The 55,402-nt window shown below is 66.4% G+C and carries 52 protein-coding genes and 1 other RNA gene (2 of these 53 running past the window's edge); 31 read left to right on the forward strand and 22 right to left on the reverse strand.

The window, feature by feature from the left end; translation table 11 throughout:
- Positions 1 to 275: the beginning of an exopolyphosphatase gene (gene ppx, locus ABKS89_RS01620; protein ID WP_348588603.1), read on the reverse strand. The gene continues 1,228 nt to the left of window position 1, outside the view; only the first 275 of its 1,503 coding nucleotides appear in the window; it begins with the start codon at positions 273 to 275; the stop codon falls past the left edge of the window.
- 190 nt (positions 276 to 465) lie between these two features.
- Here ppx and trxA point away from each other — a divergent pair, with 190 nt between their 5' ends.
- The 4 genes from trxA (at position 466) to ABKS89_RS01640 (ending at position 5,012) form a co-directional block, all read left to right on the forward strand.
- On the forward strand, positions 466 to 792 hold the full coding sequence (trxA, locus tag ABKS89_RS01625) for a thioredoxin TrxA (protein WP_081519510.1): 327 nt from the start codon (positions 466 to 468) through the stop codon (positions 790 to 792).
- Between the two features lie 238 nt (positions 793 to 1,030).
- Positions 1,031 to 2,293, forward strand: a complete 1,263-nt coding sequence (gene rho, locus ABKS89_RS01630) for a transcription termination factor Rho (protein WP_015475046.1) — start codon at positions 1,031 to 1,033, stop codon at positions 2,291 to 2,293.
- Between the two features lie 105 nt (positions 2,294 to 2,398).
- Positions 2,399 to 3,865: a 4-hydroxy-3-polyprenylbenzoate decarboxylase gene (gene ubiD / locus ABKS89_RS01635; protein WP_138213191.1), complete on the forward strand. Its 1,467-nt coding sequence runs from the start codon at positions 2,399 to 2,401 to the stop codon at positions 3,863 to 3,865.
- Between the two features lie 178 nt (positions 3,866 to 4,043).
- Positions 4,044 to 5,012: a CDP-6-deoxy-delta-3,4-glucoseen reductase gene (locus ABKS89_RS01640; protein WP_348588602.1), complete on the forward strand. Its 969-nt coding sequence runs from the start codon at positions 4,044 to 4,046 to the stop codon at positions 5,010 to 5,012.
- A 112-nt stretch (positions 5,013 to 5,124) separates the two neighbouring features.
- Here the strand turns inward: ABKS89_RS01640 and ABKS89_RS01645 are convergent, their stop codons facing one another.
- Positions 5,125 to 6,054 (reverse strand): LysR substrate-binding domain-containing protein, encoded by a 930-nt coding sequence (locus tag ABKS89_RS01645; RefSeq protein WP_138213189.1) that lies wholly within the window; start codon positions 6,052 to 6,054, stop codon positions 5,125 to 5,127.
- A gap of 234 nt (positions 6,055 to 6,288) precedes the next feature.
- On the opposite strand from ABKS89_RS01645, the gene ABKS89_RS01650 reads away from it, so the two are divergent.
- The 7 genes from ABKS89_RS01650 (at position 6,289) to ABKS89_RS01680 (ending at position 14,724) form a co-directional block, all read left to right on the forward strand.
- Complete coding sequence (locus ABKS89_RS01650) at positions 6,289 to 7,407, forward strand: ABC transporter ATP-binding protein (protein ID WP_138213188.1); 1,119 nt, start codon at positions 6,289 to 6,291, stop codon at positions 7,405 to 7,407.
- A 12-nt stretch (positions 7,408 to 7,419) separates the two neighbouring features.
- Entirely contained in the window at positions 7,420 to 8,346 is a 927-nt protein-coding gene (locus ABKS89_RS01655) for an ABC transporter permease (protein ID WP_138213187.1), read from the forward strand.
- Positions 8,346 to 9,152, forward strand: a complete 807-nt coding sequence (locus ABKS89_RS01660) for an ABC transporter permease (protein WP_171039373.1) — start codon at positions 8,346 to 8,348, stop codon at positions 9,150 to 9,152. The genes ABKS89_RS01655 and ABKS89_RS01660 overlap by 1 nt, the downstream gene beginning before the upstream one ends.
- A gap of 60 nt (positions 9,153 to 9,212) precedes the next feature.
- On the forward strand, positions 9,213 to 10,208 hold the full coding sequence (locus tag ABKS89_RS01665) for an ABC transporter substrate-binding protein (protein WP_431312038.1): 996 nt from the start codon (positions 9,213 to 9,215) through the stop codon (positions 10,206 to 10,208).
- Between the two features lie 176 nt (positions 10,209 to 10,384).
- The gene (locus tag ABKS89_RS01670; RefSeq protein ID WP_348588600.1) at positions 10,385 to 11,842 is read left to right on the forward strand and encodes an amidase; all 1,458 of its coding nucleotides are present in this window, start codon (positions 10,385 to 10,387) and stop codon (positions 11,840 to 11,842) included.
- Between the two features lie 29 nt (positions 11,843 to 11,871).
- Positions 11,872 to 13,191: a malonyl-CoA decarboxylase gene (locus ABKS89_RS01675; protein WP_348588599.1), complete on the forward strand. Its 1,320-nt coding sequence runs from the start codon at positions 11,872 to 11,874 to the stop codon at positions 13,189 to 13,191.
- A gap of 9 nt (positions 13,192 to 13,200) precedes the next feature.
- The gene (locus tag ABKS89_RS01680; RefSeq protein WP_348588598.1) at positions 13,201 to 14,724 is read left to right on the forward strand and encodes a malonate--CoA ligase; all 1,524 of its coding nucleotides are present in this window, start codon (positions 13,201 to 13,203) and stop codon (positions 14,722 to 14,724) included.
- Positions 14,725 to 15,182: 458 nt separating this feature from the next.
- Here the strand turns inward: ABKS89_RS01680 and ABKS89_RS01685 are convergent, their stop codons facing one another.
- The gene (locus ABKS89_RS01685; RefSeq protein ID WP_348589242.1) at positions 15,183 to 16,160 is read right to left on the reverse strand and encodes an NADPH:quinone oxidoreductase family protein; all 978 of its coding nucleotides are present in this window, start codon (positions 16,158 to 16,160) and stop codon (positions 15,183 to 15,185) included.
- Positions 16,161 to 16,323: 163 nt separating this feature from the next.
- On the opposite strand from ABKS89_RS01685, the gene ABKS89_RS01690 reads away from it, so the two are divergent.
- From ABKS89_RS01690 to ABKS89_RS01705, 4 genes are all read left to right on the forward strand, one after another.
- The gene (locus tag ABKS89_RS01690) at positions 16,324 to 16,737 is read left to right on the forward strand and encodes a flagellar basal body-associated protein FliL (protein ID WP_138213180.1); all 414 of its coding nucleotides are present in this window, start codon (positions 16,324 to 16,326) and stop codon (positions 16,735 to 16,737) included.
- Between the two features lie 219 nt (positions 16,738 to 16,956).
- Positions 16,957 to 18,030 (forward strand): HlyD family secretion protein, encoded by a 1,074-nt coding sequence (locus tag ABKS89_RS01695; protein WP_348589241.1) that lies wholly within the window; start codon positions 16,957 to 16,959, stop codon positions 18,028 to 18,030.
- Positions 18,027 to 20,762 carry a ribosome-associated ATPase/putative transporter RbbA gene (rbbA, locus tag ABKS89_RS01700; RefSeq protein ID WP_348589240.1) on the forward strand — a complete coding sequence of 912 codons (2,736 nt, stop codon included), beginning with the start codon at positions 18,027 to 18,029 and terminating at the stop codon, positions 20,760 to 20,762. The genes ABKS89_RS01695 and rbbA overlap by 4 nt, the downstream gene beginning before the upstream one ends.
- Before the next feature lies 1 nt (position 20,763).
- Positions 20,764 to 21,888, forward strand: coding sequence for an ABC transporter permease (locus tag ABKS89_RS01705; protein ID WP_138213177.1), 1,125 nt, complete (start codon positions 20,764 to 20,766; stop codon positions 21,886 to 21,888).
- 164 nt (positions 21,889 to 22,052) lie between these two features.
- On the opposite strand, the gene ABKS89_RS01710 is transcribed toward ABKS89_RS01705, so the two are convergent.
- Together ABKS89_RS01710 and ABKS89_RS01715 are read right to left on the reverse strand one after the other, a co-directional pair.
- Positions 22,053 to 23,912 (reverse strand): sensor domain-containing diguanylate cyclase, encoded by a 1,860-nt coding sequence (locus ABKS89_RS01710; RefSeq protein WP_348589239.1) that lies wholly within the window; start codon positions 23,910 to 23,912, stop codon positions 22,053 to 22,055.
- Between the two features lie 44 nt (positions 23,913 to 23,956).
- On the reverse strand, positions 23,957 to 24,418 hold the full coding sequence (locus ABKS89_RS01715) for an EVE domain-containing protein (protein ID WP_348589238.1): 462 nt from the start codon (positions 24,416 to 24,418) through the stop codon (positions 23,957 to 23,959).
- A 324-nt stretch (positions 24,419 to 24,742) separates the two neighbouring features.
- Here ABKS89_RS01715 and ABKS89_RS01720 point away from each other — a divergent pair, with 324 nt between their 5' ends.
- Positions 24,743 to 24,877, forward strand: a complete 135-nt coding sequence (locus tag ABKS89_RS01720) for a hypothetical protein (protein WP_128082560.1) — start codon at positions 24,743 to 24,745, stop codon at positions 24,875 to 24,877.
- Between the two features lie 34 nt (positions 24,878 to 24,911).
- Here the strand turns inward: ABKS89_RS01720 and ABKS89_RS01725 are convergent, their stop codons facing one another.
- The 4 genes from ABKS89_RS01725 to ABKS89_RS01740 all read right to left on the reverse strand — a co-directional run bounded on the left by ABKS89_RS01725 (position 24,912) and on the right by ABKS89_RS01740 (position 26,296).
- Complete coding sequence (locus tag ABKS89_RS01725; RefSeq protein WP_348589237.1) at positions 24,912 to 25,541, reverse strand: 5-formyltetrahydrofolate cyclo-ligase; 630 nt, start codon at positions 25,539 to 25,541, stop codon at positions 24,912 to 24,914.
- A gap of 9 nt (positions 25,542 to 25,550) precedes the next feature.
- A non-coding RNA gene (gene ssrS, locus ABKS89_RS01730) (6S RNA) lies at positions 25,551 to 25,729 on the reverse strand.
- Positions 25,730 to 25,760: 31 nt separating this feature from the next.
- Entirely contained in the window at positions 25,761 to 26,090 is a 330-nt protein-coding gene (locus tag ABKS89_RS01735; protein ID WP_045213134.1) for a cell division protein ZapA, read from the reverse strand.
- A complete protein-coding gene (locus ABKS89_RS01740) occupies positions 26,087 to 26,296 on the reverse strand; it encodes a TIGR02449 family protein (protein WP_017521390.1) in 210 nt (69 codons plus the stop codon). Before ABKS89_RS01740 ends, ABKS89_RS01735 begins: the two co-directional genes overlap by 4 nt.
- Before the next feature lie 182 nt (positions 26,297 to 26,478).
- Here ABKS89_RS01740 and ABKS89_RS01745 point away from each other — a divergent pair, with 182 nt between their 5' ends.
- From ABKS89_RS01745 to ABKS89_RS01770, 6 genes are all read left to right on the forward strand, one after another.
- The gene (locus tag ABKS89_RS01745; protein WP_348589236.1) at positions 26,479 to 27,033 is read left to right on the forward strand and encodes a UPF0149 family protein; all 555 of its coding nucleotides are present in this window, start codon (positions 26,479 to 26,481) and stop codon (positions 27,031 to 27,033) included.
- Positions 27,034 to 27,041: 8 nt separating this feature from the next.
- A complete protein-coding gene (gene pepP, locus ABKS89_RS01750) occupies positions 27,042 to 28,376 on the forward strand; it encodes a Xaa-Pro aminopeptidase (RefSeq protein ID WP_348589235.1) in 1,335 nt (444 codons plus the stop codon).
- Between the two features lies 1 nt (position 28,377).
- Entirely contained in the window at positions 28,378 to 29,562 is a 1,185-nt protein-coding gene (gene ubiH / locus ABKS89_RS01755; protein ID WP_348589234.1) for a 2-octaprenyl-6-methoxyphenyl hydroxylase, read from the forward strand.
- A gap of 4 nt (positions 29,563 to 29,566) precedes the next feature.
- Positions 29,567 to 30,049, forward strand: coding sequence for a DUF4442 domain-containing protein (locus ABKS89_RS01760; protein ID WP_138213171.1), 483 nt, complete (start codon positions 29,567 to 29,569; stop codon positions 30,047 to 30,049).
- 50 nt (positions 30,050 to 30,099) lie between these two features.
- Entirely contained in the window at positions 30,100 to 31,317 is a 1,218-nt protein-coding gene (locus tag ABKS89_RS01765; RefSeq protein WP_138213170.1) for a 2-octaprenyl-3-methyl-6-methoxy-1,4-benzoquinol hydroxylase, read from the forward strand.
- 294 nt (positions 31,318 to 31,611) lie between these two features.
- The gene (locus tag ABKS89_RS01770; RefSeq protein WP_348589233.1) at positions 31,612 to 32,613 is read left to right on the forward strand and encodes a Fe(3+) ABC transporter substrate-binding protein; all 1,002 of its coding nucleotides are present in this window, start codon (positions 31,612 to 31,614) and stop codon (positions 32,611 to 32,613) included.
- Positions 32,614 to 32,628: 15 nt separating this feature from the next.
- Here the strand turns inward: ABKS89_RS01770 and ABKS89_RS01775 are convergent, their stop codons facing one another.
- Positions 32,629 to 32,967, reverse strand: coding sequence for a hypothetical protein (locus ABKS89_RS01775; RefSeq protein ID WP_348589232.1), 339 nt, complete (start codon positions 32,965 to 32,967; stop codon positions 32,629 to 32,631).
- 178 nt (positions 32,968 to 33,145) lie between these two features.
- Here ABKS89_RS01775 and ABKS89_RS01780 point away from each other — a divergent pair, with 178 nt between their 5' ends.
- From ABKS89_RS01780 to ABKS89_RS01800, 5 genes are all read left to right on the forward strand, one after another.
- Positions 33,146 to 34,765, forward strand: a complete 1,620-nt coding sequence (locus ABKS89_RS01780; RefSeq protein WP_348589231.1) for an ABC transporter permease — start codon at positions 33,146 to 33,148, stop codon at positions 34,763 to 34,765.
- 112 nt (positions 34,766 to 34,877) lie between these two features.
- Positions 34,878 to 35,960 (forward strand): glycine cleavage system aminomethyltransferase GcvT, encoded by a 1,083-nt coding sequence (gene gcvT / locus ABKS89_RS01785; protein ID WP_138213166.1) that lies wholly within the window; start codon positions 34,878 to 34,880, stop codon positions 35,958 to 35,960.
- A gap of 67 nt (positions 35,961 to 36,027) precedes the next feature.
- A complete protein-coding gene (gene gcvH, locus ABKS89_RS01790) occupies positions 36,028 to 36,417 on the forward strand; it encodes a glycine cleavage system protein GcvH (RefSeq protein ID WP_045213109.1) in 390 nt (129 codons plus the stop codon).
- A 76-nt stretch (positions 36,418 to 36,493) separates the two neighbouring features.
- Positions 36,494 to 39,370, forward strand: coding sequence for an aminomethyl-transferring glycine dehydrogenase (gene gcvP / locus ABKS89_RS01795; RefSeq protein ID WP_348589230.1), 2,877 nt, complete (start codon positions 36,494 to 36,496; stop codon positions 39,368 to 39,370).
- A 144-nt stretch (positions 39,371 to 39,514) separates the two neighbouring features.
- Complete coding sequence (locus ABKS89_RS01800; protein WP_348589229.1) at positions 39,515 to 40,027, forward strand: hypothetical protein; 513 nt, start codon at positions 39,515 to 39,517, stop codon at positions 40,025 to 40,027.
- 19 nt (positions 40,028 to 40,046) lie between these two features.
- Here the strand turns inward: ABKS89_RS01800 and ABKS89_RS01805 are convergent, their stop codons facing one another.
- The 7 genes from ABKS89_RS01805 to ABKS89_RS01835 all read right to left on the reverse strand — a co-directional run bounded on the left by ABKS89_RS01805 (position 40,047) and on the right by ABKS89_RS01835 (position 47,122).
- Entirely contained in the window at positions 40,047 to 40,268 is a 222-nt protein-coding gene (locus ABKS89_RS01805; RefSeq protein ID WP_348589228.1) for a hypothetical protein, read from the reverse strand.
- A gap of 95 nt (positions 40,269 to 40,363) precedes the next feature.
- On the reverse strand, positions 40,364 to 40,690 hold the full coding sequence (locus tag ABKS89_RS01810; RefSeq protein WP_348589227.1) for a DUF2388 domain-containing protein: 327 nt from the start codon (positions 40,688 to 40,690) through the stop codon (positions 40,364 to 40,366).
- Between the two features lie 112 nt (positions 40,691 to 40,802).
- Positions 40,803 to 41,120 (reverse strand): DUF2388 domain-containing protein, encoded by a 318-nt coding sequence (locus ABKS89_RS01815; protein ID WP_045213099.1) that lies wholly within the window; start codon positions 41,118 to 41,120, stop codon positions 40,803 to 40,805.
- Positions 41,121 to 41,226: 106 nt separating this feature from the next.
- The gene (locus ABKS89_RS01820) at positions 41,227 to 43,629 is read right to left on the reverse strand and encodes a tetratricopeptide repeat protein (protein WP_348589226.1); all 2,403 of its coding nucleotides are present in this window, start codon (positions 43,627 to 43,629) and stop codon (positions 41,227 to 41,229) included.
- Positions 43,630 to 43,746: 117 nt separating this feature from the next.
- On the reverse strand, positions 43,747 to 45,027 hold the full coding sequence (locus tag ABKS89_RS01825; protein WP_348589225.1) for a cytochrome c: 1,281 nt from the start codon (positions 45,025 to 45,027) through the stop codon (positions 43,747 to 43,749).
- Complete coding sequence (locus ABKS89_RS01830) at positions 45,024 to 46,613, reverse strand: GMC family oxidoreductase (protein WP_348589224.1); 1,590 nt, start codon at positions 46,611 to 46,613, stop codon at positions 45,024 to 45,026. The genes ABKS89_RS01825 and ABKS89_RS01830 overlap by 4 nt, the downstream gene beginning before the upstream one ends.
- 2 nt (positions 46,614 to 46,615) lie before the next feature.
- Entirely contained in the window at positions 46,616 to 47,122 is a 507-nt protein-coding gene (locus tag ABKS89_RS01835; protein WP_348589223.1) for a sugar dehydrogenase complex small subunit, read from the reverse strand.
- A gap of 210 nt (positions 47,123 to 47,332) precedes the next feature.
- Between ABKS89_RS01835 and ABKS89_RS01840 the strand changes: the two genes are divergently transcribed.
- The 3 genes from ABKS89_RS01840 to ABKS89_RS01850 all read left to right on the forward strand — a co-directional run bounded on the left by ABKS89_RS01840 (position 47,333) and on the right by ABKS89_RS01850 (position 50,056).
- Positions 47,333 to 48,127 (forward strand): thymidylate synthase, encoded by a 795-nt coding sequence (locus ABKS89_RS01840; protein WP_348589222.1) that lies wholly within the window; start codon positions 47,333 to 47,335, stop codon positions 48,125 to 48,127.
- A 329-nt stretch (positions 48,128 to 48,456) separates the two neighbouring features.
- The gene (locus ABKS89_RS01845; RefSeq protein ID WP_348589221.1) at positions 48,457 to 49,614 is read left to right on the forward strand and encodes an iron-containing alcohol dehydrogenase; all 1,158 of its coding nucleotides are present in this window, start codon (positions 48,457 to 48,459) and stop codon (positions 49,612 to 49,614) included.
- A 7-nt stretch (positions 49,615 to 49,621) separates the two neighbouring features.
- Positions 49,622 to 50,056 carry an acyl-CoA thioesterase gene (locus ABKS89_RS01850; protein ID WP_348589220.1) on the forward strand — a complete coding sequence of 145 codons (435 nt, stop codon included), beginning with the start codon at positions 49,622 to 49,624 and terminating at the stop codon, positions 50,054 to 50,056.
- Positions 50,057 to 50,078: 22 nt separating this feature from the next.
- On the opposite strand, the gene ABKS89_RS01855 is transcribed toward ABKS89_RS01850, so the two are convergent.
- Positions 50,079 to 50,444 (reverse strand): hypothetical protein, encoded by a 366-nt coding sequence (locus ABKS89_RS01855; protein ID WP_138213155.1) that lies wholly within the window; start codon positions 50,442 to 50,444, stop codon positions 50,079 to 50,081.
- A 272-nt stretch (positions 50,445 to 50,716) separates the two neighbouring features.
- Between ABKS89_RS01855 and ABKS89_RS01860 the strand changes: the two genes are divergently transcribed.
- Positions 50,717 to 51,256, forward strand: coding sequence for a DUF2087 domain-containing protein (locus tag ABKS89_RS01860; protein ID WP_171039372.1), 540 nt, complete (start codon positions 50,717 to 50,719; stop codon positions 51,254 to 51,256).
- Between the two features lie 59 nt (positions 51,257 to 51,315).
- On the opposite strand, the gene ABKS89_RS01865 is transcribed toward ABKS89_RS01860, so the two are convergent.
- The 4 genes from ABKS89_RS01865 to fdhD form a co-directional block, all read right to left on the reverse strand.
- A complete protein-coding gene (locus ABKS89_RS01865) occupies positions 51,316 to 51,753 on the reverse strand; it encodes a YMGG-like glycine zipper-containing protein (RefSeq protein ID WP_081519549.1) in 438 nt (145 codons plus the stop codon).
- A 121-nt stretch (positions 51,754 to 51,874) separates the two neighbouring features.
- Complete coding sequence (locus tag ABKS89_RS01870; RefSeq protein WP_138213154.1) at positions 51,875 to 52,375, reverse strand: hypothetical protein; 501 nt, start codon at positions 52,373 to 52,375, stop codon at positions 51,875 to 51,877.
- Between the two features lie 397 nt (positions 52,376 to 52,772).
- On the reverse strand, positions 52,773 to 55,094 hold the full coding sequence (locus ABKS89_RS01875; protein ID WP_348589219.1) for an FdhF/YdeP family oxidoreductase: 2,322 nt from the start codon (positions 55,092 to 55,094) through the stop codon (positions 52,773 to 52,775).
- Between the two features lie 29 nt (positions 55,095 to 55,123).
- Positions 55,124 to 55,402, reverse strand: partial view of a formate dehydrogenase accessory sulfurtransferase FdhD gene (fdhD, locus tag ABKS89_RS01880; RefSeq protein WP_348589218.1) — the end only. 558 nt of this gene lie beyond the right edge of the window; only the last 279 of its 837 coding nucleotides appear in the window; its start codon lies off the right edge, out of view; it ends in the stop codon at positions 55,124 to 55,126.

Here is a 55,402-nt window from a genome sequence, read left to right on the forward strand (position 1 = left end):
CGCAGGGCGTTGGTGCCCACGACGCGCACCGAACCCGGCGGCATGCCGCTGATGAACTGGGCGAACTGCTTCAGGCAGTCGTAGCCGCGCTGCATCGCTTCTGCGGTGAGCATGCGGTCCTCGCCGATGCCGGCGGCCAGCTGGACCTTCTCGCCCAATCGCTCGAGGATGCGGATCTCGCCGTGATCGGCCTTCGCCAAAACCATGTGGAAACTGTTCGAGCCAAGGTCAATGGCCGCGATCATCGGAAAGGTCTTGGCAGGGGTATGGGGCATAGGGGCGGGTCCGGATAAATACGGGAGACATCCTGCCATTTTAGGCAGGTAGTGCCAATGAAGGGGTTGTCACCGATCAGAAGTCACCGCGGCAGCGATAGATACACTCAATCGGCTGCGCCTTTCGGTGTGGGCCGAGGCGGGATATGATGGCGGACACTTTTTCGCATCCGATTGACGGAGAGAATACATGAGCGAACATATCGTCAATGTTACCGATGCCAGCTTCGAGCAGGACGTACTGAAGTCCGATAGTCCCGTGCTGGTCGACTACTGGGCCGAATGGTGCGGCCCGTGCAAGATGATCGCCCCGGTACTCGACGAGATCGCCAAGGACTATCAGGGCAAGCTGAAAGTCTGCAAGCTGAACATCGACGAGAACCAGGACACCCCGCCGAAGTACGGCGTGCGTGGCATTCCGACCCTGATGCTGTTCAAGGGCGGCAACGTCGAAGCGACCAAGGTCGGCGCACTGTCCAAGTCGCAGCTGGCTGCCTTCCTCGACAGCAACATCTAAGTCGAGAAGTCCTGAAAAACCCCGCCAATGCGCGGGGTTTTTTCGTTATTGCCCCTAGACGCTCCGAAACTCGGGTGTTAAATTCGGGCGCACAACGATTGTTTCGTTGTCCCCTGCAAGCCGTCGCCGACGCACTTCCCATTCGAATTCCAAGCGATCCTGTCCGTCATCTACGGCGCGGCTCTTCAAGCATCACGCTTGTTCCCTTTTCCCCTTTCAGCGTATTTACGTCCCTTCTATGAATCTGACCGAACTCAAGCAAAAGCCGATTGCCGAATTGCTGGAAATGTCCGATGCCATGGGCCTGGAAAACATGGCCCGTTCGCGCAAACAGGACATCATCTTCGCGCTGCTGAAGAAGCATGCGAAAAGCGGTGAGGAAATCTCCGGTGACGGCGTGCTGGAGATTCTCCAGGATGGCTTCGGCTTCCTGCGCTCCGCCGATTCCTCGTACCTGGCCGGCCCCGACGACATCTACGTCTCGCCCAGCCAGATCCGTCGCTTCAACCTGCGCACGGGCGATACCATCATCGGCAAGATTCGGCCGCCGAAGGAAGGCGAGCGTTACTTCGCCCTGCTGAAAGTCGACTCGATCAACTTCGATCGTCCGGAGAACGCGAAGAACAAGATTCTCTTCGAGAACCTGACGCCGCTGTTCCCGACCAAGCGCCTGACCATGGAAGCCGGCAACGGCTCCACCGAGGACCTCACCGGCCGTGTGATCGACCTCTGCTCGCCGATCGGCAAGGGCCAGCGCGGCCTGATCGTCGCCCCGCCGAAAGCGGGCAAGACCATCATGCTGCAGAACATCGCCTCGAACATCACCCGCAACAACCCCGAGTGCCACCTGATCGTCCTGCTGATCGACGAGCGCCCGGAAGAAGTGACCGAGATGCAGCGCACCGTGCGCGGCGAAGTGGTCGCCTCCACCTTCGACGAACCGCCGACCCGCCACGTGCAGGTCGCCGAGATGGTGATCGAGAAGGCCAAGCGCCTGGTCGAGCACAAGAAGGACGTGATCATCCTGCTGGACTCCATCACCCGTCTGGCCCGTGCCTACAACACCGTGATCCCCAGCTCCGGCAAGGTGCTCACCGGTGGTGTCGACGCCCACGCCCTGGAAAAGCCCAAGCGCTTCTTCGGCGCCGCGCGCAACATCGAGGAAGGCGGTTCGCTGACCATCCTCGCCACCGCGCTGATCGAAACCGGCTCGAAGATGGACGAAGTGATCTACGAGGAATTCAAGGGTACCGGTAACTCGGAACTCATCCTCGACCGTCGCATCTCGGAAAAACGCGTGTTCCCGGCGATCAACATCAATCGCTCCGGCACCCGTCGCGAAGAGCTGCTCACCGGTGAGGAAGAGCTGCAGCGCATGTGGATCCTGCGCAAGATCCTCCACCCGATGGACGAGATCGCCGCCGTTGAATTCCTCCTGGACAAGCTGCGCCAGACGAAGACCAACGACGAGTTCTTCGACTCGATGAAGCGCAGCAAGTAAGCGCTCTGCGAGTACAACGAGGCCGGGGAAACCCGGCCTTCGTGTTTCTGCAAGGCGGTGATAGGCGGTAGACTGTCGCATCATCCTGCCGCCATCGAGACCCTCATGCAGTATCGCGACCTGCGCGAGTTCATCGCTGCCCTGGAGCAGCGCGGACAGCTCAAGCGCATCCAGGCGCCGGTATCCCCGGTGCTGGAAATGACCGAGGTGTGCGACCGCACCCTGCGCGCCAAGGGCCCGGCCCTGCTGTTCGAAAAGCCCACTGGCTATGACATTCCCGTACTCGGCAACCTGTTCGGCACGCCCGAGCGCGTGGCCCTGGGCATGGGCGCCGAGGACGTCTCCGAACTGCGCGAGATCGGCAAGCTGCTGGCCTTCCTCAAGGAACCCGAGCCGCCCAAGGGGCTGAAGGACGCCTGGTCCAAGCTGCCGATCTTCAAGAAGGTTATCAACATGGCGCCCAAGGTCCTGCGGGACGCGCCGTGCCAGGAAGTGATCGAGGAGGGCGACGACGTCGACCTGTCGAAGCTGCCGGTGCAGACCTGCTGGCCCGGCGACGTCGCGCCGCTGATCACCTGGGGCCTGACGGTCACCCGCGGGCCGAACAAGGAACGGCAGAACCTGGGCATCTACCGCCAGCAGGTGATCGGCCGCAACAAGGTCATCATGCGCTGGCTCAGCCACCGTGGCGGTGCGCTGGACTTCCGCGAGTGGTGCCAGAAGCACCCCGGCCAACCTTATCCGGTGGCTGTGGCCCTCGGTGCGGACCCGGCGACCATCCTTGGCGCCGTGACCCCGGTGCCGGACAGCCTCTCCGAATACGCCTTCGCCGGCCTGCTGCGCGGGCACAAGACCGAGCTGGTCAAGTGCATCGGCAATGACCTGCAGGTTCCGGCCAGCGCCGAAATCGTCCTCGAAGGGGTGATCCATCCCGGCGAGATGGCCGATGAAGGCCCGTACGGCGACCACACCGGCTACTACAACGAGGTCGACCGCTTCCCGGTGTTCACCGTCGAGCGCATCACCCGCCGGCAGAAACCGATCTACCACAGCACCTACACCGGCCGGCCGCCGGATGAGCCGGCGATCCTCGGCGTGGCGCTGAACGAAGTCTTCGTGCCGATCCTGCAGAAGCAGTTCCCCGAGATCACCGACTTCTACCTGCCCCCCGAAGGCTGCTCCTACCGCATGGCGGTGGTGACCATGAAGAAGCAGTACCCCGGCCACGCCAAGCGCGTGATGCTGGGTGTCTGGTCGTTCCTGCGACAGTTCATGTACACCAAGTTCGTTATCGTCACCGACGACGACATCAACGCCCGCGACTGGAACGACGTGATCTGGGCCATTACCACGCGCATGGACCCCAAGCGCGACACGGTGATGATCGACAACACCCCGATCGACTACCTGGACTTCGCCTCGCCGATCTCCGGCCTGGGCTCGAAAATGGGCCTGGATGCCACCCACAAGTGGCCGGGCGAGACCAGCCGCGAATGGGGCCGGGTGATCGAGAAGGACCCGGCGGTGACCCGCCGCGTCGACGAAATCTGGGCGAGCCTGGGCATCGATTGACTCCCGGGCAACCTGGTTCACTGCGGTTTTTGGGAAACACTGAGGTGTTTTTCGTAGGATGGGTGGAGCCCAGGCGATACCCATGCTGTCGGGAATGATGGGTATCGCTTCGCTCCACGCCATCCTACGGCGCAACCGGCGACAGCAGCTCCAATCTGTATAAGAACGAGAACAGCGCTTGAAAGTGACCTTGCAACCCTCCGGCGCCCAGCTCGAGCTGCGGCCCGGGGAACGTATCCTCGACGGTGCGCGGCGCCTGGGCTACGAGTGCCCGCAGAGCTGCCGCAACGGCAACTGCCATATCTGCGCGGCGCTGCTGGTGGAAGGCAGCGTGCGCCAGGACGGCGAGGTGCGCGACCACGGCGAGCTCTTCACCTGCCTGGCCGAGCCGTTGGAAGACTGCGTGCTGCACTGGGACGGTGTGCTGGCCCCCGGCGAGCTGCCGGTGCGCAAGCTGTCCTGCCAGCTGACCTTCTGCGAACCGGTGGGTGGTGATGTCTGGCGCGTGCGCCTGCGAGCCCCGGCCGGCAAGCCGCCGCGCTACCACGCCGGGCAATATGTGCTGATCGAGCGCGAGGGCAGCGACCCGGCGGCCTTCTCCCTGGCTTCCGCGCCGCAGGAAGGGCGTGACCTGGAACTGCACATCCTGGCCCGCGAGAACAGCGCCATCGACCTGCTGACCCAGTTGCAGCGCGACCGCTTTGCCCGCGTGCAGATGCCTTTCGGTGACGCGCACCTGGCCGACCTGCCGGACGGCCCGCTGGTGCTGATCGCCGCCGGCACCGGCATGGCGCAGATGCACAGCCTGATCGAATTCTGCCGCGCCACCGGTTTTGCCCACCCGGTGCACCTGTACTGGGGCGTGCGGCGCCCGGAGGATTTCTACGAGCTGCCGCACTGGGAGCAGTGGGAAAGCGTGCCCAACCTGCATCTGCACCAGATCGTCAGCGACCTGTGCGGCTGGCAGGGGCGCTGCGGCCTGCTGCATGAAGCGGTGTGCGAGGACTTCGCCGAGCTGTCCGGCCTGCGCGTCTACGCCAGCGGCTCGCCGGCGATGGTCTACGGCACGCTGGACGCGCTGGTGGCGGCGGGCATGGACCCGCATCAGATGCGCGCCGACGTCTTCGCCTATGCGCCGCGCGGCTGATTCAAACCGAGCGAAGTATACTTTTCGTAGGACCGAGGGGGACGTCTAGTTCCTGCTCGCGAACAACCCCGCTGCGGGAATCGGGTTCGCGAGCAAGCTCGCTCCTACAGGTCTACGCCTGCGGCAACGTGACGGCGTTTGGCGCCGCCAGGTCGGTGGAAAACTCCTCCTGCAAAGCCGCGCGAATCCAGTCCTCGAACCAGGCCACGTCGGCACTCACCGCGCCGGTGGGCAGCAGCAGCTGGTAGCTCTCCAGCGGTACTTCCTCGGGCAGCGGTCGCACCAGCGTGCCGGCGGCCAGTTGGTGTTTCACCAGCACCAGGTTGGCCAGGGCGATGCCGTGGCCGGCCTCGGCCATGGACAGCGCGTGGTCGTTGCTGACGTAGAGCACATCGGAGTTCACCCGCAAATCCAGCCCGATGGTGGACAGCCAGAGGTTCCACCATTCGCCGTCGTCGACGTGGATCAGCTTGTGCTGCGCCAACTCGTGCACGCTGCTCAGCGGACCGTGCTGTTCGAGGTAGGAGGGCGAGCACACCGGGAAAACCGCCGGTCGCACCAGCGTGCTGTGGCACTGCGGGTAGACGCCGGGAAGCCCGTAGACAATCCCCAGATCGGCGCTTTTGCCGTCCACTTCGGTGAAAGTCGGGTTGGGCTCCACCGCCACCTTCAGGCCGGGGCGCTGCTGGCGCAGGGTTTCCAGGCGCGGCATCAGCCAGCGCTTGGCGAAGGCCGGCACCACCAGAATCTTCAGCCAGCGCGCGGTGCCGCCGGGGGCCAGTTCATGGCCGGCGTCGGCGATCTGCTGCAGGGCTGTGGATATTTTTGCGTAGTAGCGCTGCCCGGCCGGCGTCAGGCTCACCCCGCGCGGGGTGCGCTCGAACAACTGCACGCCCAGCCAGTCCTCCAGCAGCTTCACGTGACGGCCGATGGCCGGCTGCGTCACATGCAGGTCTTTCGAGGCGGCGACGTAGCTGCCCAGCCGGGCGGCAGCCTCGAAGGCGCGGACGGCATTGAGCGGCGGAAGACGCTGGATGGACATGGCGAGGCCTCGGGGGGTATCAGCTTTTTAGCTGTTAAATTATTTAATATCGAATGTAAGAAAATTGAGCTTTCCGCTCAACCACCTTTCTTCGAATATCCGCCTCAACAACATCACAACTTGGGCCTGACCCAAGGCCAGCGCTGCAATCCAGCGTCTCTAGTCCTGCCAGAACAACTACAAGATCCCCCGACCGCCTGCTGGTGGCGGAAGGGAAGGTACGGAGGTTTCACCATGAGTGCCCTGCACAGCCTGCAGACGGCGGCGGTTTCCATCCGCTCCGTGCGCAAGGTCTACGGCGACCCGGCGAGCGGTCCCGTCGCTCTGAAGTGCGTCGACCTGGACATCCGCGACAACGAGTTCTTCACCCTGCTCGGCCCCTCGGGCTGCGGCAAGACCACCCTGCTGCGGATGATCGCCGGCTTCGAGTTCCCCACCTCCGGGGAAATCCAGCTCTACGGCGAGAACATCGCCGACCGGCCGCCCTTCGAGCGCCCGGTGAATACCGTGTTCCAGCACTACGCGCTGTTCCCGCACATGACCATCGCCGAGAACCTGGCCTTCGGCCTGGAGTCCCACCCGATGGGCCAGCGCATGAGCAAGGCGCAGGTTGCCGAGCGCGTCCGCGAGATGCTCGCCCTGGTGCAGATGGAACGCTTCGCCCAGCGCAAGCCGACTCAGCTTTCCGGCGGCCAGCAACAGCGCGTCGCCCTGGCCCGTGCTCTGGCGCCGCATCCGAAAGTGCTGCTGCTAGACGAGCCGCTGTCGGCGCTCGACCTCAAGCTGCGCCAGGCCATGCGCGAAGAGCTCAAGGCGATCCAGTCCAAGACCGGCATCACCTTCATCTTCGTCACCCATGACCAGGAAGAAGCCCTGACCATGTCCGACCGCATCGCCGTGCTCTCCGAGGGCGAGGTGCAGCAGGTCGGCCGTCCGGACGACATCTACGAAAACCCGCGCAACCGCTTCGTCGCCGACTTCATCGGCGAGACCAACTTCCTTCCGGCGCGGGTCGAGAACTTCACCGGCGACTGCGCGCAGTACCGCCTCCCCGGCGACCAGCTGATCGAGGCCCAGGCCCGCGAAGGCTTGAAGGTCGGCGCCGAGGTCACCCTGTCGATCCGCCCCGAGCGCCTGCAACTGGTGGCCGAGGACACTCCGTCCGCCACGCCGTGCACCGTGGTCCAGCAGATCTACCTGGGCACCGACCTGCAGTACCAGGTCAGCCTTGCCGATGGCACTCGCCTGACTGTCCGCGCGCCCAACAGCGCCGGCCAGCGTGGGCGTCTGGCAGCCGGGCAACGCGCCGGGCTGCTGTTCGAAAAAGGCAGCGCCAGCGTCCTGGTGGACTGAGCGGAGGTGAGCATGAACCGGTTATCCACAACCGCCGGCAATTCGCTGGAGCGGCGCCAGGCGCTGCGCAGCTTCCTCGGCGTGTCGCCCGCACTGGTCTCCATCGGGCTGTTCCTGATCGTGCCGATCTTCATCGTGGTCGGTTACTCGCTGATGCAGGCCAACCCCTACGGCGGGGTGAACCCGCACTTCAGCGTCGACGCCTACGTCTCGCTGCTGTTCGAGCGCCAGCTCGATGACAGCCTGGCCTTCGCCGACTCCTACGTGATGATCGCCCTGCGCTCCATCGGCATCGCCGCGGCGACCACCGCGATCACCCTGCTGGTGGGCTTCCCGGTGGCGGTGTGGCTGGCGATGCAGCCGGCGCACCGTCGCGGCCTGCTGATCTTCCTGATCACCGTGCCGTTCTGGGCCAACCTGCTGATCCGCACCTACGCCTGGATCCTGCTGCTGCGCGGCACTGGCGTGGTCAACGGCACGCTGATGAGCCTCGGCATCATCCACCAGCCGCTGAACATGCTCTACACCGACGGCGCCGTGCTGCTGGGGCTGGTCTATACCTATGCGCCCTTCGTGGTGCTGCCGATTTACGCCACCCTCGAGAAGATGGACATGCGCCTGCTCGAGGCCGCCCAGGACCTCTACGCCGGGCGCATCCGCACCCTGCGCAAGGTGGTCCTGCCGATCGCCCGTCCGGGCATCCTGGCTGGCGCCATCCTCACCTTCGTGCCGTGCCTGGGCGCGATGATCGCCCCCGAGCTGCTCGGCGGCGGCACCAAGATGATGCTCGGCAACCTGATCTTCCGGCAGTTCAGCGACTCGCGGAACTGGCCCTTCGGCGCGGCGCTGTCGCTGGTGCTGATGGGGGCCGTGATGCTGGTGCTGATGTTCTACGCGATGCGCGCCGAACGCCTGCGCATCGCCCGGGGAGGTGAATGATGCTCTCGCTGCTGACTAAACGTCGTCTGGGTGTGCAGGATTTCCGTGGCTTCGGGGCCCTGAGCTTCCTGTTCTACCTGTACCTCTACGCGCCCATCGTGGTGCTGGTGGTGCTCTCGTTCAACGCCAACCAGTCCGCCACCGTGTGGACCGGCTTCAGCCTCGACTGGTACCGCAGCGCCTTCGCCAACCAGGCGCTGCGCCAGGCTGCCGGCAACAGTCTGCTGATCGCCGTGTGCGCCAGCATGATCGCCACCGTGATCGCCACCCTGGCTGCGTTGGGCACCTCGCGCGGGGCCAAGTTCAAGGGCCTTCGCCTGTCCATGGGGGCGATCATGCTGCCGCTGGTGCTGCCCGAGATCGTCGTCGGCGTCGCCACCCTGGCGCTGTTCTCCACCCTCGGCCTGTCGCTGGGCTACGGCAACCTGATCATCGCCCACACGGTGTTCTGCATCCCGTTCGCCTACCTGCCGATCCGTGCCCGTCTCAACGACATGGACCTGTCCCTGGAGCAGGCCGCCGCCGACCTCTACGCCGGCCCCTGGCGGACCTTCCGCAAGGTGACCCTGCCGCTGCTGATGCCGGGGATCTTCTCCGGGCTGATGCTGGCCTTCATCGTCTCGCTGGATAACTTCGTGATCTCGATGATGGTCTCCCAGGCCGGCACCACCACCTTGCCGATCTTCATCTTCGGCCTGCTGCGCATGGGCGTGACGCCCGATGTGAATGCGGTGTCGACCCTGATCCTCGGCGTTTCCGTGCTGTTCGTAACCCTGTCCTACCTGCTCGGCAAGAAGAAGGCCTGAGCCCACATACCGGAGTAGAAGATGAGCAAACTGATCGCTGCTGTAGGGGCCTCGCTGGCCATGGGCCTGGTGGCCAACGTGAACGCCGCCGAGCAACTGAACGTGGTGAGCTGGAGTGGCTATTTCACTCCGCAGATCCTCGAGAAGTTCGAGAAGGAAACCGGCATCAAGGTGACCGTGGACTCCTACGACTCCAACGAAACCCTGCTGGCCAAGCTCAAGCAGGGCGGCACCGGCTACGACGTGGCCATTCCCTCGCACCAGTTCGTGCCGATCCTGATCCAGGAGAAGCTGCTGGAGCGCTTCGACCCGGCCAGCCAGCCGTACTACGCCAACGTCGAGGACAACCTGAAGAAGCCCACCTGGGACCCGGAAGGCGCCTACGCCGTGCCCTTCATCTGGGGCACCACCAGCGTGGTGCTGGACAGCGCCAGGTACAGCGGCCCGGCCGATAGCTACTCGGTGCTGTTCACCCCGCCGGCGGAGCTGCAGGGCAAGATCAACATGTTCGACTCGGCGAGCGAAGTGATCGACACCGCCAGCCTCTACCTGGGCATCCCGCTGTGCAGCGAGGATCCCAAGCAGATGCAACAGGTGCTGACCCTGCTGAAGAACCAGAAGCCCTTCGTGAAGACCTACAGCTCCAAGGCCGGCTCGATTCGCGAGAACCTGGCCTCGGGCGAAGTCGACATGTCGATGTTCTGGGGCGGCTCGTCGATGCGTGCGCGTGAGATGAAATCCAGCCTGAAGTACCTCTACCCGAAAGAGGGCGTGATGGCCTGGGTGGACAACCTGGTGATCCCGGCCGGCGCCAAGCACCCGGAGAACGCGAAGAAATTCATCGCCTTCCTCAGCCAGCCGGAGAACTCGGCGATGACCCAGAACTTCCTCAAGCACCAGAGCCCGATCAAGGGCGTTGAACCCTTCCTCGACGCCAGCCTGAAGGATGCGCCGGAGCTGCACATCCCCGAGGGCACCAAGGTGGTGTTCAGCAAGACCTGCGGCGAAGGCGCGATCCGCCTGGCCGACCGCATCTGGACCAACCTGATGCGCTGATCCCCGACCGGGAAAGCCACAGACCGCCGCTGCTCGCGCCCGCTTTGGTGGGCGTGCCGGCAGCGTGCGGCCCGGCGAACGCGATATTCGATTGAAGCCTTGCCAGACGGCGGGGCCGTTGAACCCGACTGAACCTTCCCATTGCGGGAAGCCCTGATGAAAAAAGGCCTCGTTCCATGAGCCAGAATAAGCACAACGAACTCGTCCAGCTCCAGGCCCACGAACTGGCCCAGCGCATCCGTCTGCGCCAGGTTTCCTGCCGTGAAGTGATGCAGGCGCACCTCGACCAGATCGAGCGCTACAACCCGGTGGTCAACGCCATCGTCAGCCAGCAGCCGGACGACCTGCTGCTGGCCGAAGCCGACCAGCGCGACGCCGAACTGGCCCGTGGCGAGTACCGTGGCTGGATGCACGGCCTGCCCCACGCGGTGAAGGACCTGTCGCTGACCCAGGGCATCCGCACCACCCTCGGCTCGCCGCTGTTCCGCGACTACCTGCCCGAGCGCGACGGCATCATGGTCGAGCGCATCAAGGCGGCCGGCGCGATCATCATCGGCAAGACCAACACCCCCGAATTCGGCCTCGGCTCGCACAGCTACAACCCGATCTTCGGTGCCACCGGCTGCGCCTACGCGCCCGACCGCACCGCCGGCGGCAGCAGCGGCGGCGCGGCGGCGGCCCTGGCGCTGCAGATGGTCCCGGTGGCCGACGGCAGCGACATGATGGGCTCGCTGCGCAATCCGGCGGCCTTCAACAACATCGTCGGCTTCCGCCCGTCCCAGGGCCGCGTACCCTTCGACGACAGCGCCGACCTGTTCATCGACCAGATGGGCTACGAAGGCCCGATGGGCCGCAGCGTGCGCGACGTCGCGCTGCTGTTGTCGGTACAGGCCGGTGGCGATGCCCGTGCGCCGCTGTCCATCGCCGAGAGCGGCGAGCAGTTCGCAGGCTCGCTGGAGCGTGATTTCAAGGGCGCACGCCTGGGTTGGCTGGGCGATCTGGGCGGCCACCTGCCCATGGAGAAGGGCGTGCTGGAGCTGTGCCGCCAATCCTTCGCCGACTTCGAAGCCATCGGCTGTCACGTCGAGGAGACTGCCATGGGATTCTCGCCCGAGCGCCTCTGGGACACCTGGCGTACCCTGCGCCACTGGATGGTTGCCGGCTCCCTCGGCGCGGCCTACACCGACCCGGCCAAGCGCGAACTGCTCAAGCCCGAGGCGATCTGGGAAGTGGAGAACGGCCTGAAACTCTCCGCCATGGACGTGTTCCGCGCCTCCGCCGCGCGCAGCGACTGGTACCGAGCGATCAGCCGACTGTTCGAGCGCTACGACTACCTGCTGCTGCCCAGCGCCCAGGTATTCCCGTTCGACAAGACCTGGGACTGGCCGAAGGAGATCGCCGGCAAGACCATGGATACCTACCACCGCTGGATGGAAGTGGTGATCCCGGCCACCCTGTCCGGGTGCCCGGCAGCCAACGTGCCGGTGGGCTTCAATGAGCAGGGCCTGCCCATGGGCTTGCAGATCATCGGCAGGCACCAGGCCGACATGGCCGTGCTGCAACTGGCCCACGCCTACGAGCAGGCCTCGCGCTGGTACCAGCGCTGCCCACCGCCGATGCTGGCGAGAGACTGAGTTACTTATCCACAAGCTGAGGGGGACGCATGAATATCAGCTTCTTCCAGGAACTGCTGCAAAGCATCACCGAGCGTGGCCGGCAATTGCTGGAATCGCGCGAGCCGGCGCCGGGCAATGCCCAGGCGCTGGCGCAGGCTTGCCACAAGCTGATCTCCAGCCACGGCGAAGCTTCGGGCGTGGCCCTGGCGCAACAGGTGCTGTGCGCCTATCGCGACTGCCCGCAGGAGCAGCAGAAGGCCTTCTTCGACACCCTGCTGAAGGACTTCGCACCGCCTCACGACGCGCTGGCGCAAGCCTGCCAGCGCTACCTCGACGAGCCGTCGTCGGCCAACACCACGGCGCTGTTCGAGGCCAGCGAACCGCCGCGCCAGGAGCTGTTCCGCCGCCTCAACCAGGCACCCGGCGGCACCGCCGAGCTGATCGCCATGCGCCGCCTGCTGCTGCAGGAGTTGAAAGCCAAGCCGGAGCTGGCGGCGGTGGACCACGACCTGCAGCACCTGCTGGCGTCCTGGTTCAACCGCGGCTTTCTGGTGCTGCGGCGCATCGACTGGTCGACGCCGGCATCGATCCTGGAAAAGATTATCAAGTACGAGGCCGTCCACGCCATCAAGGACTGGGACGACCTGCGCAGCCGCCTGCAGCCGGCCGACCGCCGCTGCTTCGCCTTCTTCCACCCGGCCCTGGCCGACGAGCCGCTGATCTTCGTCGAGGTGGCGCTGACCCGTGCGATGCCGGGGGCGATTGCAGAGATTCTGGAGGGCAAGGCTGGTGATGAGTCGGCAGAAGCACCCGACACCGCGGTGTTCTATTCCATCAGCAACTGCCAGGACGGCCTGCGCGGCATCTCCTTCGGCAACTTCCTGATCAAGCAGGTGGTGGAGGAGCTGGCGCGGGAGATTCCCGGCCTGCGCCAGTTCGTCACCCTGTCGCCGGTACCCGGCTTCCGCCGCTGGCTCGACAGCCTGGGCGACGACCCGCAACTGGGTGCGGCCGCCGCCGAGCTGCTCAAGGCGCTCAAGCCTGACGCAGCGCCGCCGCCACGCACCGAGCAACCGATGCTGGCGCTGGCTGCCGAATACTTCCTGCATGCCCGCAACGGTGCAGGTTTGCCGCTGGACCCGGTGGCGCGCTTCCACCTGGGCAACGGCGCCCGCCTGGAACGCCTGAACTGGCGCGGCGACCTCTCCGCCAGCGGCCTGCGCCAGGCCGCCGGGCTGATGGTCAATTACCGCTACGAACTGCGCCAGATCGAAAAGAACCACGAAGCCTACGCCAACCAGGGCGCGGTCACCGCCTCACCCGAGGTGCGCAAGCTGGCCAACCTGACGGCGAAAACAAAACGCTAGGACCTCACCATGAACCAGAGCCTTTTCGCCGAAGTCGGCAAACACCTGCCCAGCGACCTTTCCAAGCCCTTCATCCGCACCCCGGACGGTGGCGGCTACAGCTACGCCGACATGCTGCGCAGCACCTCGCAGTTCGCCCATGCGCTGGTAGAGCTCGGCGTGCAGCCGGGCGACCGCGTCGCCGTGCAGGTCGACAAGAGCCCCGAGACGGTGATGCTGTACCTCGCCGTGCTGCGCGTCGGCGCGGTCTATCTGCCGCTCAACAGCGGCTACACCGGCGAGGAGCTGCGCTACTTCCTCGATGATGCCGAGCCCTCGCTGTTCGTCTGTGCGCCGGCCTTCGAAGCCCAGGCCCGGGAGCTGGCGAAAGTCAGCGGCGTGGCGCACGTGGAAACTCTGGGCGACGCCGGCGATGGCTCGCTGATGCAGCGTGTGCAGGGCAAGCCGGGGCGCTTCGCCGATGTCGAGCGCGCCGCTTCCGATCTCGCCGCGATCCTCTACACCTCCGGCACCACCGGGCGTTCCAAGGGCGCGATGATCAGCCACGGCAACCTGGTCTCCAACGCCCGTGCTCTGGTGGACTACTGGAACATCACCGCCGAGGACTGGCTGCTCCACGCGCTGCCGATCTTCCACATCCATGGTCTGTTCGTGGCCTGTAACAGCCTGCTGATGGCCGGCGGCTCGATGCTCTTCCTGAGCAAGTTCGACGCCGCGCAGATGCTCAAGCTGCTGCCCCAGGTGAACCTGCTGATGGGCGTGCCGACTTTCTACACACGCCTGCTCGACCAGCCCGGCCTGACCCGCGAGGCGGTGGCGCACATGCGCTTGTTCATCTCCGGCTCCGCGCCGCTCACCGCCGAGACCCACAAGGCGTTCTCCGAGCGTACCGGCATGGCGATCCTTGAGCGCTACGGCATGACCGAGACCGGCATGAATACCTCCAACCCGCTGGACGGCCAGCGCATCGCCGGCACCGTCGGCTTCCCGCTGCCGGGCGTCGAGTTGCGCATCACTGATCCGGCCCAGGCCGAGCCGACCCTGCTGCCGCAAGGCGAACCGGGGATGATCGAAGTACGCGGGCCGAACGTGTTCCAGGGCTACTGGCGCATGCCGGAAAAGACCGCCGAGGAACTGCGTGCGGATGGCTACTTCATGACCGGCGACATCGGCTTCGTCGACGAGCGTGGCTACGTGCAGATCGTCGGCCGCAACAAGGACATGATCATCAGCGGCGGCTTCAACGTGTACCCCAAGGAGCTGGAGGAAATCCTCGACACCCTGCCGGGCGTGGCCGAATCGGCGGTGATCGGCGTGCCGCACCCGGACTTCGGCGAAGGCGTGACCGCCGTGCTGGTGGCCAGCAAGGACCAGGCGCCGACCGAGGCGCAGGTGCTTGCCGCGCTGGACGGCAAGCTGGCGCGCTTCAAGCAGCCCAAGCGGGTGATGGTGGTCGACGCGCTGCCGCGCAACGTGATGGGCAAGGTGCAGAAGAACGTGCTGCGCGAGCAGTTCAAGGCGCTGTATTCCTGACGTTCTGCCTCTCGCGAATACGAGCGCCGGAGTCACCCTGTAGGAGCCGGCCATGCCCGCGATCGCGTGCATGGTGCTCTTGCGTAGGATGGGTGGAGCGCAGCGATACCCATGCTGCCCGGTGCGCATGTGTTGATGGGTATCGCTGCGCTCCACGCCATCCTACGTCGTGCCTCCCGGCAGACTCTGGTAGGGCGGATAACGCTGGTGCGTTATGCGCCCTACGATCCTGATAGTTCGGAGTGGCCGGTTGTTCGCGAGCAAGCTCGCTCCTACAGTCACGGCCAGCTACGCAGCGCTTTTCGTAGGAGCGAGCTTGCTCGCGAACCACCCAACGCCGGATTTCCCCTGTAGGAGCGGGCCATGCCCGCGACCGCGCGCATGGCGCGCTCCTGCAGGTCTGCGCCAGAACGAAAAAGCCCCGCTGATGCGGGGCTTTTTCATGTCGCGGGAGGCAATCAGCGAACAGTCACCACCACCTTGCCCACCGCCTTGCGCTGGCCCAGGTGGTTGATCGCGTCAGCCGCCTGCTCCAGCGGGTAGGTCTGGGACACCAGCGGCTTGATCTTGCCTTCGGCGAACCAGGCGAACAGCTGCTGGAAGTTCGCTGCGTTGTCCTGCGGCTGGCGCTGGGCGAAGGAGCCCCAGAACACGCCAACCAGCGAGGCGCCCTTGAGCAGGGTGAGGTTGGCCGGCAGCGACGGGATGGTGCCGCTGGCGAAGCCGACCACCAGCATGCGGCCGTTCCAGGCGATGGAGCGGAAGGCTTCCTCGAACAGGTCGCCGCCCACCGGGTCGTAGATCACGTCCACGCCCTGGCCGCCGGTGAGTTCCTTGAGCTTGTCCTTCAGGCCGCCTTCGCTGTAGTTGATCAGCACGTCGGCACCAGCGGCCTTGGCCACTTCCAGCTTGGCTTCGCTGCTGGCGGCGGCGATGACCTTGGCGCCCATGGCCTTGCCGATCTCGACGGCGGCCAGGCCCACTCCGCCGGAGGCGCCGAGCACCAGCAGGGTCTCGCCCGGCTGCAGGTTGGCGCGCTGCTTGAGTGCGTGCATGGAGGTGCCGTAGGTCATGCCGAAGGCGGCGGCGCTGGCGAAGTCCATGCCGTCGGGGATCGGCATTACGCTGTAGCCGGGCACCGCCACTTCCTCGGCGAAGCTGCCCCAGCCGGTCAGCGCCATCACGCGGTCGCCGGGCTTCACGTGGCTGACTTTCTCACCGACCGCGCCGACCACCCCGGCAGCCTCGCCACCCGGGGAGAACGGGAAGGGCGGCTTGAACTGGTACTTGCCCTCGATGATCAGCGTGTCGGGGAAGTTCACCCCGGCGGCGTGAACCTGCAGCAGGACTTCGTTCTTCTTCGGCTCGGGGCTGGCGATGTCTTCCAGCACCAGGGTTTCGGCGGGGCCGAAGGCTTTGCACAGCACGGCTTTCATCAGGACGTACTCCGTTGGAGGTTCTTCTTTGTGAGTAGAGGGCCAGTGTAGGAGCGCGGGCACAGGGGGCAAATCACCATGGCCTGGGCTTATGCCCCGATATAGCTTGGGCGGCGGCGCGAGTGTGGCTATCCTTTCCGACATTGAATCCGGAGACATCGCCTTGAGAGCTTTCCTCGCCCTGCTGCTGGCCTTTTCCGTCAGTACTTTTGTCATGGCTTCCGAATCCGAGGAAGCCAAGCCGGAAGACGCCAACAAGCCTGTATTCGTCGACCTCACCCCCGCGCTGGTGGGCAACTACGGCAGCGGTCCGCGCCTGAAGTATTTCAAGGCCGACATCGCGCTGAAGGTCACCGGCAAGGAGGCCTCCGAGAAGGTCGAGCACCACGAGCCGCTGATCCGCAACCAGCTGGTGATGCTGTTCTCCCAGCAGACCGACGACTCCCTCGGCAGCGTCGACGGCAAGGAGAAGCTGCGCCAGGAAGCCCTCAAGCAGGTGCAGACCGCCCTCCAGCAGGAGGAAGGCAAGCCGCTGGTGGACGACCTGCTGTTCAACAACCTGATCGTCCAGCCCTGACCCCTCCGGGCTTCGTCTGCATGAGTGCGCCTCATGCAGACGAAGTGACACCTGGCTGCGGCTGCTCGCCGCAATGCCGGGCTGAAAGCCCCGCCTCACAAGGCGCGTAGGAAATTTCCGGCGCACGCCTGACCTGAATCAAACCCCGTTTGCCGCTGGTCGCCGAACATCCCCTCATGATCCGCTCGAATTCGAGCGCCTGGACAAAGGGGAAATCGGATGACAGGAAACGCAAAAAGCTGGCGCACCCGCGGTCTCGCGGTGCTGGTGGTGGCCGTGCTCGCCGCGCTGGCCTGGCAGACGTTCAAGCCGGCGGGGCTGCCCGAAGGTTTCGCCAGTGGCAATGGGCGCATCGAGGCCACCGAAGTCGACGTGGCCACCAAGCTGCCCGGCCGCGTGGCGGAAATCCTGGTGGACGAAGGCGACTTCGTGAAGGCCGGCGACGTGGTGGCGAAGATGGACACCCAGGTGCTCCAGGCCCAGCTCGCGCAGGCCCAGGCGGAAGTGCGGCGGGCGCAGAACGCCCAGCTCACCGCCGAGTCCCTGGTGGCGCAGCGCACCAGCGAGAAATCCACCGCCGAAGCCATAGTCGCGCAACGCCAGGCGGAACTGACCGCCGCGCAGAAGCGCTTCACCCGCACCGAACAGCTGGTCAAACGCAACGCCCTGCCGCAGCAGCAACTGGATGACGACCGCGCCACCCTGCAGAGCGCCCAGGCGGCGCTGGCCGCGGCTCGCTCGCAGGTGGTCTCGGCGCAGGCCGGCATCTCTGCCGCGCGCTCCCAGGTGATCGAGGCGCAGTCGGCCATCGAGGCCGCCACCGCGAGCACCGTGCGCCTGCAGGCGGACATCGACGACAGCCTGCTCAAGGCCCCGCGCAACGGCCGCGTGCAGTACCGCGTGGCACAGCCGGGCGAAGTGCTGGCGGCCGGCGGCAAGCTGCTCAACATGGTCGACCTGGCCGACGTCTACATGACCTTCTTCCTGCCCTCGGGCCAGGCCGGCAAGGTAGCGCTGGGCCAGGAAGTGCACCTGGTGATCGATGCCGTGCCCGAGTACGTGATCCCCGCCAAGGTGTCCTACGTGGCCAGCGTCGCGCAGTTCACGCCCAAGACCGTGGAGACCGCCAACGAGCGCGAGAAGCTGATGTTCCGCGTCAAGGCGCGCCTCGATCCGGGCCTGCTGGAGAAGTACATCACCTACGTGAAGACCGGCGTGCCGGGCATGGCCTACCTGCGCCTCGACCCGCAGGTGGAATGGCCGGCTGAACTGCAGATCAAGGTCCCGCAATGAACGCCGCCAACTGCGTGGCCCGTCTGGCTGGCGTCTCGCTGCGCTACGGCGAGACCCGCGCAGTGGACGACGTCACCCTGGAAATCCCGGCCAACCGCATGGTCGGCCTGATCGGCCCGGACGGCGTCGGCAAGTCCAGCCTGCTGGCGCTGCTGGCCGGCGCGCGGAAGATGCAGGACGGCGAGATCCAGGTGCTCGGCGGCGACATGCGCGACGCACGCCACCGCCGCGCCGTGTGCCCGCGCATCGCCTACATGCCGCAGGGCCTGGGCAAGAACCTCTATCCGACGCTCTCGGTGTTCGAGAACGTCGACTTCTTCGGCCGCCTGTTCGGCCACGACAAGGCCGAGCGCGAGCGGCGCATCGCCGACCTGCTGCACAGCACCGGCCTGGCGCCCTTCGCGGAACGCCCGGCGGGCAAGCTCTCCGGCGGCATGAAGCAGAAACTCGGGCTGTGCTGCGCACTGATCCACGACCCCGACCTGCTGATCCTCGACGAGCCCACCACCGGCGTCGACCCGCTGTCGCGCAACCAGTTCTGGGAGCTGATCGCACGCATCCGCGCCGGCCGCGAGGGCATGAGCGTGCTGGTGGCCACCGCCTACATGGAAGAGGCCGAGCGCTTCGATCACCTGGTGGCGATGGACGACGGCAAGGTGCTCGCCACCGGCACACCCGCCGAGTTGCGCGCGCACACCGGCACGCAGAATCTCGAAGAAGCCTTCATCGCGTTGTTGCCCGAGAGCAAGCGCGCCGGCCATCACAAGCTGGTGATTCCACCGCGACCGCAGCCTGCCGGCGCGCCGCAGATTGCCATCGAAGCCGAAGGGCTGACCTGCCGCTTCGGCGATTTCGTCGCGGTGGACCGCGTCAGCTTCCGCATCGAGCGCGGGGAAATCTTCGGCTTCCTCGGCTCCAACGGCTGCGGAAAGTCCACCACCATGAAGATGCTCACCGGCCTGCTGCCGGCCAGCGAAGGAACCTGCGCACTGTTTGGCCAGCCGGTGAACGCCAATGACATGGAGACCCGTCGGCGCGTCGGCTATATGTCCCAGGCCTTTTCGCTGTACGCCGAACTGACGGTGCTGCAGAACCTCGAACTGCACGCCAAGCTGTTCCACATCCCCCACGAGCAGATCGGCCCGCGCGTCGAGGAAATGCTCCAGCGTTTCGACCTGGGCAAGGTCAGGGACGAGCTGCCCGACAGCCTGCCGCTGGGTATTCGCCAGCGCCTGTCGCTGGCCGTGGCGGTGATCCACAAGCCGGAAATCCTGATCCTCGACGAGCCCACCTCGGGCGTCGACCCGGTGGCCCGCGACGGCTTCTGGGAGCTGATGGTGGAGCTGTCGCGCAACGACGGCGTGACCATCTTCATCTCCACCCACTTCATGAACGAGGCGGAGCGCTGCGACCGCATCTCGCTGATGCACGCCGGCAAGGTGCTCGACAGCGATACCCCGCAGGGGCTGATCGACAAGCGTGGCCTGCCGACCCTGGAAGCCACCTTCATCGCCTATCTGGAAGAGGCCGCCGGCAGCGCGCCGGTGCCCGACGCCACGCCCGCTCCCGAGCAGCCTGCCGCGCCCGCCCGCTACAAGGGCAGCGACCGCTTCAGCTGGCTGCGCCTGTTCAGCTACGCGCGCCGCGAGGCCATGGAACTGCGCCGCGACCCGATCCGCCTGACCCTGGCGCTGGTGGGCACCGCGCTGCTGATGTTCATCATCGGCTACGGCATCAACATGGACGTCGAGGACCTCACCTACGCGGTGCTCGACCGCGACCAGACCACCACCAGCCAGGCCTATGCGCTGAACATTTCCGGATCGCGCTACTTCATCGAGAAGGCGCCGATCCAGAACCCCGAGGAGCTGGAGCGGCGCCTGCGCAGCGGCGACATCAGCCTGGCGGTGGAGATACCGCCGAATTTCGGCCGTGACTTGAAGCGCGGCGCCGACCCGGCCATCGGCGTGTGGATCGACGGCGCCATGCCGACCCGCGCCAATACCGTGCTCGGCTATGTGCAGGGGCTGCACGCCAGCTACCTCGCCGATCTTGCACGACAGAGCGGCAATGCCGCCGCCAGTGCCGCGGCGAGCACCGAAGTGCGCTTCCGCTACAACCCGGACGTGGAGAGCCTCAAGGCCATGGTGCCGGCGGTGATCCCGCTGCTGCTGATCATGATCCCGGCGATGCTCACCGCCCTGGGCGTGGTGCGCGAGAAAGAGCTGGGCTCGATCACCAACCTCTACGTCACCCCGGTCACGCGCCTGGAGTTCCTGCTCGGCAAGCAGCTGCCGTACATCGGCATGGGCATGATCAACTTCGTGCTGATGCTGGCCATGGCCGTGCTGCTGTTCCAGGTGCCGCTCAAGGGCAGCTTCCTGGCGCTGCTGGTCGGCGCGTTCCTCTACGTGGTGACCAGCACCGGCCTCGGCCTGCTGCTCTCGACCTTCATGAAGAGCCAGATCGCCGCGGTGTTCGGCACCGCCATCGCCACCATGATCCCGGCGATCCAGTTCTCCGGGCTGATCCACCCGGTGTCCTCGCTGGAAGGCGCGGCGGCGGTGATCGGCCAGCTCTACCCGACCTCGCATTTCCTCATCGTCAGCCGTGGCGCCTTCTCCAAGGCGCTGGGTTTTGCCGACCTGTGGGTCTACTACCTGCCGTTGCTGGCGATGGTGGTGGTGCTGACGCTGCTCAGCGTGGCCTGCCTGAAGAAACAGGAGGTCTGAGATGAACAAGCTGGCGAACATCTTCAACCTCGGCATCAAGGAATTCCGCAGCCTGGGCCGCGACTACGCGATGCTGATCCTGATCGCCTGGGCTTTTACCCTGGGCGTCTACAGTTCGGCCACCGGCGTGCCGGAAACCCTGCACCACGCGCCCATCGCCATCGTCGACGAGGACCAGTCGCAGCTCTCCTCGCGCATCGTCAACGCCTTCCAGCCGCCGTACTTCCGGGTGCCGGAAATGATCGGCCACGCGCAGATGGACCGCGGCATGGACGTTGGCCTGTACACCTTCACCCTGGATATCCCGCCGGACTTCCAGCGCGACGTGCTGGCCGGGCGGCAGCCAGCGATCCAGGTCAACGTCGATGCGACGCAGACCGGCCAGGCCTTCTCCGGCGCCGGCTACATCCAGAACATCGTCGGCACCGAGGTCAGCGAGTTCGTCAGTCGCTACCGCGCCGAGCCAGCGATGCCGGCGGAGCTGGCAGTGCGCATGGAGTTCAACCCGAACCTGACCCAGGCCTGGTTCGGCGCGGTGATGGAGGTGATCAACCAGATCACCATGCTGTCGATCATCCTCACCGGCGCCGCGCTGATCCGCGAGCGCGAGCACGGTACGGTGGAACATCTGCTGGTGATGCCGCTGACCGCGTTCGAGATCATGATGGCCAAGGTCTGGTCCATGGGCACCGTGGTGCTGGTGGCGGCAGCGATCTCGCTGCAACTGGTGGTGCGCGGCTGGCTGGACGTGCCGATCAGCGGTTCGGTGGGGCTGTTCCTGCTGGGCGCGGCGCTGCACCTGTTCGCCACCACTTCCATGGGCATCTTCATCGGCACCGTGGCCCGCTCAATGCCGCAACTGGGGCTGCTGGTAATCCTCACCCTGATGCCGCTGCAGATTCTTTCCGGCGGCACCACGCCGCGCGAGAGCATGCCGGAGCTGGTGCAGAACATCATGCTGGCGGCGCCGACCACGCACTTCGTCAGCCTGGCCCAGGCGATCCTCTATCGCGGCGCGGACCTGTCCATAGTCTGGCCGCAACTGCTGGCCATCGTCGGGATCGGCGCGGCTTTCTTCTTCGGCGCGCTCTGGCGCTTCCGCCGGACCATCGGGCAGATGGCCTGACCGGCTGCTGTTCCCTGTAGGAGCGGGCCATGCCCGCAATCCGTGAGCAGGGCTCGCGGCGAGTGACTCCGGAGGCGTTGCGCATGGAGCAGGGTGGACTCTGTCCACCCTCGCGGGCATGGCCCGCTCCTACAGTGGAGTGCCCATGCCGGGCCTGAGGGGGGTCAGGAAGTCGTGCGCTCGGCCATATCCACCGGCCACACGCAGGTCTGGTTGCGTCCCCTGTGCTTGGCGGCATACAGCGCCTGGTCGGCCTGGGCGATCAACTGGTCCGGCTCGGCGTCCTGCCCCGGCGTGGCGATGGCCAGGCCGATACTCACCGTCAGTCGTCCCAGCTCGCCGGCCGGGTGCGCGATGCCCATCTCGGCCACGCGCCGATGGACGCGTGCGGCCACATGGCTGGCGCCTTCCAGGCCGGTGTCAGTGAGGATGATGACGAACTCTTCGCCGCCATAACGGCATGCCACATCTCCTTCGCGTTGCAGGCACTCCTGCAGGCAGCTGGCGAGGCGCCGCAATGCGTCGTCGCCAGCCAGGTGGCCGAGGCAGTCGTTGAAGCGCTTGAAGTGGTCGACGTCGAGCATCAGCACCGCCAGCGGCGCGTCGGCGCGGCGCAGGCGGCGCCATTCGCTCTGCAGCTGGCGGTCGAAGTAGCGGCGATTGAACAGGCCGGTGAGGCCGTCCTGCTGCGAAAGCTTGTGCAGCTGCGCTTCGAGTTGCAGGCGCTCGCTGTTGTCGCGGGCCACGGCGATCAGGTAGTCGCGATCGCCCTGGTGGATCAGCTGGGTGTTGATTTCCGCCGGCTGCAGGCTGCCGTCGCGGCGCTGCATCTCGCGCTGGAAGATCATCGACAGGTTCAGCCGGTGCGCCTGCTGCACCAGCTGGAGCCAGGCGTGGAAGCCGGGGATCAGCCGCTCCGGGTCCTCGCGCAGCAGGTGGCGGAACTCCTCGGCGCTGTAGCCCAGGCCGTTGTAGGTGGCGCGGTTCATGTGCAGCAGTTCGCGCTGTTGCAGGTCGAAGATGAACAGCGCATCGCGGCTGGAGTCGGTGAGGTCCAGCGCCAGTTGCAGGCGCTCGCGGCTGTCGCGCAGGTTGGCCTCCACCGACTGGCGCTGCTCCGCTTCCTGGCTGAGCAACTGGTTGCTGGCGCTCAGCGCGGTGGCGCGGCGGGCGTTCTCGCGAGCGAGGAACAGCGCTGCCACCAGCAGCAGGCTGATCGCCACGCCGCCGCCGAACACCACCATCGGCAACGGCGTGGACAGTGACTGTACGAGGGCCGGAGTGGGGCTGAGCTCCAGTTCGAAGCTGCGGTTGTTGAGCAGGCGCAGCGGCACCCGCAGGGTCTGTTCGGCATCGCCAGCGGGCTGGTCGCGCGCGTAGAGCGGCCGGCCGTGCTCCAGCAGGCGCACGCTGAACAGGTGGTTGTCCGCCTGCCTGAGCAGGTTGTCCATCAGCGGGCCGACGCGGAAGACGCCCTGCATGAAACCGTCGAACTGCAACTGGTTGTCGGCATCGCGGATGTAGATCGGTGTATAGAGCACGAAGCCGCGTCCGCCCTGGACCAACTCCACGCTGTCGCTCAGGCGCGGCTTGCCGCTGTCGCGGGCAGACATCGCCGTCGCGTAGTTGGGGTGCTGCGGGGAGAGCCGGAAGTTAAGCGCCGCCTCGTTGCCCTGCAGCGGTTCCAGCCAGCGGATGCGCAGCTCCGGGTCGGCCCACTGGATCGACTGGTAGCCGGGGAAGCTGCGCACGTAGAAGCGCGCGTCCAGTTCCCATTCGGGACGGGGCATGCGCCCGTGGTGGGTCCACAGCTGGGCAAGCAGGTCCAGGCCCTGGACCTGCTCGTGGAGGTTGGCTTCCAGCTGGTGCGCGAGGCTGCGCCCCTGGTAGGTCAGGCGCTCCTGCACGCGCTGCCGTTCGCTGCTCGCCAGCTCCTCGCCCAGCCAGGCACTGGCAAGCAGGAGCACGCAGAGCAGACCGCCAAGCCCGAGGTATGTAGCTAGTGAGGACTGAAGGCGGTACATGCGGCGAATTCCGGGGGCTTCAGTAACCTAATAGCACAGTGCCTCTACTTGTGCGCCAGGCCGACGACGATCGCCCACTGTTCGGCAGTGACCGGCATCACCGACAGGCGGCTGCCTTTCTGCACCAGGGGCATCTCTTCCAGTCCGGCCTGTGCCTTGAGGGTGCCCAGCGGCAGCACCGAGCGGAAGGCTTCGACGAAACTCACGTCGCGGGCCGTCCAGGGATTCTTCTCGTCGCTGGCCTTGGGGTCGTGGTAGTGGCTTTTCGGGTCGAGCGCGGTCGGGTCCGCATAGGGCCCGCCGTCGATCTGCGCGATGCCGGCGATGCCAGGCTCCGGGCAGCTGGAGTGGTAGAAGAAGAACAGGTCGCCAGGCTGCATGCTGCGCATGAAGTTGCGTGCCTGGTAATTGCGCACGCCGTCCCAGCGCGCGGTCTTCAGGCGCTGCAGGTCGTGGATCGAGAGTTCGTCGGGCTCGGATTTCATCAGCCAGTAAGCGCGTGCCATCCGCGAGGGTCTCCTTGTGCGTGGCGGGTAATGATCTTTTTCTGATTTGGCTAAGGGTAGGCGGGCAGGCGTTTCCCTGCGACAAGCTGCCGGCTCGCCGGAAACAAATTGTAGGAAGAAGATGTAGGAATACCGGCATGAACATTGCCTGAAAGTGCCGGAAGTTTTGGGGGCGACTGCTCCTCCGACGATCGGTTGGCGTCAGAATTGCGAGAAGCTTTTCATTGTCGGAGAATGCCGCCGTTTTTAGCTTGGCCCGCCGGACGGATAAAAAAACCACCGCCGGTCATCGTTGACAGTTTGCCTGGAAGGGGGAGGCAATCGATGAAACGCAAGCCTGATCTTTTGTGGGTGTTGGTAATACTTTTCGGTCTGGGTGTCGTCACTACCGGTTACACCCAGAGCCTGTGGGAACAACGCCAGGGCAATGCCCCGGTGCAGGTCACCCAGCAGCCCTGATCCAGTTCACCTGAATCAGCTGCTTCCGCCACGGTTATCGCAAGGAACGCGATTCCGTCGCGAGACGGCCATACCAGCCGCCGTCCGTCACTATGCCCATCAGCGGCACATCCCAGCTCGCCAGCTCCAGCTTGTCGACCTTCTGGCACTCGTGCGCCAGGCCCAATAGCGTCGGTTTCTGCCAATTTTTGCGCATCCCCAGGTAGGCCAGGGTCCGGTCGTAAAAGCCCTTGCCCATCCCCAGTCGGCCGCCTTGTGGATCAAAACCGACCAGCGGTAGCAGCAGCAGGTCCAGCGCCCAGGCCGGGCGCTGGCGCCCGCGGTCGGCCCGCGGTTCGGCGATGTTGAAGCGGTTGCGTACCCAGCGCTCGCCGATGCCTACCTGCTGGAAAGTCATGTGCGTACGCGGCCAGTCGGAGAGCACCGGCAGGTAGGTCGCCTTGCCGCGCTTCTGCGCAGCCTTCATCAACGGGCGCGGGTCGATTTCGCCGTCAGCCGGCAGGTACAGGGCGATGTGCTTCGCCCGGCGGAACAGCGGATGCTGCGCGAGCTGGCGATACAGGGCCTGGGCGGCGAGGCGTTGCTGAAGGGGAGTGAGCGCGCGTCTGGCCTGGCGCAGCTGGCGGCGCAGGGCAGGGCGGGAGAGGGAATCTGCGTGGATCATGGAAGGGTAAAGCTCCCCGGACATGCCGCTGTCGGGTTAGCCCTTGAACCCGAGAGTTCAAGGTGGTGGTTGCAGTAGGCTTTAAGGCTTTCCGTCGTGCGGACATGCACACCAGCCCAACTGGCAACCCCCGTTGTTGCAATTATCGGCTCAGGGACATCACCGACTGGCAAACACACCAGGGAGCGAGGCGATTATACCCCAAGGAAATTTCCCTGGTCAGACTTCACCCTGGTCTTTATCGGTGGTAGGAGTGTCTGTGGTCAGCGCGCGGTCCACGCGCTCGAGCAGTTCGCGCACGCGTTCACGGGTTGAACCGCTGTCGTGCTCCACGCGCTCCTGCTTGTGCAGCAGGTCGTGGGTGATGTTCAGGGCGGCCATCACCGCGACGCGGTCGGCACCGATCACTTTGCCGCTGGAACGGATCTCGCGCATCTTGCTGTCCAGATAGCGCGCGGCGCTTTCCAGGTTGACGCGCTCGTCCGCAGGGCACGCGATGCAGTACTCCTTGTCGAGGATTTGGACGTTCAGGGTATTCGACTGGCTCATGAGTCCTGCTCCAGGGCTTTAAGACGCAAAATCATCGCTTCGACCTTCTGCCGAGCCAAATCGTTCTTCTCGATCAGATGGGCGCGTTCTTCCCGCCAGCTTTTCTCGTTCGCCCGCAGCAGCCGGTTTTCGGCCTTGAGCTGTTCCAGGCGCTGGAGCAGCAGGTCGAACTTGGCGATCAGCGCGTGCAGGTCGGCGTCTTCCATGGGCTCTCGCTTGGGAGTTGCTTAAGTAATCGAGAACTATATAGGACTGCCGTGGGGGTGGGTCAACGCACGGCTGCCCGGCGCGTCGTCACATGGTCTTGCGGTGTGCGCCGGTGCTAGGATAACGGACCATATTCTATGCGCGGCGCCTGATGGCGCCTAGCCGTCACCCGGGTTCGATCATGTCCACTTCCAGCTCCGCCTATACCGCCTTCGCCGCCCTGCTTGCCGAGGCTGCCCTGCCGATTTCCCCCGCCGAACTGCACGGCCACCTGCTCGGCCGCGTCTGCGCCGGCTCCGGCTTCGACCAGGCTGAATGGCTGCAGGCTGCCGGTGAACTGCTCGGCGGCGAACCGGGCGAGCGCCTGGGGGCGGCACTGGGCGGCCTGCTGGGCATGGTCCAGCAGGACTTCAGCCAGGGCGAGATGGCCGTGGTGCTGATGCTGCCCAACGACGACGCGCCGCTGGCCGAGCGCGCCGTGGCCCTGGGTCAGTGGTGCCAGGGCTTCCTCGCCGGCTTCGGCCTGGCGCTGCGTTCCCCCAGCCTGTCGGACGAAGCCGACGAAGTGCTGCAGGACATCGCCGCCATCGCCCAGGTCGGCGGCCAGCTGGAAGAATCCGAAGACGGCGAGGCCGACTACATGGAAGTGCAGGAATACCTGCGCGTCGCCCCGCTGTTGCTGTTCTCCGAATTCGGCAAGGTGCCGGCACCGGCCGAGAAACCCTCCCTGCATTGAGGTCGCGCATGATCCGTATCGCCAAGTCGGAATACGCCCGTCGTCGCAAGGCGCTGATGGCGCAGATGGAACCCAACAGCATCGCCATTCTCCCGGCGGCGCCGATGTACATCCGCAACCGCGACGTCGAGCACGTCTACCGCCAGGACAGCGATTTCCAGTACCTCACCGGTTTCCCCGAGCCGGAAGCGGTGATGGCGCTGATCCCCGGCCGCGAGCATGGCGAGTACGTGCTGTTCTGCCGCGAGCGCGATCCGGAGCGTGAACTCTGGGACGGCCTGCGCGCCGGCCAGGACGGCGCCATCGGCACCTTCGGCGCCGACGACGCCTTCCCCATCGGCGATATCGACGACATCCTTCCCGGCCTGATCGAGGGCCGCGACCGCGTGTACTACGCGCTGGGCGCCAACCAGGAATTCGACCGCCGGCTGATGGACTGGATCAACGTGATCCGCTCCAAGGCGCGCCAGGGTGCGCAGCCGCCGAACGAATTCGTCGCCCTTGACCACCTGCTGCACGACCAGCGCCTGTACAAGAGCGCCGGCGAGGTGAAGGTGATGCGCTATGCCGCGGAAGTTTCCGCCGGCGCGCACATCCGCGCCATGCAGGCCTGCCGTCCGGGCCTCTACGAGTTCCACCTGGAAGCCGAGCTGGAATACGCCTTCCGCCTGGGCGGCGCGAAGATGCCGGCCTACGGCTCCATCGTCGCCACCGGCCGTAACGCCTGCATCTTGCACTACCGGGAGAACGACGCGCAGATCAAGGACGGCGACCTGATCCTGATCGACGCAGGCTGCGAGATCGACTGCTACGCCAGCGACATCACCCGCACCTTCCCGGCCAGCGGCGTCTTCAGCCCCGAGCAGAAGGCCATCTACCAGCTGGTGCTGGACGCCAACATGGCGGCCTTCGACTACATCGCTCCGGGCCGTCACTGGAACGAAGCCCACGAGGCCACCGTGCGGGTCATCACCGCCGGCCTGGTAGCGCTGGGCCTGCTCAAGGGCGATGTCGACGAGCTGATCGAGCGCGAAGCCTACAAGGCCTTCTACATGCACCGTGCCGGCCACTGGCTGGGCATGGACGTGCACGATGTCGGCGAGTACCGCGTCGGTGGCGAATGGCGCGTGCTCGAACCGGGCATGGCGATGACCGTCGAGCCGGGCATCTACATCTCCCCGGACAACACCGACGTGCCGAAGAAGTGGCGCGGCATCGGCGTGCGCATCGAGGACGATGTGGTCGTGACCAAGACCGGCTGCGAAGTGCTGACCAATGGCGTGCCGAAAACCGTCGCCGAGATCGAAGCGCTGATGGCCGAGGCCAAGGCCCAGGCCGCCTGACATGCAACGTACGCAACTGGCCATCATCGGTGGCGGACTCGTCGGCGCAAGCCTTGCACTGATTCTCCAGGCCGGCGCCCGCGAGCGCGGCTGGCAGATCGTGCTGATCGAGCCCTTCGCCCCCGGCGATGCCTACCAGCCCAGCTACGACGCGCGCTCCTCGGCGCTGTCCTTCGGCAGCCGGCAGATCTACGAACGCCTGGGGCTCTGGCAGCAGATTTCCCAGCGCGCCGAACCCATCACCCAGATCCACGTCTCCGACCGCGGCCGCTTCGGCGCAGCGCGCCTGACGGCGGTGGAAGAGGGCGTTCCCGCCCTCGGCTACGTGGTGGAGAACGCCTGGCTCGGCCAGTGCCTGTGGCATGCGCTCGACCCGGAAGTGGTGAGCTGGCGCTGCCCGGCCGAAGTGCGCCGGATGGATGCGCTGGGCGACGGCTACCGCCTGACCCTGGACGACGACTCGCAGCTGGACTGCGACCTCGCCGTGTTGGCCGACGGTGGCCGCTCCGGCCTGCGCGAGCAGTTGGGCATCAACGTGCGCTCCTCGTCCTACGGGCAGACCGCGCTGATCGCCAACATCAGCCCGTCCGAAGCCCATCGCGGACAGGCCTTCGAACGCTTCACCGAGAGCGGTCCACTGGCCTTGCTGCCGCTGCCGGAAAACCGCTGCGCGCTGGTCTGGACCCGCAACGGCAGCGACGCCGAACGCCTGCGCGAGCTGTCCGACGCGGCCTTCCTCGCCGAGCTGCAGGACGCCTTCGGCTACCGCCTGGGCACCCTGCGCCAGGTTGGCGTGCGTTACGGCTACCCGTTGAGCCTGACCGAGGCCGACGAGCAGATTCGCCCGCACCTCGTCGTGCTGGGCAACGCCGCCCACAGCCTGCACCCGATTGCCGGGCAGGGCTTCAACCTGTCGCTGCGCGACGCCAAGGCCCTGGGCGACCGCCTGTTGCAGGAAGAAGCCGCACCGGGCGATTTCGCCGTGCTGCAGCGCTACCTGGACGGCCAGCGCCTGGACCAGCAGATGACCGTCGGTTTCTCCGACCGCGTCACCCGCCTGTTCTCCAATGCCCAGCCGTTGCTGGCCACCGGCCGCAACATCGGTCTGCTCGGCCTCGACCTGCTGCCACCGGCCAAGCGCTGGTTCGCCCGCCAGGCCATGGGCCTGGGCGCGCGACCGGTCTGAGTCGATGGAAGTACGCAAAAGCCCGCACCGCGCCCGCCTGCTGCGCTTCGGCCTGAACCTCTACCCGCCGTACCTCGGCGCCGGGGTGCGGGTGCGCCACATCAGCGCGGATTTTCGCGAAGTGCGGGTGAAGATGGGCCTGAACCTGTTCAACCGCAATTACGTCGGCACCCAGTTCGGCGGCAGCCTGTACAGCATGACCGACCCCTTCTTCATGCTGATGCTGATGGAGAACCTGGGACGCGACTACATCGTCTGGGACAAGGCCGCCAACATCGAATTCGTCAGCCCCGGCAAGGGGCCGGTGTATGCCGATTTTCGTATCGACCAGCACCTGCTCGACGACATCCGCGAGCAGACCGCCGCGGGCGAAAAATACCTGCCGCGCCTGCACGCCGAAGTGCGTGACGGCGAAGGCACCCTGGTGGCGCGGGTGCAGAAGACCCTGTACGTCCGGCTCAAGCCGCGCGCGCGGCAGGCCGCTTGAATTTCGATGCCCGCGCAGGTGCTGCGCGGGCCGCTGAAGAAGGAACGCACATGCACGCGGATCTGGTTATCGTCGGGGCGGGAATGGTCGGCAGCGCGCTGGCCCTGGCCCTGGAAGGCAGCGGGCTGGATATCCTGCTGCTGGACGGCTCGCCGCTGAGCGTCAAGCCGTTCGACCGCGAAGCGCCCTTCGAGCCGCGCGTCAGCGCGCTTTCCGAGGCCAGCCGACGCATCCTCCAGCGCCTGCATGCGTGGGACGGCATCGCCGCACGGCGCGCCGAGCCCTACTGCGAGATGCAGGTGTGGGACGGCTCGGGCACTGGACAGATCCACTTCAGCGCCGCCAGCGTGCATGCCGAGATGCTCGGCCACATCGTCGAGAACCGCGTGGTGCAGGACGCCCTGCTGGAGCGCCTGCACGACTCCGCCCTCGGCCTTCTGCCCAATGCACGCCTGGAGCAACTGCGCCACTCCGGCGACGACTGGCTGTTGAGCCTCTCCGACGGCCGCGAAATCCGTACGCCACTGGTGGTCGCCGCCGATGGCGCCAACTCCGCGGTACGCCGCCTGGCCGGCTGCGCCACCCGCGAGTGGGATTACCTGCACCACGCCATCGTCACCAGCGTGCGCTGCGAAAAGCCGCACCAGGCCACCGCCTGGCAGCGCTTCACCGACGACGGCCCGCTGGCCTTCCTGCCGCTGGCGAAGGAAGGCGACGCGCACTGGTGCTCGATCGTCTGGTCGACCACCCCGGAGCAGGCCGAGAAGCTCATGGCGCTGGACGACGAAGGCTTCTGCAAGGCCCTGGGCCTCGCCTTCGAACATCGCCTGGGTGCCATCGAGCACGCCGACCGCCGGTTGTGCATCCCGCTGCGCCAGCGCCACGCCAAGCGTTATGTGGAGCCGGGGCTGGTGCTGATCGGCGACGCCGCACACACCATCCACCCACTGGCCGGGCAAGGCGTGAACCTGGGCTTCCTGGATGCCGCGGTACTCGCCGAAGTTATCGAGCACGCCCACGCCCGTGGCGAGAACATCGCCGAGGAACGTGTGCTGAGCCGCTACGAACGTCGGCGTATGCCGCACAACCTGGCGATGATGGCGGCGATGGAAGGCTTCCAGCGCCTGTTCCAGGCCGACCCGCTGGCGGTGCGCTGGCTGCGCAACGCCGGGTTGCGGCTGGTGGACAAGCACCATGAGGCCAAGGGCGTGTTCGTGCGCCAGGCGCTGGGGCTGTCGGGGGACTTGCCGAATCTGGCGCGGGTGTAACTCAAGGCGGCCTGCGGCCCCTCACCCTAACCCTCTCCCGGAGGGAGAGGGGACTGACCGGCGCAAGCGGATGGGTCAGGGCTCGCCGGCTGACTCCGCGATATCCACCTGCTCCGAATAGCTCCCTCTCCCTCTGGGAGAGGGCTGGGGTGAGGGGCTCTTGGCCTGCATCGCCACTATCCCCCGCGACCCCAAACCGCACCCCATCGAAACACCCCGACACAAACGCGCGGCTCGTTAGCAAATGAGGTTCCTTATCATTTGCGGGATATCTTCCCCGCAAAGGACACGCCCATGCTCGTGCGCAAAGGTCTTCTCGCTACCCTCCTGCTGGCTGCCCTCGGTAGCACCGCCCAGGCCGCCGACGAAGTGGTGGTCTACTCCTCGCGCATCGACGAGCTGATCAAGCCGGTGTTCGACGCCTACACCGAGAAGACCGGGGTGAAGATCAAGTTCATCACCGACAAGGAAGCGCCGCTGATGGCGCGGATCAAGGCCGAAGGCGCCAACACCCCGGCCGACCTGCTGCTCACCGTCGATGCCGGCAACCTCTGGCAGGCCGAGAAGATGGGCATCCTGCAGCCCTTCGACTCGCCGACCCTGGATGCCAACATCCCGCCGCAGTACCGCTCCGGCACCGACAGCTGGACCGGCCTGTCGCTGCGCGCGCGGACCATCGCCTATTCGACCCAGCGGGTGAAGCCCGAAGAGTTGTCGACCTACGAAGAACTGGCCGATGCGAAGTGGGAAGGCCGGCTGTGCCTGCGCACCGCGAAGAAGGTCTACAACCAGTCGCTGACCGCGACTCTGATCGAGACCCACGGTGCCGAAAAGACCGAGGAAATCCTCAAGGGCTGGGTGAACAACCTGGCGACCGACGTGTTCTCCGACGACAACGCGCTGCTGCAGGCCATCGCCGCCGGCCAGTGCGACGTCGGCATCGTCAACACCTACTACTACGGCCGCATGCACAAGGACAATCCGCAGCTGCCGGTGAAGCTGTTCTGGCCGAACCAGGGTGACCGTGGCGTGCACGTCAACCTGTCGGGCATCGGCCTGACCAAGCATGCGCCGCACCCGGAAGCCGCGAAGAAGCTGGTGGAGTGGATGACCGGGCCGGACGCTCAGTCGCTGTTCGCCGGCATCAACCAGGAATTCCCGGCCAACCCGAAGGTGGCGCCGTCGCAGGAAGTGGCGGCCTGGGGTGAGTTCAAGGCCGACAGCATCCCGGTGGAAATCGCCGGCAAGCGCCAGGCCGAAGCGATCAAACTGATGGATCGCGCCGGCTGGAACTGATCCGGATCCGGCGCCTCAGCGGGCGCCGGCATCGTCCGAGTGGCTGACGGAGAGTGCCTTGCCGTCGCCGCCGAGCAGGCAGATGAACTCACCGTCGGACTGCTCGCCCCGGCGCAGCTGCGCCACCAGCCGCTTGCTCGCCGGCTGGCCGTCCACCGAGCCTTCGTAGGCTTCCTCGCGGATCGAGCCCGGCTCGATCCAGGTCTGCTGCCAGCGCTCCTGCAGCTGCGGGTCCGCGGCGACCTTGCCGATCGCCATGGCAAGGCAGGATTCGACGGGGGTGGGTTCGTCGGCCAGGGCCAGGTTGCAGAGCGGCAACAGCAGCAGGCCGGACAGGCGGCGGAGTGACGACATGGGACTTTTTCCTTGGGGGCGGCAGTGGCAGAGTGGCCGATTCGACCGCTGTACCTTGCGCTTTATCCCTGCCGGGTGAGGATCGGGCGAATTCGATTTAAATGAGGGAAGTTTCCGACGACCGCTCGGCGGCACTTCCCACGATCCCCCTGATTGATGTCCTGGAAACACGCAACGCATGCGCGCCAACCGCTGGTATCCCATCACTTTCGCCGTCGCCGCCCTGGTCCTGCTGCCTATCAGCGTCCTGCTGCTGAGCTGGGCAGAGATCGATCGCGAAATCTGGTCGCACCTGTGGGAAACCCAGATGATGCGCCTGCTGGGCAACACCCTGGTGCTGGTGGCCGGAGTGGGCGTCGGCGTGACCGTGCTGGGCGTCAGCCTCGCCTGGCTCACCAGCCTCTGCGAATTCCCCGGCCGGCGCTGGCTGGACTGGGCGCTGATGCTGCCCTTCGCGGTGCCAGCCTATGTGCTGGCGTTCGTCTTCGTCGGCCTGCTGGACTTCTCCGGCCCGGTGCAGACGCTGCTGCGCGAGTGGTTCGGCAGCGGCCTGCGGCTGCCCCGCGTACGCTCCACCGGCGGCGTGATCACAGTGCTGGTGCTGGTCTTCTATCCCTACGTCTACCTGCTCGCGCGCACGGCCTTCCTCGCCCAGGGGCGCGGGCTCATGGAAGCGGCGCGGGTGCTCGGGCTTTCGCCGGTGGCGGCCTTCTGGCGCGTCGCCCTGCCCATGGCGCGGCCGGCCATCGGCGCCGGGCTGGCGCTGGCGATCATGGAAACCCTGGCGGATTTCGGCACCGTCTCGGTGTTCAACTTCGATACCTTCACCACCGCGGTCTACAAGACCTGGTACGGCTTCTACAGCCTCTCCAGCGCGACCCAGCTGGCCAGCCTGCTGTTGCTGTTCGTCATGCTGGTGCTGCTGGGCGAGCGCTACAGCCGTGGCCGCAGCGGCGCGCCCAATGAGCGATCGCGCGGCGCGGCACTGTACCGGCTGCACGGCTGGAAGGCCTTCGCCGCCAGCGCCTGGTGCCTGCTGGTGTTCGCCTGCGCCTTCGTCATCCCGGTGCTGCAACTGGTGGTCTGGGTCTGGCAGAAGGGCCGCTTCGACCTCGACGAGCGCTACTGGGGCCTGATCCTGCACAGTCTCTACCTGGGCGGCTTCGCGGCGGTGCTGACGGTGGCCGTGGCGCTGCTGCTGGCTTTCGCCCGGCGACTGTCGCCGACGCCGGCGGTGCGCTCGGCGGTGGGTATCTCCAACCTCGGCTATGCGCTGCCCGGCTCGGTGCTGGCGGTGGCGATCATGCTGGCCTTCAGCTGGCTGGACAATCATGCGGTGATCCCGCTCTCCAGCGCCCTGGGCGGCGCCGGCAAACCGCTGCTGCTGGGCAGCCTCGGGGCGCTGCTGGTGGCCTACCTGATCCGTTTCATGGCGGTGGCCTACAACCCGCTGGAGGGTGCGCTAGCGCGGATTCGCCCGTCGCTTCCGGAAGCTTCCCGCAGCCTGGGTGTCGGTGGCGCCGGCCTGTTCTTCCGCGTCTACCTGCCGCTGCTGCTGCCGGGGGCGCTGAGCGCCGCGCTGCTGGTGTTCGTCGACGTGCTCAAGGAGATGCCGGCGACCTTGCTCATGCGCCCGTTCGGCTGGGACACCCTGGCTGTGCGTGTCTTCGAGATGACCAGCGAAGGCGAGTGGGCGCGCGCCGCGCTGCCGGCGCTGACGCTGGTGCTGGTGGGGCTGTTCCCGGTGATCGGCCTGATCCGTCGCTCCGCGCGCCAGAGCGGTTCTTCGCGGTCCTGAGAATCGGCCGTCGGACAAGCTGTCCAGAGTCCTGCCATGCGACTACAATGCGCGCGTTTCGTGCGGGCCGTACTCGCGCTCCGCACCCGCCTCGCCCGGAAGGAGAACACCCATGGGACAGCGCACGCCGCTCTATGATTTGCACGTCGCCCTCGGCGCCAAGATCGTCGATTTCGGCGGTTGGGACATGCCGTTGCACTACGGTTCGCAAGTCGAAGAGCACCACCAGGTACGTCGCGATTGCGGCGTGTTCGACGTTTCCCACATGACCGTGGTGGACGTCACCGGTCCGCAGGCCAAGGAATACCTGCAGCGACTCCTGGCCAACGACGTCGAACGACTTCAGGTTCCGGGCAAGGCGCTGTACAGCGGCATGCTCAACGAACGCGGCGGGGTGGTCGACGACCTGATCGTCTACCTCGGCGTGTACGGCTATCGTGTGGTGGTCAACGCCTCCACCCGCGACAAGGACATGGCCTGGATGCAGGCCCACACCGAAGGCTTCGACGTCACCCTGACCGAGCGCGCGGACCTCGCGATGCTCGCCGTGCAGGGCCCCAACGCCCGCGACAAGACCGCCGAACTGGTCACTCCGTCGCGCGCCGCGCTGATCCGCGAACTCAAGCCCTTCCAGGGCAAGGCCGACGGTGACTGGTTCATCGCCCGCACCGGCTACACCGGTGAAGACGGCCTGGAAATCATGCTGCCGGCCGTCGAGGCGCAAGGCTTCCTCAACGACCTGGTCGGCGCCGGCATCGCCCCGGCGGGCCTGGGCGCGCGCGACACCTTGCGCCTGGAAGCCGGGATGAACCTCTACGGCCAGGACATGGACGAAGACGTCACCCCGCTGGCCGCCAACATGGGCTGGACCATCGCCTGGGAGCCCGAAGGCCGCGACTTCATCGGCCGCAAGGCCCTGGAAGCGCAGAAGGCCGCCGGCGATGCGCCCAAGCTGGTCGGCCTGGTGCTGGAAGAGCGCGGCGTGCTGCGCGCCCACCAGGTCGTTCGCGTTGCCGGCGTCGGCGAAGGCGAGATCACCAGCGGCAGCTTCTCCCCCACGCTCGGCAAATCCATCGCCCTGGCCCGCGTGCCGGCGGCCACCGGCGACCGCGCCGAAGTGGAAATCCGTGGCAAGTGGTACCCGGTTCGCGTCGTTCAGCCGAATTTCGTGCGTCATGGCAAAGCCCTGATCTAAATTGCATGATCTAACTTAGAAGAGGGCGGCATCGCCGCCCGTCGCCCAGTCCTCGAGGAACAACAAGATGAGCAATATCCCCGCCGACCTGCGTTACGCCGCCAGCCACGAGTGGGCGCGCCTGGAAGCCGACGGTACCGTGACCGTAGGCATCTCCGACCATGCTCAGGAAGCCCTGGGCGACGTGGTCTTCGTCGAACTGCCGGAAGTGGGCAAGACCCTCGCCGCCGGCCAGGAAGCCGGCGTCGTCGAGTCGGTGAAAGCCGCCTCGGACATCTACGCCCCGGTGGGCGGCGAAGTCATCGCCGTCAACGACGTGCTGGCCGACACCCCCGAAGAAGTGAACAACGACCCGTACGGTTCCTGGTTCTTCAAGCTCAAGCCGAGCAACCCGGCCGAGCTGGACAAGCTCCTCGACGCCGCCGGCTACCGCGCTGCCAGCGACGCCGACGCGTAAGACACTGCTGTAAACACAGGCCTCGACTCGTCGGGGCCTGTTCTTTTTAGGGAACGACCCTTTCGAGACCGTGGCCATGTCGAACACCCCTTCGCTTTCCCAGCTGCACCAGCCTGATGCCTTCCTCACCCGTCACCTGGGCCCCGACGCCGCCGAGCAGCAAGCCATGCTCGACACCCTCGGGCTCGGCAACCGTGACGACCTGATCGTGCAGACGGTGCCCCCGGCGATCCGCCTGAACCGGCCGCTGGACCTGCCGACCGCCCTCGACGAACAGGGCGCGCTGGCCAAGCTGAAGGGTTATGCGCAGCAGAACGAGCTATGGACGAGCCTGATCGGCACCGGCTACTACGGCACCCTGACCCCGACCGTCATCCTGCGCAACGTGCTGGAGAATCCGGGCTGGTACACCGCCTACACCCCGTACCAGCCGGAGATCGCCCAGGGCCGTCTCGAATCCCTGCTGAACTTCCAGCAGATGACCATCGACCTTACCGGCCTGGATCTCGCCAGCGCCTCGCTGCTCGACGAAGCCACCGCTGCCGCCGAGGCCATGGCCCTGGCCAAGCGCGTGGCCAAGGCCAAGAGCAACCTGTTCTTCGTCGACGTGCATTGCCACCCGCAGACCATCTCCGTGGTGCAGACCCGCGCCGAAGCCTTCGGCTTCGACGTGGTGGTCGACGAGGTGGACAACCTCGGCCAGCACGCCGTGTTCGGCGCGCTGCTGCAGTACCCGGACACCCGTGGCGAAATCCGCGACCTGCGCGCGGTGATCGACGCCCTGCACGCCCAGCAGGCCATTGCCTGCGTCGCCAGCGACCTGCTCGCGCTGCTGCTGCTCACCCCGCCGGGCGAGCTGGGTGCCGACGTGGTGCTGGGCAGCGCCCAGCGCTTCGGCGTGCCCATGGGCTACGGCGGCCCGCACGCGGCCTTCTTCGCCTGCCGCGACGACTACAAGCGCGCCATGCCCGGGCGCATCATCGGCGTGTCCAAGGACGCCCGTGGCAATACCGCGCTGCGCATGGCGCTGCAGACCCGCGAGCAGCACATCCGCCGCGAGAAGGCCAACTCCAACGTCTGCACCTCGCAGGTTCTGCTGGCCAACATCGCCAGCCTGTACGCCGTCTACCACGGCCCGCAGGGCCTCAAGCGCATCGCCCAGCGCGTGCACCGCCTGACTTCCGTGCTGGCCGCCGGCCTGACCGCCAAGGGCGTGAAGATCGTCAACCAGCACTTCTTCGACACCCTGACCCTGGAGGTCGGCGCCCAGCAGCAGGCCATCCTCGAGCGCGCCCGCGCCGCCCGCGTGAACCTGCGTATCGTCGGTGAGGACCGCCTGGGCGTGAGCCTGGACGAAACCACCAGCGCCGCCACCCTCGCCAGCCTGTTCGACATCCTGCTGGGTGCCGGCCATGGCCTGGACGTCGCCCAGCTCGACGCCGGCAAGGTTGCCGACGGCATCCCCGCCGCCCTGCAGCGCAGCAGCGACTACCTGAGCCACCCGGTGTTCAACCGCCACCACAGCGAAACCGAAATGCTGCGCTACCTGCGCCAGCTCGAGGGCAAGGACCTGGCGCTGAACCAGTCGATGATCCCGCTGGGCTCCTGCACCATGAAGCTCAACGCCACCAGCGAGATGATCCCGATCACCTGGCCGGAATTCGCCAGCCTGCACCCCTTCGTGCCGCGCGAGCAGGCCGAGGGCTACCGCCTGATGATCGAGGAGCTGGAAGGCTGGCTCTGCGCGATCACCGGCTTCGACGCCATCTGCATGCAGCCCAACTCCGGCGCCCAGGGCGAGTACGCCGGCCTGCTGGCGATCCGCAAGTACCACGAGAGCCGTGGCGACGCGCACCGCAACATCTGCCTGATCCCGTCCTCGGCCCACGGCACCAACCCGGCCTCGGCGATCATGGCGAGCATGCGCGTGGTCATCGTCGAGTGCGACAAGGGCGGCAACGTCGACCTGGAGGACCTCAAGCGCAAGGCCGCCGAAGCCGGCGAGCAGCTGTCCTGCCTGATGATCACCTACCCGTCCACCCATGGCGTGTACGAGGAAGGCATCCGCGAAATCTGCGAGGTCATCCACAGCCACGGTGGCCAGGTCTACATGGATGGCGCCAACCTCAACGCCCAGGTCGGCCTCGCGCGCCCGGCGGACATTGGCGCCGACGTCTCGCACATGAACCTGCACAAGACCTTCTGCATTCCCCACGGCGGTGGCGGCCCGGGCATGGGCCCGATCGGTGTGAAGAAGCACCTCGCGCCCTTCGTCGCCAACCACCCGGTGATCCGCATCGAAGGCCCGAACCCGCTCAACGGTGCAGTGAGCGCCGCGCCCTGGGGCAGCGCGAGCATCCTGCCGATCAGCTGGATGTACATCGCCATGATGGGCCCGCAGCTGGCCGACGCCACCGAGGTGGCGATCCTCAACGCCAACTACCTCGCGCAGCAGCTCGATGGTGCCTTCCCGGTGCTCTACCGTGGCCGCAACGAGCGCGTTGCCCACGAGTGCATCCTCGACCTGCGCCCGCTCAAGGCGCAGACCGGGATCAGCGAGGAGGACGTGGCCAAGCGCCTGATGGACTACGGCTTCCATGCGCCGACCATGTCCTTCCCGGTGCCCGGCACGCTGATGGTGGAGCCCACCGAGAGCGAGTCCAAGCACGAGCTGGACCGCTTCATCGAGGCGATGCTGTCGATCCGCGCGGAGATCGCCAAGGTCGAGACCGGCGAATGGCCTGCCGAGGACAACCCGCTCAAGCGCGCGCCGCACACCCTGGCGGACGTCACCGGTCTGTGGGACCGCCCCTACCAGATCGCCGAAGCGGTGACCCCGACCGAGCACACCCGCGCCTTCAAGTACTGGCCGGCGGTGAACCGCGTGGACAACGTCTACGGCGACCGCAACCTGTTCTGCGCCTGCGTGCCGGTGGACGACTACCGCGAGTGAGCCGTGCGCTGAAGTGACTGTGCGCTGAATTGAAAAGGCCGCCCGAGGGCGGCTTTTTCATGGGTGTATGTGAAGCTTTCCCAGGCAGGTGGAAAACGGCAAGAATGGCGCCGTGCATTCATCTGACTCGATAGGATATCTCTGATGAACAAGGTTGTTTTCTGCATCAAGGCCGGCGTGCTGGCGGCGGTCCTGATCTCCGGGCTGGCCGGCTGTGCAACGGCCACCATCGGCGAACGTTTCCCGGCAAACAATGTGGCTCTGCTGCGCGTTGGCCTCTCCACCACCGAGGAAGCTCGTGGGTTGCTCGGAGAACCCCAGCAGGTAGTCATCAACCCGTCGGGCCAGCAGGTCTACATCTGGCAGTACGTGCGTTCAGACGCCAGCAGCGGGTTCGCTTCGATGAACGTGAAAACGACCCAGCAGCAGGCCGCGCTGATCTTCTCCCCCGAAGGACGCCTGCTTGGTGTGCAGCAACTGATCAACGTGCCGCCGCCGATCATGGCGAGCAGCACCCCGGTCGCCCCAGCGGCGCCGACCGCCGCTTCTGCGCCGCAGGGGCAGCCCAGCGTCCAGGAGCAGCTGGATGAGCTGAACCGAACCCCTCTTTCCTACGAGGAATATCAGCGCCGCTATCGCGCCATCACCGGGCAGTGATCGTGACGTTCGCGGGGACTCAGGGCTTGAGCTGCAAGCGGCCGATCAGGCGGATCAGGAATACGAACAGCAGGATCATCAGCACGTTGCTGAGCATGCCGATCAGGTTGTAGACGGCCGAAGGCAGCAGCGAGTAGATCTCGAGGCCGACCACGCTGAGCAGGCGGCTGAACAGCCAGAAACCTTCACTGACGATCAGCAGGATCAGGGTGATCTTCAACGGCTGGATGGGATCGTTCATGGGACACTCCGTGTCGTAGGCGGAGTATCAGTAGAACACAGCCTGCACCGCCTGGCGTGGCTCGCGGCGAACGCCACGGGCCGCGCCGGTGGGTGTCACTGGGTGGGTGCGTCATCGCGGCGGACGAGGATGGCGTTGGCCAGCTCCATGTCGCTGCGATCCTGCAGCGCGGCGTCGTCGCTGCGCAGGCGGGTGAGGGCGGCTTCCAGGTAGGGGCCGCGGATGGCGCCGTCACTGGCGACGAAGGCGCTCGCATCGTCCTGGGCGGCGACTATCAGCTTGTCGTGCTTGAAGGTCAGGTAGGTCGACGCCGTGGTGGCGCCGGACGAGATGACGTCGCGCCAGAAGTCACCGTCGGCCATGGCCGAGGCAACAGGCAGGGCGAGCAGGGCAAAGGCCGTGGCCAGTTTCGCGGTACGCATCGGGTACACCTCCGCAAGGTCCGTGTACTGGTGAGAGGCGCGGCGGCTGGCGGGAGTTCCAACTTTCCTGCGACGGCCTGCGCGAGCGGTCGCCCGCGCAGACCGCTTTCGATCAGCGCTGGGCGGCGAGGATCGCCGAGGCCAGCTCGGCGTCGCTGGCTTGCGCCAGGGCCGGGTCAGCGCTGCGCATCTGCTGCAGCGTGGCTTCCAGGTAGGGGCCGCGGATGGCGCCATCGGTGGCGATGAAGCTGGCGGCGTCGTCCTGGGCCGGGCCGATCAGCTTGTGATCGTCACGGCTGGTCAGGTAGCTCGAGGCGGTGGTGGCGCCGGAGGTCAGGACCGAGCGCCAGAAGTCGCGATCTTCGGCCATGGCACAGGTGAGGGGGAGCAGAGTGAGGGCTACGACAGCTGGGACAAAACGGCGACGCATGATGGTTCCTTGAGTGATTGCGCGCCACTCAGAGCTTCGGAAATTTCCGCGGTTCCCTCCTGTCGTCGGAAATGTCTGTCACCGAAGCTGCCTGTCGCCGGAGCGATCACTCGCGCTTGAGCGAGGGATCATCCGGGTTTTGCTGCTCCAGCTCCGCCGTGAACTGCTGCACCTTCTGGAACTGCCCGGATTCGCGAAGGTAATCGATCAGTACCAGGCGCGCCGCGCGATTGGCCGGGTGTTTCTGCAGCAGGGTCTCCAGCTCATGGCAGGCGCCGTCGGCATCTCCGCTGTCATGCAGGGCGATGGCCAGCACATAGCGGAACTGGTCGTCCTCCGGAGCCAGGCGTACCGCTTCACGCAGCTCTTTCAGGGCCTGCGGGCGCTGCCCCTGGCGGACCAGCGAGAGGGCGCTGACGTGATGCAGCAGCCCGGACGCCGGGTTCTGGCGCAGGGCCTCATCGAGTAACTGGCGAGCGTCATCCTGACGCCCGTTGGCCTCCAGCCACTGAATCAGGGTGACCGTGGCCGGCAGGAATGCCGGGTTGCGCGCGATGGCGGCGCGCAGGGCAGGCTCCACCTTTTCCGGGCGGTTGGTGCGCTGGTAGAGCATGGCGAGGTTGAGGTTCGCCTCGGCGCGTTCGCTCAGGTCGTTCTGCACCTCTTCATACTCGCCCAGGCCTTTCTCCAGCGCGGAGTTGAGGCCGGCGCGGGTCTGCGGCGGCAGTTGCGCCAGCTGCCAGGCAGCGGCGATGCGGACGGCGCGGATCGGATCGTCCAGCAGAGGCGCCAGCAGCGTCGGCAGCACCAGGCCTTGCTGCGGGCCGTTGGCGAGCGGCAGGAGCACGTTGATGGCGGCGGTACGTACCTGCGGGTCGGCATCCTTCAGGGCCAGCGCGGCCAGTTCCAGCGAACGCTGGCTGGGATAGCTGGGCAGCTCGGCCATCAGCGTGGCGCGGCGGATCGCCGGCAGCTCGGGCGAAGCCAGCAGCAGGTGCAGCGCGCGGGAGGCGCCGGGCTTGCCATTGCGGGCTTTCCACAGGGTGTCGTCATAGCGCGGGACGGGATTGCTGGAGGCGTTGGCCTTGGCCGGCAGTTCGCTGGCGTACCACTGGCGGAACTGGTCGCCGATCTTCTTCGCCGGGGTGTCCTTGTGGCAGGCCAGGCAGGCATCCGGTGCACCGATGTGCCTTGCGTGCGCAGGATTGGGCAGGGTGAAGCCGTGGTCGTGGCGGTAGTCGTTGACCATGTAGTAGCGCCCCGGCATGTGGCAGGACGTGCACTGCGCGCCAGGGGTGCCGGGCTTGTGGTGGGTGTGTTCGGGGGAGTCGTAGTTCTTCGCCTGCAGGCCCTTGCCGTCGATCTGCGGGCGTACCGCCTTGCCGGCGGTGTTGTGGCATTGCAGGCAGACGCCGTTGCCCGGCGCCTTCAGCTCGCCGCTGTGGGGGTTGTGGCAGTCGGTGCACTGCACGCCCTTGGCGAACATCTTGCTCTGGGTGAAGGAGCCCCACTCGAAGACCTCGTCCTTGATCTTGCCGTCGATCTCGTAGAGCTCGCGGGTCAGGGTGCTGGGCAGGTAGTCGTCCATGAAGCGGTGGTTGTTCTGGTAACCGTCGCCCAGTGGCGCACGGCGGGCGTGGCAGCGCGCGCAGGTCTCGACGATGGTGCTCTGGCTGGCATTCTGCAGCGGCACATCGAAGCCCCTGGATGCGTTGCGGTCGGGCTTCTGCGCCCATTCCAGGTGTTTCGACGCCGGCCCGTGGCAGGCCTGGCAGCCGACGCCGAGGCTGTTCCAGTGGCTGGCGAAGCTGTCGGTCTTTGCGTCGTAGTTGCGCTTGAAGCCGGTGGTGTGGCACTCGACGCACATGAAGTTGGCGTTCTGCGCGGGGCGGGTCCAGTGCAGTTCGTCCTTGAAGTCGATGCGCTGGCCGGGCATCAGCTGGAACCACTGGTGCTTGCGGCTATCCCAGGCGACGCCGAGGGCCTGCAGGCGACCGCCAGGATACGCCAGAAGATACTGCTGCAGCGGTTCGAAGCCGAAGGTGTAGGCGACCTTGAAGTCCGCCGGCTTGCCGTCGGCGCCGGGGGTGTTGACCCAGTACTCGCCGTCCTTGCGGAAGAAGCGGCTGGTCTCGGTTTCGCCCTTGAAGGTCACATCGGCAAAGTCGCCCAGCACGTTGCCTTCGCTGGCCGGCTTCATCGCTTGCTGGTGATGCGAGCCCTGCCAGTCCTTGAGCTGCGACTGGTGGCAGCCGGAGCAGGTGGATTCATCGACCAGTTGTGCGGGCTGCACCGCCGGTGTCGGGACAGAAGCCTTGGGCGTGGTGGCCGGGATCGGTGGATGGCCGCTGGGCAGTTGCACGCCAGTGTCCTGCTCGACCCAGATCCAGGCCCCGATGGTGGCCAGGAGCAATACCCCGGCGACAGCGGCGAGCCAGGTGCGACGAAACCCGGCGGGCTGCGTGGTGACGGGAGCGGCGGGACGAGGCTTCTTGGTCTTGTGAGGCATGGACATCCATTTTCCGCAGCGACTCCGTGGGTAACGGAGCTTCCGCGAGCCGGTGGAAGCTGTCAACGCGGGCGGGCCGCCTTCCTCGATAGCTGGCGGCCCGCCACCATGGGTGCATCAGGGCTGGCGAATCTCGGCGACCCTTGCGCTATCGACCTTCACGTCGGGATTGCCGAACTGCGCAGTGAGGTAGTTCACCAGCGTGGCGATCTGCTCGTCATTCAGCGTGCCGGCAAAGCCGGGCATGAACACGTCTTCGTTGCCCACCTTGCGGTGCACGCCGCCGAGCACCACCTGCACCAGGTTGTCCGGTTGCAGGGCGCCCACCGCGCTGTTCTTCAGCAGCATGGGGTAGTAGCCGTCCTTCACCCCTTCGCCGCTCCAGGAGTGGCAGCTGGCGCAGTTGCCCAGGTAGAGGCGCGCGCCGTCGTCGTGTTTCTGCGCGGCGAAGTCCTGGCCGCGCAGGGTAACCACGTCGTCTGCCGGTTGACCCCAGGCGAAGCGCGCCTTGCGTTCGCCATCGCTGACTTCCGGGACGCTGCGTAGGTAGCTGGCGATGGCCTGCAGGTCGGCGTCGGTCATGTACTGGAAGCTGTGCTCCACCGCCTCGGCCATGGGCCCGGCGGCCTGGGCCTTGCCCGGTACGCGGCCAGTCTTGAGGTACTGGACGATCTCCGCGTCGCTCCAGCCGCCGATGCCGCTGTGGGTGTCGGGGGTGATGTTGAAGGCGTACCAGCCGCCCAGCGCGGCGCCGGCGAGGAAGCCGGTTCCGCGCTCGTCCGTGGCCTTCTCCTGGAACGCCATGCCGCGCGGCGTGTGGCAGGTGCCGCAGTGAGCCAGGCCCTGGACCAGATAGGCGCCACGGTTCCAGGCCGGGCTCTGCTTCGGGTTGTTCTGGTAGACCGCATCGTCGTGGAACAGCAGGTTCCAGATCGCCAGCGGCCAGCGCATGTCCAGCGGCCAGGTGATGTCCGAGTCCTGGTTGGGCTGCGCGACCGCCTGCACGCCGCCTTCGAGGAACCAGGCGTAGAGCGCCTTCATGTCCTCGTCGGTGATCTTCGAGTACGCGGTGTAGGGCATCGCCGGGTAGAGCCGCGTGCCACCCTTGGCCACGCCTTCGCGCACGGCACGGGCGAAGTCGTCGTAGCTGTAGCTGCCGATGCCGGTCTTCGGGTCGGGGGTGATGTTGGTGGAGTACACCGCGCCCAGCGGCGTGGCCAGCGGCAGGCCGCCGGCGAAGGGTTTGCCGCCTGGCACGGTGTGGCAGGCCGCGCAGTCGCCGGCGCGGGCCAGGTATTCGCCGCGTTGCAGCAGTTCCGCCGGCGCCGGGTCGAGGGCCTTGGCGGCATGGGTGGCCAGCGGTGCGGCGAGCAGGGCGAGCATCAGGAGAGGTTTCATGCCTTGGCCTCCCGCTTCAGGTGCTCGGCCAGGCGCAGGGCCAGGGCGGCGATGGTCAGTGTGCAGTTCACCGAGCCGACGGTGGGCATCACGCCGCTGCTGGCAATGAACAGGTTGGGGTGGTCGTGGCTGCGGCACTGGGCGTCCACCACGGAGTCCTTCGGGTCCGTGCCCATCAGCACGGTGCCGGTGATGTGGTTGTTGTTGGCGAAGCTGTCGTCGTACTTCACCTCCTCGCCGCCCAGCAGCTTGGCCGCGTGGGCGTAGACCTCGCGGGTGTGCACCGCGCTCTTGCGCACGTAGTCGTCCATCGCATAGGTGAACTCGGGCTTGGGGATGCCCGCCGCGTCGCGCTCGGTGGCGCTGGGCACGATGCGGTTCTCCGGGTGCGGGAGGATTTCGTGGAAGCTGTCGAAGCGCACGAAACGTGCGGCGCGGTCGCGAATCTTCGCCTCCAGGTCATGGCCCAGCAGCAACGGCCCGTGGCGGATCAGCTCGGCGGCCACCTGGTCGGTGCGCGAAAGGTTGGACAGGTGGATCTTCTTCGACGCGTACTCGCTGCGGAAGGCGCCGTCGCGGAAGCCCACCATGGAGGTCATCTCCTGCGGCCCGCGCCCTGGCCAGAGCTTCTCGTCGGCGTAGAACTGCACCGCAGTGCCGGGGTGGTCCATGAGGTTGCGGCCGACCATGTCCGAGCTGTTGCCAACCTCGGACATCAGCATCAGCTTGGGCGTCTCGATGCCGTTGGCGGCGAGGATGAAGGTGTCGCCCTCGACACGCACCTCGTTGCCCTGCGGGTCCTTGTACAGCGCTGCGGCTATCTTGCCGCCGTCGCCTTTCTCAAGCTTGAACACCACGGCGTTGTCGATCAGCCGCGCGCCGGCGGCCTCGGCCTTCTCGACGTGGACGATGCCGTTGTACATGGCGCCGATGGGGCAGATCGGCATGCAGTTGTTGTTGCCGCAGCAGGTCGGCCGGCCGTCGTAGGGGCGGCTGTTGCGCGCCACCGGTTCGGTGACCACGCGGTAGCCGTTGGCGTTGAGCAGGGTCTTGATGCGCTGCTCGTTCCACGACAGCGGCAGCGGCGGCATCGGGTAGGGCTGGCTGCGGGGCGAATCGAGCTCCTCGTCGCCGGGGCCCCAGACGCCCAGTTCTTCCTCGGCGCGCTGGTACCAGGGCTCCAGCTCGGCGTACTCGATGGGCCAGTCGCGGCCCACGCCGTAGAGGCTGAGCAGCTTGAAGTCGTTGGGCAGGAAGCGCCAGGCGGACGCCGCCCAGTGCCAGGTGGTGCCGCCCACGGCGCGGATGTACTGCACGTCGTAAGGGTGTTCGCCCTTCTGGATCAGATAGTGGTTGTCCGGTTTGAACTGCGGGTGCGGCGCATGCGGGCTGGAGGGGTAGGGCGCCTGGTTGTCGGATTTGTCCGCCTGGTTACGGAAGCGCTCGACGATCTCCCAGCGCCCCATGCGCGGGCCGGCTTCGAGGATCAGCACGTCCTTGCCGGCCAGCGCCAGTTGATGGGCGACCAGGGCGCCGGCCACGCCGGAGCCGACCACCACGAAATCCGCGCGTTGCGTCTCGGCCATGCTCATGCCCCCCGCTCGGTAGGCTGCGCCGCCCAGAAGCCCGGCTTGTTCGGGCAGTAGCTGCGGATCACCAGCACGTCGTCCACCGCGCGGAACATCAGCGCCTGCTCGTAGGTGACGACCGTGGCGCTGGTGTCATCGCCGATCTGTCCCAGGTACCAGCCTCCGAGAATCTGCCGGGCCAGCCATTGCTGGCGCTCGTTCCAGCTGTCCGGAGCGTCGCCCAGGCGCTCGAGCAGCTCGGCCAGGCTCTGCTTGAGCGCGGTGTCGCGCTGTGCCAGGGCCTGGAACAGGCGCTGGCCGATACGCGGGTCGAGGTTGCTGCGCCCGGTGAGGCGCTGGGACAGGGTCATGAAGCCTTCCAGCTCCTTCTCCGCCTGGGGCGTCAGCGCGGCCCAGGTTCGCGCGGCGGGGCTGAGCAGCACACTGCCGAGGGCGGCGCTGGCGCAGGCCACCGCCAGCAGGCGGCGCCGGGAAAGGGGGAAGGCGGGCAGCTGTGCCTCGGACATGACGACCTCTCTTGCAACAGGCGAACGGTTGGGGAGCGCGGTCTGTCGCCGCTTGAGTCGGGTATTGGTCGGCCAGGGTGGCGATACCTTGCCCAGGCCCTTAGTATTGCCGCTTGTTCAGATTCTGCCGGGCGATTGGTTCTGTCGGCGGCCCACCCCGGAGCCGCGCCGCAGAGCCTCACCGACCGGCTTTTGGGTGAAACCGCAGCGATGAAACAGTACCTCGACCTCATGCGCCACGTGCGCGAACACGGCACCTTCAAGAGCGATCGCACCGGCACCGGCACCTACAGCGTGTTCGGCCACCAGATGCGCTTCGACCTCGCCGAAGGCTTCCCGCTGGTGACCACCAAGAAGTGCCACCTCAAATCGATCGTCCATGAGCTGCTGTGGTTCCTCAAAGGTTCGACCAACATCGCCTACCTGAAGGAAAACGGCGTCTCGATCTGGGACGAATGGGCCGACGAGAACGGCGACCTGGGCCCGGTCTACGGCTACCAGTGGCGTTCCTGGCCGGCGCCGGACGGCCGCCACATCGACCAGATCGCCAACCTGATGGAAATGCTGAAGAACAACTCGGACTCGCGCCGCCTGATCGTCTCCGCGTGGAACCCCGCGCTGATCGATGAAATGGCCCTGCCGCCGTGCCACGCGCTGTTCCAGTTCTATGTGGCCGACGGCAAGCTCAGCTGCCAGCTGTACCAGCGTTCGGCCGACATCTTCCTCGGCGTGCCCTTCAACATCGCCAGCTACGCGCTGCTGACCCTGATGGTCGCGCAGGTTGCCGGGCTGCAACCGGGCGAGTTCATCTGGACCGGCGGCGACTGCCACCTGTATGCCAACCACCTGGAGCAGACCGACCTGCAGCTGACCCGCCAGCCGCTGCCGCTGCCCACCATGAAGATCAACCCCGAGGTGAAGGACCTGGTCGACTTCCGCTTCGAGGACTTCGAACTGGTCGGCTACGAAGCCCACCCGCACATCAAGGCGCCGGTCGCTGTCTGACCTGCCCTCGATGAAGAAAAGGCCGGCTCAATGCCGGCCTTTTTCATTTCAGGTTCGGCACAAGCGTTTCAATGTAGGAGCGGGCCATGCCCGCGATCGCGCCCAAGGGGCGCTCCTACAGGTAAGTCCGGTGTCGGGCGTCTCCGGGCTCTTGTTCCTGCGCTCCACGAACCTGCCTGCCGTGCCGCGGCATTCATCCTGTGAATAACTGTTTCGCTAGGCGGTACGAGGTTCCATGAGGCTGCATCGCGTTGCTATGCTCCCCCGGCTGGCCGCCGTGCAGCGGCCTACGGATTTTCCGCAGTACAACGACAAGACCGGGGACCGTCATGCAGCCTTTCAGCTTCGCCACCACGGCGCAGATTCTCTGCGAAAGTGGTTCCGCCGCCCGCCTGGGTGAACTCTGCCGCGAGCGCGGCGCCCAGCGCGTGCTCATCGTCACCGACCCCGGCATCACCCGGCTGAACATGCTCGACGGCGTGCTGCCGGGCTTCGCCGCGGCCGGCGTGGCGGTGGAAGTCTTCGACCAGGTGCTGGCCGACCCGCCCGAAAGCATCGTGCTGGAAGCCTCTGACCAGGCACGCCGGATGGCCGCGCAGCTGGTGGTCGGCTTCGGCGGCGGCAGCTCGATGGATGTCGCCAAGCTGGTCGCCCTGCTGGCTCACCCGCTGGCGACACAAGGCCTGAAGGATGTCTTCGGCGTCGGCAACGCCCGTGGCCCGCGCCTGCCGCTGATCCAGGTGCCGACCACCGCCGGCACCGGCTCGGAAGTGACGCCGATCGCCATCGTCACCACCGGCGAGACCACCAAGATGGGCGTGGTCAGCCCGCACCTGCTGCCGGACCTGGCCGTGCTCGACGCGGACCTAACCCTCGGTCTGCCGCCGGCGGTCACCGCCGCCACCGGCATCGACGCCATGGTTCACGCCATCGAGGCATACACCAGCAAGCTGAAGAAGAACCCGCTGTCCGACCTGCTGGCCCGCGAAGCCCTGCGCCTGCTGGCGCTGAACCTCGATGAAGCGGTGCACAACGGCCGCAACCGGGAGGCGCGCCAGGCGATGCTGCTGGGCGCCTGCCTGGCCGGGCAGGCTTTCGCCAACGCCCCGGTGGCCGCCGTGCATGCGTTGGCCTACCCGCTGGGTGGGCACTTTCACATTCCCCACGGCCTGAGCAACGCGCTGGTGCTGCCCGAGGTGATCCGCTTCAATGCACCCAACGCCGGCCCGCTCTACGCCGAGCTGGCGCCGCTGCTACTGGGCGACCGCCTGCGCAGCGATGCCGACCGCACCGAGCAGTTCATCGCCGAACTGGCCGACCTCAGCCCGCGCAGCGGCCTGCCATCGCGCCTGCGTGATGCCGGCGTGCCGGAGGACAGCCTGCCGCGCCTGGCCGCCGATGCGATGTTGCAGCAGCGCCTGCTGGTGAATAATCCCCGCGAAGTCAGCGAGAGCGACGCGCTGGCCATCTACCGAGCTGCCTTCTGAGTACCCGATGAGCGAACAGCACCCCAGCCGCGCCGATTACGCGCACTTCCAGCCGATCACCACGCGCTGGCACGACAACGACATCTACGGCCACGTGAACAACGTGACCTACTACGGCTTCTTCGACACCGCGGTGAATACCTACCTGATCGAGCGCGGCGGCCTGGATATCCACGACGGCGACGTAGTGGGTTTCGTGGTCAGTTCCAGCTGCGACTACTTCGCGCCGGTGGCCTTCCCCGAGCGCATCGAAGTTGGCCTGCGGGTCGGCAAGCTGGGCAATAGCTCGGTGCAGTACGAACTGGCGATCTTCCGCGAGGGCGATGAACTGGCCTGCGCGGCGGGCAAGTTCGTACATGTGTTCGTGGATCGGGCGAGCAACCGGCCGGTATCGATTCCGGCACCGCTGCGCGAGGCGATGGAAGTGCTGGTTCGCGCCTGACCTGCGGGGGTGAGCGGGTTTCTCACCAGCCCATCGGATAATGCTCGATCCGGCAGGGTCGGCTGTTGCCGTCGCCCTTGCAGATGCCGTCCAGGTACTGGTAGCGCATCCACACCCGTTGCCCGGCCGCAGGCCAGTGCTGGCGTGGGATGCGGCTCTGCCAGTCGGCGCTTTCCGGTTCGAAGGCGATGACCTCGCCCGGGCTCGGGCACTCGGTCCCCGCCGAGCGCGGCTTGGCCGATGCCACCCGGCCTTCCAGCCCGCGCACGGGCAGCTTGAGCGCTCCGGTGATTTCCACTTCCAGCTGGCAGACCTGCCAGTCCCCGGCGTACGCGGTCTGCGCGGCGCAGAGCGCCAGCAGCAGTCCGGCAGCAGCAAGAGCTTTCACGAGTAACTCCTTGTCGGCAGTGATCCCTCCCGGCAAGCCTATACCAGCCTTGCGGGATGATACGGGGCTTGTCCCGGGCGGCGCGTCCGGCCTATTCTGGCGGCCGGTCGGCAGTTCACCCAGGCGTCGCCGCCTCCGTATGGAGAGCGCTAAACCTGCCGCGCGGTTCCCCGCACTTTCAACGATCCGACACACTTTCCCCGTGCCGCATCGGAATGGCGACCCCCGATTACCTCCTGCGCGAGGTCTTGGCACGCAACGAGGATTGCACTGTGTCCAGGCAACGCTTGCCCTATCACGCCCCCGACATCTCCGCGCTGGCGAAATCGCTGGCGCGCCAGCTCGACGATTCGCCCGAGCGCCCCGGTCATGTCGAACTGCTCAACCTGCTCGCCCGCGCGGTGGGCTTCCGCAACTACCAGGCGTTGCGCGCCAGCCATCAGGCCGAGACGCGACTGGCCCGTGAAGCCGAGCCTGGAGCCGTGGTGGATTTTCGCCGCGTCGAGCAATGGCGGCGCTACTTCGATGACGCCGGCTGCCTGCAACGCTGGCCGAAGAAGCACAGCCACCGCGAGGCCTGCCTCTGGGTGCTGTGGTCGCGATTGCCGGCACGGCAGCGCTGGAGCGAGAAGCAGCTCAACGAACGGCTGCGCGCCCAGGAGTGCCTGGGCGACCACCTGCTGTTGCGAAGGGCACTGGTGGACGGCGGTTGGCTCGCACGCACTGAAGATGGTGGCGAGTACAGGCGCATCGAGCGACGTCCGCCGGCCGAGCTGGGCGCGCTGTTGTCCTGTTTGCCAGCTTGCGCCTGAAGCTGAAGGCCTGAACGAAAAAGCCCGCCAATAGGCGGGCTTTTTCACACGGGCATCTGTCAGTCGTCGTGATGCTTGTGTTTGTGCTTGTAGTGGCCTTTGCCCTTGTGATGGCTCTTGCTGCCACTGTGGTGATCATCGTCGTTATCGTCGGCCAGGTGGTTGCCCAGCGCGCCGCCGGCTGCACCGCCCAGGCCCGCGCCGATGGCGCCGCCGGTGGAACCGCCGACCTTGTTGCCGATGACCGAGCCGCCGGCCGCACCCAGGCCGCCACCGATGGCTGCCTCGGTCTTGTTGCCGTTCTTCGCGCCCATCGCGCCGCCAGCCGCACCGCCTACGCCAGCACCGATGGCCGCACCGGTGGAGCCGCCCAGGGCGCCGCCGACCACGTTGCCGAGGGCGCCACCGATACCGCCGCCAATGGCGGTCTTGGTGTCATCGGCCACGGCGTGGCTGGCCAGCAGGGCCAGTGCCAGAACAGAAAGAGTCTTACGCATGTTGCGAACCTGAAAGTAGGAATTATCGGGAGAATTGTCCCGCACACAAAACAGCCGGGCAATCAGGCCCGGCTGTCAGTCGTCGTTTCCGTGGACTGATCGCGGTGAGTTATGCCGCGGATCAATCCCAGTCGCGATGATGGTGCTTGTGCTTGTACCAGCCACGGTGGCGACCGTTGTCGTGCCAGCGGCGGTCGTAGTGGCGATGGTCGTCGTAACGGGCGCGACGGTAGCCGCGGTAGTCGTCATCGTCGTCATCGCGGTTGTTGTCGGCGTAATGGTTGCCCAGCGCGCCGCCTGCGCCGCCGCCCAGGGCCGCGCCGATCAGGCCACCGGTGGTGCCGCCCATCTTGTTGCCCAGCACCTGGCCGCCGGCCGCGCCCAGGCCGCCGCCGATGGCGGCTTCTGTCTTGTTACCGTGGCGGGCGCCCATTGCGCCGCCCGCTGCACCGCCAAGGCCACCACCGATGGCGGCGCCGGTGCTGCCGCCGACCGCCTGGCCGACCGCAGTGCCCAATACCCCGCCCAGGGCGCCACCGACGCCGGCACGGGTGTCGCCGTCCGCAAAGGCGGTGCCACCGACCAGCGCAAGAGACAACAGGAGCATCGAGGAGTACTTCATAGAGAGGATCTCTCTGTGGGGATGTTGGAAGCGATCCTCGGGTCGTGCGAAGGCTCTGACAAGGGGGTTCCGACGAGTAACACGACTTTCATCAAATATTGCAAGTATTTGATTTATGGTCAGAACTTTTTCGATTTTGGGCGGTCTGAGTGTTATTCCAGGGTTCCATTTGTGAGGTGTTTTTCTCACAAATTGCCATTGAAATGATGGCTTTTCACGAAAATCACCCTGGTCCTTCCGAGTTTACCTTTCATCCCTTTCTGACGTGACGCCAATCCAGCGGATTTTTCGCAGGACGACATTTTCCTGCGCGCCCGAAATCCCCCTGCAGGAGCGGGTCATGCCCGCGATCGCGCCCATGGGGCGCTCCTGCAAGGAGTATTGAAGCGTCAGGTCGTCAAACGATCCGCAGGCTCGGCCGCGCCTTCTCGAAGCGGATGGCGACGAACTTCGAGGTTGGCGTATGGCTGCCCACGCCGTGGCTGTCCAGCGGCACCAGCGGGTTGGTTTCCGGGTAGTAGGCGGCGGCCTGGCCGGCGGGGATGTCGTAGGCCAGCAGGGTGAAGCCGCTGACGCGGCGGTCCACGCCATCGGACCAGAGCGACAGCATGTCCACCTTCTCGCCGGGCTCGAAGCCCAGGCGGCGGATGTCGGCCTCGTTGGCGAACACCACTTCGCGCTGGCCGCGCACGCCGCGGTAGCGGTCGTCCAGGCCATAGATGGTGGTGTTGTACTGATCGTGGGAGCGCAAGGTCTGCAGGATCAGGTGCGGTTCCTGGCCGGTCTCGCGGATTTTCGCGTGGACCAGGTCCGCCGGCAGCGGATGATGGTGGAAGTTGGCCTTGCCGCTGGCGGTGTTCCAGCGCCGCGAACCGGCCGAGTTGCCCAGGTGGAAGCCGCCGGGATTGGCCACGCGACGGTTGAAGTCGGTGAAGCCGGGAATGGTGTCGGCGATCAGGTCGCGGATGCGGTCGTAGTTGGCGATCATCGCGTCCCAGTCCACCGGGTGGTTGCCCAGGGTGGCCTTGGCGATGCCGGCGATGATGGCGGGCTCGGAACGCATCTGCTTCGACGAGGGCTCCAGCTGGCCAAAGGACGCGTGGATCATGCTGAAGGAATCTTCCACGGTTATCGCCTGCGGGCCTTCGGCCTGGCGGTCGATGTCGGTGCGGCCCAGGCATGGCAGGATCAGCGCGTCGCCGCCCACGGTGAGGTGGCTGCGGTTGAGCTTGGTGCTGATCTGCACGGTCAGCGCGCAGCTCTGCAGGGCGCTGTGGGTGCGCGGGCTGTCCGGGGTCGCCTGGGCGAAGTTGCCGCCCAGGCCGATGAACACCTTCGACTGGCCATCGAGCATGGCGTTGATCGCCTCGACGGTGTTGTGGCCGTTCTCGCGCGGCACCTTGAACTGGAAGCGGCGCTCGATGGCGTCGAGCAACGCGGCCGGCGGGCGGTCGTTGATGCCCATGGTGCGGTCGCCCTGCACGTTGCTGTGGCCGCGCACCGGGCACAGGCCGGCGCCGGGGCGGCCGACGTTGCCGCGCAGCAGTTGCAGGCTGACCAGTTCCTGGATGGTCGGCACCGAGTGGTGGTGCTGGGTGATACCCATGGCCCAGCAGACGATCACGCGTTCGGCGCGGCGGTACATGATCGCGGCCTGCTCAATTTCCTCGAGGCTCAGGCCTGACTGCTGGACGATGTGGTCCCAGCTGGTGTCGTCCACGGCGGCGAGGTAGGCGTCGACGCCCTGGGTGTGCTCGGCGATGAATTCATGATCGAACACCGCCGGCTCGCCGTTGGCCTGGGCTTCGCGTTCCCATTGCAGGAGGAACTTGGCCATGCCGCGCACGGCAGCCATGTCGCCGCCCAGGGCGGGGCGGAAGAACGCGGTGTTGAGCGGCTCGGAGCCGTTGGTGAGCATTTCCAGCGCGTGCTGCGGGTGCTGGAAACGCTCCAGGCCGCGCTCCTTCAGCGGGTTGAAGGCGACCACCTGGGCGCCGCGCTTAACCGCCTCGCGCAGCGGTTCGAGCATGCGCGGGTGATTGGTGCCGGGGTTCTGGCCGAAGACGAAGATCGCGTCGGCATGCTCGAAGTCGTCGAAGGTCACGCTGCCCTTGCCGACGCCGACGCTCTGGCCCAGGGCGACGCCGCTGGCCTCGTGGCACATGTTCGAGCAGTCGGGGAAGTTGTTGGTGCCGAAGGCGCGGACGAACAGCTGATAAAGGTACGCGGCCTCGTTGCTCGCCCGGCCTGAGGTGTAGAACTCGGCCTGGTCAGGGCTTTCCAGGGCATTCAGGTGCTGGGCGATCAGGGCGAAGGCGTTGTCCCAGGCGATCGGCTGGTAGCGGTCGGTGGCCGGGTCGTAGCGCATCGGGTCGGTCAGGCGGCCCTGGTACTCGAGCCAGTAGTCGCTCTGCTCGCGCAGCGAGCTGACGCTGTGACGGGCGAAGAAGGCCGGGTCGACGCGGCGCTTGGTGGCTTCCCAGTTCACCGCCTTGGCGCCGTTCTCGCAGAACTTCACCCGGCCGTCTTCCGGCGAGTCGCCCCAGGCGCAACCGGGGCAGTCGAAGCCGCCGTTCTGGTTGGTCTTGAGCAGCGCACGCAGGTTCTTGAACGGCTGCTTGCTGTCCAGCCAGAAGCGCGTGACGCTGATGAGCGCGCCCCAGCCGGCGGCTGCGCCCTTGTAGGGTTGGTAGCGGGGATTCTCTTGCTGCAGGCTCATGGGGTCTCTTTGTCTTCGAAAGCGGGTGTTCAGGCGGCTGGCGGAGCCGGGCTGTAGATGCGCGGCGCGCTGCGGTGCGGCAGGTGGATCAGGTTCAGGTTGTGCTCGCGGGCCCACTGCACGGTGAGTGCGGTCGGCGCGGAAAGGCTGACCAGGGTCGACAGGCCGCCGCGCACGGCCTTGTGGATAAGTTCCAGGCTGCAGCGGCTGGTGACCACGGCGAAACCGCCGGCCAGGTCCAGGCGCTGGCGCTTGAGCGCACCGATCAGCTTGTCGAGGGCGTTGTGGCGGCCGATGTCCTCGCGGCA

Source organism: Pseudomonas sp. LABIM340, assembly GCF_040017195.2.
In the GTDB taxonomy this organism is placed as follows: domain Bacteria; phylum Pseudomonadota; class Gammaproteobacteria; order Pseudomonadales; family Pseudomonadaceae; genus Pseudomonas.

Coding starts and splice junctions, on each gene's coding strand:
- trxA (WP_081519510.1), top strand. CDS start 466: ATGAGCGAACATATCGTCAATGTTACCGATGCCAGCTTCGAGCAGGAC.
- rho (WP_015475046.1), top strand. CDS start 1,031: ATGAATCTGACCGAACTCAAGCAAAAGCCGATTGCCGAATTGCTGGAA.
- ubiD (WP_138213191.1), top strand. CDS start 2,399: ATGCAGTATCGCGACCTGCGCGAGTTCATCGCTGCCCTGGAGCAGCGC.
- ABKS89_RS01645 (WP_138213189.1), bottom strand. CDS start 6,054: ATGTCCATCCAGCGTCTTCCGCCGCTCAATGCCGTCCGCGCCTTCGAG.
- ABKS89_RS01650 (WP_138213188.1), top strand. CDS start 6,289: ATGAGTGCCCTGCACAGCCTGCAGACGGCGGCGGTTTCCATCCGCTCC.
- ABKS89_RS01655 (WP_138213187.1), top strand. CDS start 7,420: ATGAACCGGTTATCCACAACCGCCGGCAATTCGCTGGAGCGGCGCCAG.
- ABKS89_RS01660 (WP_171039373.1), top strand. CDS start 8,346: ATGCTCTCGCTGCTGACTAAACGTCGTCTGGGTGTGCAGGATTTCCGT.
- ABKS89_RS01665 (WP_431312038.1), top strand. CDS start 9,213: ATGGGCCTGGTGGCCAACGTGAACGCCGCCGAGCAACTGAACGTGGTG.
- ABKS89_RS01670 (WP_348588600.1), top strand. CDS start 10,385: ATGAGCCAGAATAAGCACAACGAACTCGTCCAGCTCCAGGCCCACGAA.
- ABKS89_RS01675 (WP_348588599.1), top strand. CDS start 11,872: ATGAATATCAGCTTCTTCCAGGAACTGCTGCAAAGCATCACCGAGCGT.
- ABKS89_RS01680 (WP_348588598.1), top strand. CDS start 13,201: ATGAACCAGAGCCTTTTCGCCGAAGTCGGCAAACACCTGCCCAGCGAC.
- ABKS89_RS01685 (WP_348589242.1), bottom strand. CDS start 16,160: ATGAAAGCCGTGCTGTGCAAAGCCTTCGGCCCCGCCGAAACCCTGGTG.
- ABKS89_RS01695 (WP_348589241.1), top strand. CDS start 16,957: ATGACAGGAAACGCAAAAAGCTGGCGCACCCGCGGTCTCGCGGTGCTG.
- rbbA (WP_348589240.1), top strand. CDS start 18,027: ATGAACGCCGCCAACTGCGTGGCCCGTCTGGCTGGCGTCTCGCTGCGC.
- ABKS89_RS01705 (WP_138213177.1), top strand. CDS start 20,764: ATGAACAAGCTGGCGAACATCTTCAACCTCGGCATCAAGGAATTCCGC.
- ABKS89_RS01710 (WP_348589239.1), bottom strand. CDS start 23,912: ATGTACCGCCTTCAGTCCTCACTAGCTACATACCTCGGGCTTGGCGGT.
- ABKS89_RS01715 (WP_348589238.1), bottom strand. CDS start 24,418: ATGGCACGCGCTTACTGGCTGATGAAATCCGAGCCCGACGAACTCTCG.
- ABKS89_RS01720 (WP_128082560.1), top strand. CDS start 24,743: ATGAAACGCAAGCCTGATCTTTTGTGGGTGTTGGTAATACTTTTCGGT.
- ABKS89_RS01725 (WP_348589237.1), bottom strand. CDS start 25,541: ATGATCCACGCAGATTCCCTCTCCCGCCCTGCCCTGCGCCGCCAGCTG.
- ABKS89_RS01735 (WP_045213134.1), bottom strand. CDS start 26,090: ATGAGCCAGTCGAATACCCTGAACGTCCAAATCCTCGACAAGGAGTAC.
- ABKS89_RS01740 (WP_017521390.1), bottom strand. CDS start 26,296: ATGGAAGACGCCGACCTGCACGCGCTGATCGCCAAGTTCGACCTGCTG.
- ABKS89_RS01745 (WP_348589236.1), top strand. CDS start 26,479: ATGTCCACTTCCAGCTCCGCCTATACCGCCTTCGCCGCCCTGCTTGCC.
- pepP (WP_348589235.1), top strand. CDS start 27,042: ATGATCCGTATCGCCAAGTCGGAATACGCCCGTCGTCGCAAGGCGCTG.
- ubiH (WP_348589234.1), top strand. CDS start 28,378: ATGCAACGTACGCAACTGGCCATCATCGGTGGCGGACTCGTCGGCGCA.
- ABKS89_RS01760 (WP_138213171.1), top strand. CDS start 29,567: ATGGAAGTACGCAAAAGCCCGCACCGCGCCCGCCTGCTGCGCTTCGGC.
- ABKS89_RS01765 (WP_138213170.1), top strand. CDS start 30,100: ATGCACGCGGATCTGGTTATCGTCGGGGCGGGAATGGTCGGCAGCGCG.
- ABKS89_RS01770 (WP_348589233.1), top strand. CDS start 31,612: ATGCTCGTGCGCAAAGGTCTTCTCGCTACCCTCCTGCTGGCTGCCCTC.
- ABKS89_RS01775 (WP_348589232.1), bottom strand. CDS start 32,967: ATGTCGTCACTCCGCCGCCTGTCCGGCCTGCTGCTGTTGCCGCTCTGC.
- ABKS89_RS01780 (WP_348589231.1), top strand. CDS start 33,146: ATGCGCGCCAACCGCTGGTATCCCATCACTTTCGCCGTCGCCGCCCTG.
- gcvT (WP_138213166.1), top strand. CDS start 34,878: ATGGGACAGCGCACGCCGCTCTATGATTTGCACGTCGCCCTCGGCGCC.
- gcvH (WP_045213109.1), top strand. CDS start 36,028: ATGAGCAATATCCCCGCCGACCTGCGTTACGCCGCCAGCCACGAGTGG.
- gcvP (WP_348589230.1), top strand. CDS start 36,494: ATGTCGAACACCCCTTCGCTTTCCCAGCTGCACCAGCCTGATGCCTTC.
- ABKS89_RS01800 (WP_348589229.1), top strand. CDS start 39,515: ATGAACAAGGTTGTTTTCTGCATCAAGGCCGGCGTGCTGGCGGCGGTC.
- ABKS89_RS01805 (WP_348589228.1), bottom strand. CDS start 40,268: ATGAACGATCCCATCCAGCCGTTGAAGATCACCCTGATCCTGCTGATC.
- ABKS89_RS01810 (WP_348589227.1), bottom strand. CDS start 40,690: ATGCGTACCGCGAAACTGGCCACGGCCTTTGCCCTGCTCGCCCTGCCT.
- ABKS89_RS01815 (WP_045213099.1), bottom strand. CDS start 41,120: ATGCGTCGCCGTTTTGTCCCAGCTGTCGTAGCCCTCACTCTGCTCCCC.
- ABKS89_RS01820 (WP_348589226.1), bottom strand. CDS start 43,629: ATGCCTCACAAGACCAAGAAGCCTCGTCCCGCCGCTCCCGTCACCACG.
- ABKS89_RS01825 (WP_348589225.1), bottom strand. CDS start 45,027: ATGAAACCTCTCCTGATGCTCGCCCTGCTCGCCGCACCGCTGGCCACC.
- ABKS89_RS01830 (WP_348589224.1), bottom strand. CDS start 46,613: ATGGCCGAGACGCAACGCGCGGATTTCGTGGTGGTCGGCTCCGGCGTG.
- ABKS89_RS01835 (WP_348589223.1), bottom strand. CDS start 47,122: ATGTCCGAGGCACAGCTGCCCGCCTTCCCCCTTTCCCGGCGCCGCCTG.
- ABKS89_RS01840 (WP_348589222.1), top strand. CDS start 47,333: ATGAAACAGTACCTCGACCTCATGCGCCACGTGCGCGAACACGGCACC.
- ABKS89_RS01845 (WP_348589221.1), top strand. CDS start 48,457: ATGCAGCCTTTCAGCTTCGCCACCACGGCGCAGATTCTCTGCGAAAGT.
- ABKS89_RS01850 (WP_348589220.1), top strand. CDS start 49,622: ATGAGCGAACAGCACCCCAGCCGCGCCGATTACGCGCACTTCCAGCCG.
- ABKS89_RS01865 (WP_081519549.1), bottom strand. CDS start 51,753: ATGCGTAAGACTCTTTCTGTTCTGGCACTGGCCCTGCTGGCCAGCCAC.
- ABKS89_RS01870 (WP_138213154.1), bottom strand. CDS start 52,375: ATGAAGTACTCCTCGATGCTCCTGTTGTCTCTTGCGCTGGTCGGTGGC.
- ABKS89_RS01875 (WP_348589219.1), bottom strand. CDS start 55,094: ATGAGCCTGCAGCAAGAGAATCCCCGCTACCAACCCTACAAGGGCGCA.